Origin of the sequence: Aeromonas sp. S12(2024) (genome assembly GCF_041402305.1) — a bacterium.
In the GTDB taxonomy this organism is placed as follows: domain Bacteria; phylum Pseudomonadota; class Gammaproteobacteria; order Enterobacterales; family Aeromonadaceae; genus Aeromonas; species Aeromonas veronii.
Map to the genome: position 1 here is coordinate 57672 of NZ_JBGLRB010000005.1, position 57671 is coordinate 115342.

Consider the following 57671-nt stretch of genomic DNA (forward strand, 5'->3'; position numbering starts at 1 on the left):
CTCCGGAGTGGCGCGGCCGATGGCGAAGGCAAGTGCCTTCTCTTTGATCTCATCAAACAGAGCGAGACGTTTCTTCTCGGAGAGCTTCTTGGAGTCGTTGAGCCCCGCGATCGGATTGGCGGGATCGAGAATGACCGCAGCGGTGACCACGTCACCCACCAGGGGGCCACGGCCCACTTCGTCCACACCGGCAACCAGCTTGTCGTCAGGAATATCGATCATCATCTTGTAGCCTTGAATCAAAACAGGCCCCGTGGGGCCTGACAGGGGTCGACTGGCGCGGTATCACCGCTCGAAAACGAATCTACGGGTAGCTCGGCGCAATCGACGGTCCGAAATAGCGTTATCTGCCGAGCAGATCCGCCACCGCATCGGCAGCCTGCGAGTCGGCATTGCAGCGGATCAGCTGGTGCAGCTCGGTGAAGGTGTTGACCAGTGCACTGTTGTCGTGCTCGAAGTACTTGCTCACCTCTTCCACCAGATTCTCCGGGGTGCACTCGTGCTGGATGAGTTCCGGCACCAGCATGCGACCGGCCAGCAGGTTGGGCAGAGAGACAAATTCGGTCTTCACCAGCCGCTGGGCCAGCCAGTAGCTGAAGGGCTTGAGCTTGTAGCCCACCACCATCGGCTTTTTCACCAGCATGGCTTCGAGCGCTGCGGTGCCGGAGGCGAGCATCACCACGTCGGCGGCGATCATCGCCTCGCGGCCCTGCCCTTCCAGCAGCACCATGTCGAGACCCGGCGCTACCTCGGCCTTGATGGCCATAAACTGCTCGCGCCGTTTCTGGTTGACCAGCGGCACGATGAAGCCGAGATCCGGATAGCGCACCGTCAGGTGTTTGCACGCTTCGAGAAATAGGGGGGACATAAAGCCCACTTCTGCGGTGCGGCTGCCCGGCAGCACTGCCAGCCAGCGGCGATTGGCATCGATACCGAGATTGCGACGCACAGCAGCCTGATCCGGCACCAGCGGAATATCATCCGCCATGGTGTGACCGACAAAACGGCAAGGGGCGTCGAAACGGTCGTAGAAGGCTTTCTCGAACGGCAGGAAGGCGAGCACCATGTCGGTAGCGGCCTTGATCTTGTGAATGCGGTTCTGGCGCCAGGCCCACACCGAGGGGCTGACATAGTGAACCGTCTTGATACCGGCGCGGCGCAGTTTCAGCTCCACTCCGATATTGAAATCCGGTGCATCCACGCCGATGAAGATATCGGGCGGATTGGCAATAAAGTGGCGCAGTAGTTCGCGACGAACCTTGAGGATACGCGGCAGACGGCCCAGCACCTCGGTGATCCCCATGACGGAGAGCTCTTCCATCTCGAACAAGGCCTTGACGCCGAGGGCCTGCATCCGCGGCCCGGCGATCCCTTCGAACTGCGCATCCGGGTAACGGGCCTGCAGCTCGCGCACCAGACCGGCAGCCAGAATGTCGCCGGAGACCTCTCCGGCGACGATACCGATACGAACCGGATCAGGCACGGATGATCCCGCGCTCGTTATCTTTGAGGAAGTCCACATAGAGCTGGACGGCCGGTTCGGCTTGCGCCATCTCGATCAGCACCGGCAGCACCTCTTCGATGGTCTTGCCGGAACGGAAGATCTCTTTGTAGGCACGCTTGACGGCAGAGATGGCCTCGGCGCTGAAACCGCGGCGACGCAGACCTTCGGAGTTAACCCCGAACGGCTTGGCGTAGTTGCCGGCGGCCATCACGTAAGGCGGCACATCCTTGTTCAGGGCGGCGCAGCCACCGACGAAGGCGTGGGAGCCGACGCGGCCAAACTGATGAATAGCGGAGAGACCACCGAAGATCACGAAGTCACCGATCACCACGTGGCCCGCCAGGGTCGCGTTGTTGGCGAAGATGCAGTTGTCACCGATGATGCAGTCATGGGCAACGTGAACGTTGACCATGAACAGGTTACCGCTGCCCACCTTGGTCAGGCTCTGATCCTGAATGGTGCCACGGTGGAAGGTGCAGTTCTCGCGAATGACGTTGTTGTCGCCGATCTCGAGGAAGGTGCGCTCACCGGCGTACTTCTTGTCCTGGCAATCCTCACCGATGGAGGTGTGCTGGAAGATCTTGTTGCCGCGACCAATCTTGGTCGGGCCCTTGATCACCACATGGGAACCTACCCAGGTGTTGTCACCGATTTCCACCTCGGCGCCGATGACAGAAAAGGGGCCGATTTCAACCCCTTTACCGATCACGGCAGACTCATGGACGATGGCAGTATCGTGAATGATGGCAGTCTGGTCGATCACGTGTGTTAAACCTCGCGTTTGGCGCACATCAGCTCGGCGGTACAGACCACTTCACCGTCGACGGTGGCGACACCGGTGAACTTGGCAATACCGCGACGCTCTTTCAGGAACTCCACGTCGAGCACCAGTTGGTCACCGGGGCCGACCGGACGCTTGAAGCGAGCGTTGTCGATTGAGGCAAAATAGTAGAGTTCGTTGGGAGACGGCTTGCCCACCATGGTAAAGGCCAGGATACCGGTGGCCTGTGCCATCGCTTCCAGGATCAGTACGCCCGGGAACACCGGCTTGGCCGGGAAGTGCCCCTGGAAGATCGGCTCGTTGAACGAGACGTTCTTGATGGCGCGCAGGGTTTTGCGCTCATCGCTGATCTCGTAGTCGTCTACACGATCCACCATCAGAAACGGATAACGGTGGGGCAGCAGATCCATGATTTCCTGGATACCCAGGCTCTTCTTTTCAGTAGTCAAAACAGTACCCTATACCAATCGTGATTATTCTTGATCCAGCTTCTTCTCAAGCTTGCTTAACCGCTTGTGCATCTCTTCGATACGCATCACCCGGGCGGCGGTCTTGCGCCACTCTTTATTGGTTTGCAGAGGGATGCCGGAAGAGTAGACACCGGGCTCGGTAATGGGTCGCATCACCATGGCCATACCGGTGACGGTGGCCTGGTCGCAGATCTCCATATGCCCGTTAAAGACGGAAGCGCCGCCAATGATACAGTATTTGCCGACCTTGAGACTACCAGCCATCACGGTAGAGCCCGCCACGGCGGTGCCGTAACCGATCTCCACGTTGTGGGCGATCTGGCACTGGTTGTCGATGATGACGTTGTCAGCAATGCGGGTATCTTCCAGCGCACCGCGGTCAATGGTGGTACAGGCACCGATCTCGACCCGGTTGCCAATGGTCACACCGCCGAGCTGGGGGATCTTGATCCACTCGCCACGCTCGTTGGCGTAACCGAAACCATCGGCCCCGATCACTGTGCCGGATTGAACCAGACAGTCGGTACCCATGGTCACATTGTGATAGAGGGTTACGTTGGCCCACAGCCGGGAGCGGGCTCCCAGCCGGGTATTTTTGCCAACAAAACAGCCCGGGCCAATGCGTACATCGTCACCCAGCACGACGCCGGATTCGATCACTGCATTGGCACCGATGGCCACTCTCTCGCCCAGTTGCACGTCAGCCGCGATAACGGCACTCGGATGAATATCCGTGGCCGGCTGCGGGGTAGTGTCCAGCAGTTGGGCTACCCGGGCAAAGCCCACATAGGGGTCTTTGAGCACCAGGGCATTGGTGGGACAAAATGGCAGATCCGCTTCGGTAATGAGCACGGCGGTCGCCTTGCTCTGCTCCAGATAGTGCCGGTACTTCTTGTTGGACAGGAAGGTGATATCCCCCTCCCCGGCCTTTTCCAGTGTCGCTACCTTGCGGATTTCCAGGGTTCCGTCGCCATGGACCTGGGCCCCCAGTTGCTGGGCCAGCTGTGCGAGAGTGAATGCCATCAATTAGTTGCTCTTGCTTACCTGAGAAATAACCTGGCCGGAGATGTCCAGTTTGCTGGCGGCATACGGGGCGGCATTGCGCTCCAGCACCAGATCGTAACCATTGCTCTTGGCGATGGAATCGATGGCAGCCTGCACCTTGGTCAGGATCTTGTTGCGCTCTTCGGACTGACGGCGGCCGTTGTCCTGCTCAAAGGCTTGACGCTTCTGGTTGAACTCCATCTGCAGCTTGGCCAGCTTCTCCTGGTTCTGCTTCTTCTGCTCGGCGCTCATGAAGGCTTCATCCTTGCGGAACTTTTCGACCAGCTTCTGGCCTTCCTGTTCCAACTTCTGCAGCTCACGCATGCGCGGCTCGAATTCGCCTTTCAGCTTGGCTGCAACGGCTTCACGCTGGGGCAGCTTTTGGAAGACTTCGCCCATATCAACCACGGCGATCTTGGTCTCAGCGAAGGCAGAACCCATGCCGGCAGCCATCAGTGCAAAGCTCAAACCAGCTACTTTCAACGCTTTATTCACACTTACTCCTTGTTCCCTCATGGCGAGGGCTACCTGATTTACCCGATTATGCAAGCGGCGTTAGGACCGTCTTGTTACCTGGTGAGGCACGCATACCGCGCGTCCCATCATTGAAGACCCCCACCGCATGGGTGGGGGCGAAATTCTGCTTAGAAAGTACGACCGATGTTGAAGGAGAAGACTTCGGTGCGATCCCCTTCGTATTTCTTGATCGGCTTGGCCAGGGCAAACACCAGCGGGCCCATCGGCGAGAGCCACTGCAGGGAGACACCGGCAGAGACCCGGATATTGCCCGGGTTGGAGTAGTCCTGGCTCAGATAGTTGCAATCAGAACCGGCGGCGCAAGGATATGCCCCGTTGGCAAAATCAGTGCTCCAGACGGTACCTGCGTCCATAAAGACGGTTGAACGGATCTGCGGACGATAGGTCTCGGAGACGAACGGGGTCGGGAAGACCAGCTCCAGTGAGGCGACGGCCAGAGCGTTACCCCCCACCGAGGTGTCGGAACCTTCATAGTAGCCAGTTTCACACGGCTGAGAACCAGTGCAACTGCCAGCACCCGGCTTGTTGTAGGTCTTGTAGATCGCCTTGGGACCAATGGTATTGCTCTTGAAGCCACGTACCGTATCGAAACCACCGGCATAGTAGTTCTCGAAGAACGGCAGCATGGAGTCATCGCCATAGCCGTTACCGTAGGAGACACGACCCTTGCCGATCATAACCCAGCTATGATCCGCATCGAGCGGGAAGTAGTGGGCATCTTCGGCAGAGAGCTTGTAGTACTGCAGCTCCATGCCCGGCACGGTCACCTTGGCGTTGATACGCTGACGATCGCCAGAAGTCGGGAACATCCCCTTGTTCAGGGTAGAGCGGGTCCAGCCAGCGGTGACATCAACGGTCACAAAGTCGAGGTTGGAACCATCCTGTGAGTAAGCATTCCAGAACTGATCCATCTGTACCGACTGGCGGTTATCATTCCACTGATCCCAGCAGTAGGTATTGCCATCAGTATCCGGATTGTCCTTCAGACACTCCTGATAGTTCTGGGCATTGAATGACGGACGGCTCAGCTTGGTGCTCTCGATACCGGTACTGAAGTCGAGACGGTTGAACTCGTTGACCGGGAAGCCGCTGGAGAGACGGAAACCGATGGTTTCATTCTCGTAATCAACGATATCGGCATCATCGGCGCGGAACTGGTTGTAGTAGACCCGACCACCCAGGCTGACACCATCCACGGTGAAGTAGGGGTCGTTGTAGCTCAGGTCAACGTTCTTGGAGTAGTCGTTGGTGCTGGCGTTGATGGAGACCTTTTTACCGGTACCCATAAAGTTGTCCTGGGAGATCCCCGCCTGTAGGCTCAGACCCGATTCGGTACCGTAACCGATACCTGCGTTGATGGAGCCTGCTGGCTGCTCCTTGACCTTGAAGTCGAGGTCAACCAGGTCATCGTTGCCCGGCACCCGCTTGGTGTCCACTTCGACGCTCTCGAAATAGCCAAGGCGGTTGAGACGGCTCTTGGACTGCTCGATGTTGTCGGAGGAGAGCCAGGTGCCCTCCATCTGGCGCATCTCGCGACGCAGCACCTGGTCTTCGGTGGTGGCGTTACCGCTGAAGTTGATATTGCGCACATAGACACGGGGGCCAGGCTCAACGTTGACGATCAGCTCCACTTCCTTGGTCTTGTCATTGATCTGCGGGAAGGTGACCACTTTCGGATAGGCGTAGCCGTAACGGCCGAGGAACTTGGAGAGCACCTCTTCGGTATGAGTCACCTGACTGGCAGAGTAAGTGCTGCCGGCAGCGATCGGGATCAATCCCTTCATCTCGCCACCGCGATCGATCAGGTCACCCTTGAGCTGGACACCGGAGACCTTGTACTGATCCCCTTCCTTGATGTTGAGGGTGACGTAGACGCCCTTCTTGTCGGGAGTCATAGAGACTTGGGTAGACTCCTGCTGGAAGCGGATATAGCCGCGGTCCATGTAGTAGGAGCGCAGGGTCTCGATATCACCGGCCAGTTTCTGCTTCTGATAGCGCTGATCGGCGGTGAAGTTCCACCAGGGCACTTCGTCGCGCAGGGAGAGCTGGGCAATCAGCTTCTCTTCAGGGAAGACGCTGTTGCCGACGATGTTGATCTGCTGGATCTTGGCCGCTTCCCCTTCCACGAAGGTGAACTTGAGATCGACCCGGTTGCGCGGCAACGGGGTGACGATGGCCTTGACCTTGGCGGAGTATTTACCCACGCCATAGTAGAAATCTTCCAGTCCCTTCTCGAGGGAGGTGAGCACGGTGCGATCCAGCGGATCGCCCACACGGATACCGGAGGACTCCAGACTCTGGGTCAGTTGCTCCTCTTTGATATCCTTGTTGCCGGCAAACTCGATGCTGGAGATGGTCGGACGCTCCTTGACCATCACCTGCAGCACCTGACCGTCACGGTAAACCTTCACATCCTCGAAATTACCCGAGGCATAGAGCTTTTTGATGGCGCTGGCCAGAGCCACAGAATCGACGGTATCACCGACCCGGATCGGCAGGTTCAACAGTGCGGCACCCAGGGTCACCCGTTGCAGACCTTCGACCTGGATATCTTGCACCACAAAAGAGGCAGGGGCCGCCTGGGCCAGGAAACTGGCACCCAGCAGGCAACTCAACACCAATGCTTTTTTAACAGCCATTTTGTTCTTATGTGTCCTTGTTGATGCTCTGGCCTCAGAGGCGAGCGAAATCGTTAAACAGCGCAATGCCCATCAATAACATCAGAATGGCGGCGCCGATCCTGAAACCCACTTCCTGTATTTTCTCTGATACCGGCTTGCCGGTGACCGCTTCGATCAGGAAATAGACCAGATGGCCACCATCGAGCACCGGCAGGGGGAACAGATTGATAATTCCCAGGTTGACGCTGATCAGCGCCAGAAAACTCAAGAAATAGACCAGACCATAGTCGGCACTGCTGCCGGCGCCCTTGGCAATGGAGATGGGGCCGCTCAGGTTGTCCAGCGACACGATGCCACCGATCAACTTGCCAATCATGTCAAAGGTGAGCGTGATCAGGCTCCAGGTCTTGTCCGCGCCATGCCACAGCGCCTGCAAAGGCCCATACTGTAACAGAATTCGATATTCATCCGGTAATGGAACCAGTTGCGGCGAGAGACCGACGAATCCTACCAGCTTGCCCTGCACCTTGCGGCTATCCGGGGTCAGGGTCACGTTGAGATCACTGTTGTTGCGCTCAACCACCACTTGCAGGGGTTCGCCCGGAGCCTGCTGCACCAGCTCGACAAACTGGGCCCACGCGGTAATAGGCTGATCGCCGACCTGTTTGATACGGTCACCGACCTGCAGCCCCGCCTTTTCACTGGCACTCTTGGCCACCACGGCAGCGACGACTGGCAGCACTTTGCCACTCAGGGGGACAATTCCCAAGCTGCCGATGGGCGACTCTTTATCCGGATCGAAGGTCCAGCCGGTCAGCGACAAGGTTTTATCGGTGGCATAGCTGGTATTGGGTGCCTGCACTTTCAGGGTGACTGCATCATCACCCAGATGGCTGATAAGAGCGTAAGTGACGCTCTCCCAGTCACCGGTCTGCTCATCGCCGACCCCGACAATCTCCATCCCCGGCAGCACACCCGCCTCGGCAACGATGGATGCCGGACGCACTTCACCGATCACCGGCTTGACGCTCGGCACCCCGATGATAAACATCAGCCAGAGGGCAAACAGGGCAAAGACGAAGTTGGCCATGGGGCCCGCGGCAACAATCGCCATCCGCGCCCAGACACTCTTGTGGTTGAAGGCATACTGCTCGTCACCAGGCTTGAGTTCATCGACCCGGCCATCGAGCATCTTGACGTAGCCACCGAGCGGGATCAGCGCCAGCACATATTCGGTGCCATCCTTACCCATCCTGCGCCAGATCGCCTTGCCAAAACCGATGGAGAAGCGCTCAACCTTGACGCCACAACGACGGGCCACCCAGAAGTGACCAAACTCGTGCACCGCGACCAGCAGGCCCAGCGCAACAACAAAGGCACCGATATTCCACAACACACCGCCCATCAGCCAAGCTCCTCAATCAAAGTGTGAGCACGGGCTCTTGCCGCACCGTCCAGGGCAAACAGATCATCGAGCGAGCCGACTGTGCTGCTCTCCAGCGCCAACATCACGGCCTCGTTGATCCGGGCAATATCCATAAAGCCGATGCGCCCGGCCAGGAAGGCGGCAACCGCCTCCTCGTTGGCCGCATTGAGCGCAGTGGTCGCCGCTTGTCCCTTCTGGCAGGCATTGATGGCCAGCGCCAGACAGGGATAGCGATCATAATCAGGCCGGATAAAGCTGAACTCTCCGACACTGAAGAAATCCAAAGGTTCCACACTGGAGGGGATGCGATTGGGATAAGCCAGCGCATGGGCAATGGGGGTACACATATCCGGATTGCCAAGCTGGGCCAGCACGGAGCCATCCTTATACTGCACCATGGAGTGGATCACTGACTGGGGGTGGATCACCACCTGGATCTGCTCGGGCGCCGCATTGAACAGCCAGCGCGCCTCGATGTACTCCAGCCCCTTGTTGATCATGGTGGCAGAGTCGACCGAAATCTTGGCCCCCATCGACCAGTTGGGATGGGCGATGGCCTGCGCCGGCGTCACCTTGGCCAGCTCGCTGATCTCGGTGTAACGGAACGGGCCGCCGGAACCGGTCAGCAAAATCTTGCTGATCCCCGCCGCCGCCAGATCGCAAAAACCGGGCTGGTGCTGCACGGCAGTCGGCAGACACTGGAAGATGGCATTGTGTTCGCTGTCGATGGGCAGCAGCTCGGCGCCATGTTCGCGCACCGCCTCCATGAAGAAAGCACCGGACATCACCAGCGCCTCCTTGTTAGCCAGCAAAATACGCTTGCCGGCACGTACCGCGGCCATGGTCGGGGCCAGACCGGCCGCACCGACGATGGCGGCCATCACGCTATGGGTGTCGGGGTGAGCGGCCACATCGCAAAGGGCTGCTGCACCAGACATGACCCGGGTCGCACTGCCGTGCGCTTTCAGACGGGCAGCCAGTTCACGGGCGGCATCCTCATCGACCATCACGGCAAAACGGGGGGAGAATTCGAGGCAGTCCCGCAACATGGCATCCACGTTGCGGGCGGCGGTCAACGCCAACATTTGCCAACTGCCCGGGTTATGGCGCAGCACTTTCAAGGTACTCTGACCGATGGAGCCGGAGGCCCCCAGAATAACCAGTGACTTGTGCATCAAAACTCCTGACTGAGTAGCAGATAACTGAGCAGAAACACCGGCAGAGCGGCGGTCAGGCTGTCGATCCGGTCGAGAATACCGCCATGACCCGGCAGCAGGGTGCCGGAATCCTTGATGCCCGCCTCGCGCTTGAACATGCTCTCGGTCAGATCGCCGAGTACGGATGCAAGCACCGCCAACAGGGAGCAAAACAGCACGGTGATCATCTTGGCAGGAACAAATCCCATCGACCAGGTAACGCCGATGGCCAGCAGGCTGGCGGTAAAGAGGCCGCCACACATCCCTTCGATGGTTTTGCCCGGGCTCACAGCCGGTGCCAGCTTGTGCTTACCGAACGCCTTGCCGAAAAAATACGCGCCAGAATCTGCCGCCCAGACCAGTCCCATCACGAACAACAGGATCCAGGCGCCCATCATGGGGTCATGGTAAAAGTTGTAACCACGGATGGCGACCAGCGACCAGAAGAAGGGAACCAGAGTCACCAGACCAAACAGTGACTTGAGCCAGATAGACTCTTTCCACAGTTTGGCGCTCTGGGGATAACGCAGCACCATCAGCAGACCCAGCAACCACCAGCTTACTGCGGTCCAGAGCACGCCCATCACCAGGGGGTGCAAGTGAGGCGTCCAGAGTTGCTCCACTGGCAGCCAAAAGAGGCTGGCACCGAGCAACAGACAAAATACGATGGGTAACCATTGCTGCGGAGCAGCAGAGACAAACCCACTCCATTCGCGACTGGCCAACAAAAACACCAGCGCAGCCAACAGGGCAAAAAATTTCAATGGCAGAAAGAAGAGCGCCCCCAACACCAGGGGGATCAACATCAAAGCAGTAATAATTCGTTGTTTTAGCAAAAGAAACCTCTCTCTTGGGAGCGGGGTTTAGCCGGTCTGCTGCTCGGCGATCAATTCCCGTATCTGTTCACCCGTGCAACCGAAGCGACGCTCGCGTGCAACGAAAGAGGCGACCGCCTCACTGAACTCGGCCTCGTTGAAATCGGGCCACAATACCGGGGTAAAATAGAGCTCGGCATAGGCGAGCTGCCATAACACAAAGTTGCTGATGCGATGATCGCCACCGGTGCGGATCAACAGGTCCACAGGTGGCAGATCGGCCATGCAAACCTCGCGGGTCAACATGGATTCATCAATGTCGTCAGCGGCCAGTTCACCGGCCGCCACTGCTTTAGCCAGCTTGCGGGCCGCCTGGGCGATATCCCACTGGCCGCCATAGTTGGCTGCAATGTTCAGGGTCAACCCCTTGTTATTGGCGGTCAAGGCTTCCGCCTTGGCGATTTTGGCCTGCAACCGCTCACTAAAGCGAGCAGTATCGCCAATCACCTTGAGCCGGATCCCGTTGTTGTGCAGTTTCTGCACCTCACGACCCAGCACTGTGATGAACAGTTCCATCAAGGCACTGACCTCCCCTTCCGGGCGGCGCCAGTTCTCGCTGGAGAATGCAAACAGGGTCAATGCCTCGATCTTGGCACGCGCAGCAAAGGTAACGGCCTCGCGCACTGACTTGACGCCCGCCTTGTGGCCATAAACCCGCATCTTGCCTCGGTTCTGGGCCCAGCGACCGTTACCATCCATGATGATGGCGACGTGACGGGGTAAAGACGAGTTGGCACAATCACCCAACGCAGCCAAAAGCGACATGTAATTCTCCCACAAAGACAAAAGCGCCGTGCAGGGGCACTACACGGCGCTCGTAATATACCTTTCAGACGGTTAGATTTCCATTAGCTCCTTCTCCTTTACGGCAAGGGCCTCATCGACCAGCTTGATGTAGGAGTCGGTCAGTTTCTGGATCTCTTCCTGGGCGCGACGGTCGTCGTCTTCGGAGATCTCTTTGTCCTTCAGCAGCGCTTTCAGATCAGCGTTGGCGTCACGACGGATGTTGCGCACGGCAACACGGGCATTTTCCGCTTCGGCACGGACGATCTTGGTCAGGTCACGACGGCGCTCTTCGGTCAGCGGCGGCAGCGGCACACGCAGGGTCTGGCCATTGCTGGACGGGTTCAGGCCCAGATCGGAGGTCAGGATCGCCTTCTCTACCGCCTGGATCATGGAGCGGTCAAAGATGGAGATGGAGAGGGTGCGAGCATCTTCTGCCACGACGTTGGCCAACTGTTTCAGCGGAGTGGCAGCACCGTAATACTCAACCTGGATGCCGTCGAGCAGGCTCGGGTGAGCGCGGCCGGTACGGATCTTGGACATTTGAGTCTTGAGCGCTTCTACGCTCTTGCCCATACGGTCCTTGGCGTCGTTTTTAATCTCGTTGATCACAGTGGTTTTCCTTTTGGCGAACGAGCCGCTACACGGCCCGTGTCTATCTTATTTACTGACGTGATGGATAGGATAAGAGCGCCAGGTGGCTCACTTTTATCTTATTTACCAACGTGGTGGATCAGAGTGCCTTCCGGTTCACCCATGACAACCCGGCGCAGGGCACCCGGTTTGTTCATGTTGAACACGCGGATCGGCAGATCATGGTCACGTGCCAGGGTAAAGGCAGCAAGATCCATCACCTTGAGCTCTTTTTCAAGAACTTCATCATAACTCAGTTCATGATACAGCACGGCATCCGGATTCTTGACCGGATCTTCGTTGTATACACCATCAACCTTGGTGGCTTTGAGCACCACATCAGCTTCGATCTCGATCCCGCGCAGACAAGCCGCAGAATCGGTAGTGAAGAAGGGGTTGCCGGTACCGGCAGAGAAGATAACGACTTTGCCAGCACGCAGCTGGCTGATTGCCTCGGCCCAGCTGTAGGAGTCGCAGACGCCTTGCAGGGAGATGGCAGACATCAGACGGGCATTCACATAAGCACGATGCAGGGCATCACGCATGGCCAGACCGTTCATCACGGTTGCCAGCATACCCATGTGGTCGCCCACCACGCGGTTCATGCCCGCTTTGGCAAGACCGGCACCACGGAACAGGTTGCCGCCACCGATGACCAGACCGACCTGAACACCCAACTCAACCAGTTCTTTGATCTCTTGGGCCATACGCTCCAGCACCGCCGGATCAATGCCGAAACCCTCGGATCCTTGCAGGGCTTCACCACTCAACTTCAGAAGAACACGTCTGTATGCAGGTTTGGGATTGGTACTCATGTCACTGATTCCTGGTCATATAAAGACCGCGACATAAGTCGCGGTCTGGGGAAACGGAAAAACCGGTTCGATTAGGCCTTTTGAGCGGCCGCGATTTGGGCTGCAACTTCAGCAGCGAAATCGGTCTCTTGCTTCTCGATGCCTTCGCCCACTTCGAAACGGGTGAAGGAGACAACGTCAGCGCCTTCTTTCTTCAGCAGCTCGGCAACGGTCATGGAAGGATCTTTCACGAACGGTTGACCAGTCAGGGAAACCTCACCGGTGAACTTCTTCATGCGGCCTTCAACCATCTTCTCGGCGATCTCTTTCGGCTTGCCGGAGTTGATGGCGATGTCGATCTGAATTTCGCGCTCTTTGGCAACGACATCAGCAGACACGTCTTCAGGCTTGACGAATTGCGGGCTGTTGGCTGCAACGTGCATGGCCAGATCTTTGGCCAGCTCGGCAGAACCACCGGTCAGCTTGGTGATAACACCAATGCGGGAACCGTGAACGTAGGTACCCAGGTTGTCACCTTCAACCAGCATCACGCGACGCAGGTTCATGTTCTCACCGATCTTGGCGATCAGGTTGGTGATGGTCAGCTCGACGGATTCGCCGTTACCGAAGTCAGCGGCTTTCAGCGCGTCAACGTCAGCAATTTTCTGGGTCGCAGCGATGTCAGCGATCTTCTGGCCCATTGCCATGAAGCTGGCATCTTTGGCGACGAAGTCGGTTTCGCTGTTCAGCTCGATCATGACGGCAACGTTGCCTTCGGTGCGAGCAAAGATAACGCCTTCAGCGGCGATACGGCCCGCTTTCTTGGCGGCTTTGGCCTGACCGGATTTGCGCATGTTCTCAATTGCCAGCTCGATATCACCAGCAGCTTCTTCCAGTGCTTTTTTGCAATCCATCATGCCAGCGGCAGTGCGCTCGCGCAGTTCTTTTACCAGGGCGGCAGTAACGTTAGCCATGTCCAGTATCCTCGGTCTTGAATTGACAAGAAACAGGGGCCACAAGGGCCCCTGCTAACCAATTACATCAGCTTGGTTAATAAGGGCTTTACAGTCCTTATCAATTACTCAGCTTCAACGAAGCCATCTTGTTCGGCTTGAACAACGATGTCCTGAGCGCGAGCTTCCAGTACGGTGTCAGCAGCAGCATTCAGGTACAGCTGTACGGCACGGATAGCGTCGTCGTTACCCGGGATGACATAGTCAACGCCGTCCGGGTTGGAGTTGGTATCAACGATGGAAACTACCGGGATACCCAGGTTGTTGGCTTCTTTGATAGCGATATGCTCGTGGTCGGCATCGACAACGAACAGAACGTCAGGCAGGCCGCCCATGTTCTTGATACCACCCAGGCTCTTCTCCAGCTTTTCCATTTCGCGAGTACGCATCAGCGCCTCTTTCTTGGTCAGCTTTTCGAAGGTACCGTCCTGGCTCTGGGTTTCCAGATCTTTCAGGCGCTTGATAGACTGACGAACGGTTTTCCAGTTGGTCAGCATACCGCCCAGCCAGCGGTGGTTTACATAGAACTGGTCGCAACGCTCAGCGGCTTCTTTGACGGCTTCAGACGCGGCACGCTTGGTACCTACGAACAGTACCTTGCCTTTCTTGGCAGCTACGGAGCTGATGAAGTTCATGGCATCGTCAAACATCGGAACGGTTTTTTCCAGGTTGATGATGTGAACTTTGCTGCGGGCACCGAAGATGTAGGATTTCATTTTCGGGTTCCAGTAACGAGTCTGGTGACCGAAGTGAACGCCGGCTTGCAGCATGTCGCGCATAGAAACTTTAGCCATTTTATACCTCTGTATTGGGGTTAGGCCTCCACACATCCCATATAACCGACCCGTTAAGGCACCCCGGCATATGTGTCGATGTGTGTGTGTTGTTTAAGTAAGGGTGATGAAATCGGGACGCAAGTTCCCCATTCCGGCGCGCTTTATACCATAACTTTGTTCAGGACACCACCGGCCGACACCCTAAACAGGTGTAAATATGGATCCCGCCAGAGGATGCTGCGACGCCGATTTGACGTTGTGATGACAATCACACTGGAAGTACGCGGGGGTTGCGGATAAAATTTTGCCCTGATTGCAAACGCATCTATTTTTCATTACCTGTCCTGTCTGCCCTCGCAGGCCCAGCGGCAGGCCGCAAGAGAGATCCCATGTCCATTAAAATCAAGACACCGGAAGAGATTGAAAAGATGCGCGTTGCCGGCCAATTGGCCGCCGATGTGCTGGTCATGATTGCGCCCCATGTCAAAGCTGGCGTCACCACTGACGAACTGAATACCCTCTGCCACGACTATATTGTCGACGTACAACAGGCGGTTCCAGCTCCGCTCAACTACCACGGCTTCCCCAAATCCATCTGCACCTCGGTGAACGATGTGATCTGCCACGGTATCCCGAATCACAAGAAGCTGCGTGATGGCGACATCATCAACCTGGATATCACCGTCATCAAGGATGGCTACCACGGCGATACCTCGGCCATGTTCATCGTGGGTGAAACCACCCCGCTGCGCCGCCAGCTCTGCAAGGTTGCGCAAGAGAGCCTCTACGCCGCCATCAAGAAGGTGCGTCCGGGTGCCTGTATCACCGAAATCGGCGCAGTGATCCAGCCCATCGTCGAGAAGGCCGGCTTCTCCGTGGTGCGAGACTACTGCGGTCACGGTATCGGTGCCGAGTTCCACGAAGAGCCGCAGATCCTCCACTACCGCAACAGCGGCAAGCTGGAGCTGAAAGCGGGCATGTGCTTCACCATCGAGCCGATGGTCAACAGCAAGAAGTATCACTGCAAGGTCAATCCGAAGGATGGCTGGACCGTGACAACCAAGGATGGCGGCGACTCAGCCCAGTGGGAACACACCCTGCTGGTGACCGAGGATGGCTGCGAGGTGCTCACCCTGCGCCCCGATGACACTATCGACCGCTTCATCAAACACAGCTAACATCAAACCCCGGCCCTGAACTTCCAAAGCGCCGGGGTTTTTACTTCTGTTTCAGCCATTTGCCTGCCACTGTGTGTGAGATGCCATGGACGCCAGCCTGCTTTCCCCCCATTTGTTACCCGATGATCAGCTCACTCGCGACAACTGCAAAGAGTACCTGAGCCGCTTTCTCGGCTGGCTGCACGCCCGTTTTGATGCCGGCGACAACATCATCGAGCTGGTCGCCACCCGCTCCGAGTACATGGATCAGTTGCTCTGCCGGTTGTGGCAGAAGTTCGGCTTTGACAAGAGCGATTTGACCCTGATCGCGGTAGGGGGCTATGGCCGCGGTGAGCTGCACCCCCACTCCGATATCGACCTGCTGATCCTCTATGATGGCGATGAGCTGGACGAAGTGCTGGGACTGCGGATCGGTGAGTTCATCACCTTGCTGTGGGATCTCAAGCTTGAGGTGGGTCAGGCGGTGCGCAACGTGGCGGAGTGCCTCGAGCAGGGGCGCGCCGATATTACGGTCGCCACCAACCTCATCGAGGCCCGCTACATCACCGGTCGCCAGGAAGGCTTCCGGCAACTGAAAGAGGCCACCGGCCCCCAGCACTTCTGGCCGAGCGAAGCCTTCTTTCGCGCCAAGCGCCAGGAGCAGGCGGAGCGTCATCAGCAGTTTCTTGGCACGGCCTACAAGCTGGAGCCGGATCTCAAGAGCAATCCGGGCGGCCTGCGTGACATTCAAACCCTCGCCTGGGTCGCCCGCCGCCACTTTGGCGCCACTACCTTGTTCGAGATGACCAGCCACGGCTTTCTCAACCGTGCCGAGTACCGCGAGCTGCTCGACTGCCAGAATTTTCTCTGGAAGGTGCGCTTCGCCCTGCACATGGCCATCAACAAGGGAGATAACCGCCTGCTGTTCGATCGCCAGCGCACCGTAGCCCAGATGCTGGGGTTCGAGGGGGAAGGCAACACCCCGGTCGAGCAGATGATGAAACGCTTCTATCAGACGGTACGGCGTGTCTCCGAGCTCAACGAGATGCTGCTGCAGCTGTTTGACGAGGCGATACTCGGCAACACTGCCATGGATGTGCGCCGCCTCTCCGACGAGTTCCAGCTCCGTGGCCGCCTCATCGATGCGGTGGATGCGGAGCTGTTTAGCCGTGAACCGGCCGCTATCCTGCGCCTCTTCTATCAGATGGCTCAGCATCCCGAGATTGCGGGCATCCACTCGGCCACCTTGCGCCAACTGCGCGAGGCGCGCCGCAAACTCAACTGCTGGTTGCAGGACTTGCCTGACTGCCGCCGCCTCTTTATGGCGCTGCTGCGCCACCCCAACGGCATCGGCCTGCCGCTCACCCTGATGCACAAATACGGCATCCTCGCCGCCTATCTGCCGCAATGGAACCTGATCGTCGGCCAGATGCAGTTCGACATGTTCCACGCCTACACGGTGGATGAGCACACCCATCGGCTGCTCAAGAACATTCACCAGTTCCCCAATCCGGCCAGTCGCCAGAGCCACCCGCTCTGCCACGAGGTCTTCACCCGGCTGCGCAAACCGGAGCTGCTCAGCATCGCCGCCCTGTTCCACGATATCGCCAAGGGGCGGCGCGGCGATCACTCGGAACTCGGCGCCGTCGATGCGCTGGAGTTCTGCCAGCTGCACGGTCTGGATCGCTACGAGAGCCGACTGGTCGCCTGGCTGGTGCGCCACCATCTGCTGATGTCGGTCACCGCCCAGCGCCGCGATATCTACGATCCCGACGTGGTCACCGACTTTGCCCAGAAGGTGCGCGACGAGCAGCATCTCGACCTGCTCTACTGCCTCACCGTGGCTGATATCTGCGCCACCAACGATACCTTGTGGAACGACTGGAAGGGCACCCTGCTGCGGGAGCTCTACTTCGCGACCCAGAAGGCGCTGCGCCAGGGGCTGGAGAACCCGCCCGACATGCGGCTGCGCATTCGCGAAAACCAGCGTCAGGCCAAGCAACTGCTGGCACAACGGGATGTATCGGAAGAGGCGATCAACCAGCTCTGGGCCGATTTCAAGGCCGACTACTTCCTGCGTCACAGCCCGGAGCAGATCGCCTGGCACTGCCGCCACATCATTGAGCATGGTGACAATCCGGCTCCGCTGGTGATCATCGGCAAACACCCTACCCGAGGCGGCAGCGAGGTGTTTATCTACTGCCGCGATACCCCGAATCTGTTTGCCACCGTGGCCTCGGCGCTGGATCAGAAGAACCTCAACATCCACGACGCCCAGATCATGAACTCGCGCAGCAACTATGTGCTCGATACCTTCGTGGTGCTGGAGCCGAGCGGCGAACCCATCAGCCCCAACCGCACAGCCACCATCAAGAAGGCGCTGGAGAAGGCGCTGCAGGAGCCGGGCAAGCTGGTGCTGCGCAACAAGCCGCTGTCGCGGCGCCACCGCCAGTTCAGCGTGCCGACTCGGGTGGTCTTCCTGCCCCGCTCTTCGCCCACTAAAGGGGAGAGCCGTCACACCCTGATGGAGCTGACTGCCCTCGATACTCCCGGCCTGCTGGCGCGGATCGGTGCCGTTTTCCAGCAGTGCGGACTATCGCTGCACGCCGCCAAAATTGCCACTTTCGGTGAGAGGGTCGAGGACTTTTTCAGCCTGACCAGCCTCGATGGCGAGCCATTGACCGCCGAGCAGCAAAAACAGCTCGAAGAGCGACTGGTACACCAGCTCAATCCCCAGCAGTCGGTACTTGATTAAGCGAAGAGTGATTCGAAAGAGGCTGATTGTCGGGCGTTTTTTGCCATACCAAACAATTGGTTGGCGCATACCGGATGAAGAAATGGCCGCTGGCTGGAAGAATTCCGGTCAACCCCTTAAAAACAGTCGGAAAAGTGTGATACAACAAACAGAATTTTTTAAAGGAAACCTGTCATGACCGAGTTGCAACAGATCATTGAAGCGGCCTTCGAGCGCCGCGACACCATTACTCCGGGCTCCGTGGATAGCGCCACCAAGTCCGCCATCCTGCAAGCCATCGACCTGCTGGACTCAGGCAAGGCACGGGTTGCCGAGAAGATCGCCGGTGAGTGGGTTGTCCATCAGTGGTTGAAGAAAGCGGTTCTGCTCTACTTCCGCATCAACGACAACGGCATCATCAAGGGCGACGATGCCCAGTACTACGACAAGGTTCCCCTCAAGTTCTCCAACTACACCGCCGAGCAGTTCAAGGAAGCGGGTGTGCGCGTGGTGCCGCCGGCGACCGCCCGCAAAGGCTCCTTTATCGCCTCCAATACCGTGCTGATGCCCTCCTATGTCAACATCGGCGCCTTCGTTGACGAAGGTACCATGGTCGATACCTGGGCCACTGTCGGCTCTTGCGCCCAGATCGGTAAGAACGTCCACCTCTCCGGCGGCGTCGGCATCGGCGGCGTACTGGAACCGCTGCAGGCCAACCCGACCATCATCGAAGACAACTGCTTTATCGGTGCCCGCTCCGAAGTGGTTGAAGGGGTCATCGTCGAGGAAGGTTCCGTCATCTCCATGGGCGTCTTTATCGGCCAGTCCACCCGCATCTATGACCGTGAAACCGGCGAAATCCACTACGGCCGCGTACCGGCTGGCTCCGTAGTCGTCTCCGGCTCCCTGCCCTCCAAATGCGGCAAGTACAGCCTCTACGCGGCGGTGATCGTCAAGAAGGTCGATGCCAAGACCCGCGCCAAAGTCGGCATCAACGCCCTGCTGCGCTCCATCGACGAGTAATCAGCATTGCTGTGATGAAAGGGCGCCTGATGGCGCCCTTTTGATTTTGGCGCCCCTGTCACAGGCAAGCCATGAGGCATCGGTTAAGATGGATGGGACAGGATCGTTTCAAACCGAGGAAGCCTGATGTACGAGAATCTGAAGAGCCTGGGGATCCAGGATCCCGCCTCCGTCGACAGCTATACCCTGCGCCAGGAGGCCAACCACGACATCCTCAAGATCTACTTCAAGAAGCAGAAGGGCGAGTTCTTCGCCAAGAGTGTCAAATTCAAGTATCCCCGCCAGCGCAAGACCATGCTGGTCGACTCCGGTACCCATGAGTACAAGGATGTCACCGAGATCAACGCCAACCTCAAGTATGTGGTGGATGAGCTGGACAACCTGACCCAGGGCGTCCATCAGCAAGCCGACCCGGACATCAAGCAGAAGATCCTGCGCGACCTGCGCCATCTGGAAAAAGTGGTACAGAACAAGATCAGCGAAATCGAACGGGATCTGGAGAAACTCTAATCCCCCCGACTCGACAAAAGAGCGCCCAGGTGGCGCTCTTTTTATTGGCTGATTACTGGATGACTTTATCTGGCTATAAGGTTGACCTGGTGATGGTGTGCGATAAGGCGAGCGAGGCACACCAGCGGTTGTGCCGACATAGAGCATCCCGTTACACATCGCATCTTGGACAATGAGACTCCTGCCGAGCTCGACCTGCTGTGACTCGCACGATCCATGACCAGAAATAGCAAGAGGGAGGCTTTCGCCTCCCTCTTCAAACACGCTGATATTCAGGCAACAGGATTAGTTGCTCTTCATCCAGATGTCCATGTCGGTTTTCAGGTTGTCGGACTTGGTACCGAAGATGGCTTGAACGCCGGAACCAGCCACTACCACACCGGCAGCACCCAGTTTCTTCAGACCAGCCTGGTCAACCTTGGCAACATCTTTCACACCAACACGCAGACGGGTGATGCAGGCATCCAGAGAAGCGATGTTCTCTTTACCACCGAAGGCGGCAACCAGAGCAGCAGACATTTCGTCTTTGCCTTGGCCAACGGCCTCTTCAGCAGTCTCGTCTTCACGACCCGGGGTTTTCAGGTTCATGGCACGGATAACGAAGCTGAATACGACGTAGTAGATGGCCGCGTAAACCAGACCCAGACCAACCAGCAGCAGCATGTTGTCGGCACGCGGTGATTGCACCACGAAGTCGATGAAGCCGTTGGAGAAGGTGTGACCGTGTACGATACCCAGAGAGTTGGTCAGCACATAAGCCAGGCCAGCCAGTACAGCGTGAATTGCGTACAGAACCGGAGCGATGAACAGGAAGGAGAATTCAATCGGCTCGGTGATACCGGTCAGGAAAGAGGTCAGGGCTGCAGAGGCCATGATACCAACGATCTTGGCACGGTTTTCCGGCTTGGCAGCGTGAGCAATGGCGAACGCAGCAGCAGGCAGACCGAACATTTTGAACAGGTAGCCACCAGCCAGCTGACCGAAGCCGTTACCGGCAGCGCGGGACGCGTCATCAGCAGTCAGGAAGCAGGTCATGATACCGTGAACAGTTTCACCGGCACCGTTGACGCAGGTACCCGCCTGATAGAAGAACGGTACGTTCCAGATGTGGTGCAGACCGAACGGGATCAGGGAGCGCTCAACCACGCCGTAGATACCGAAGGCCAGTACCGGGTTCTGGTTGGCTGCCCAGTCAGAGAAGGCACCGATGGCGCCACCCACTGGCGGCCAAATCACGGACAGGAGCACACCCAGACCGATGGAGAGGAAACCGGTGATGATGGGTACGGCACGTTTGCCCGCGAAGAAGCCCAGGTACTCTGGCAGCTGGATCTTGTAGAAGCGGTTGAACGCCCAGGCAGCGATACCACCGGCCAGGATACCACCCAGCACGCCGGTTTCGATGGTTTCAACACCCATCACAGGTGCCATGACCTTCAGGGTTGCGACCATGATGCCGTAGCCAACGATAGCTGACAGACCGGATACACCGTCGTTATTGGTAAAGCCCAGAGCAACACCTACTGCGAACAGCAGGGCCATCTGGCCAAATACGGAACCACCGGCTTGCTCCATTAATTGGGAGACAATTTCCGGCATCCAGCTGAAGTGGGCAGCACCCACCCCCAGCAGAATACCTGCGACTGGCAAGACTGATACTGGCAGCATCAGCGCCTTACCAACCTTTTGCAGATTAGAGAAAGCATTTTTGAACATTGTGTGCGCTCCTGAATGGATTGTCGTCCCTGAACGATCTATCTGGATGAAATAAGGACTGATTCATTCAGATATCTTCGAGTCGGGCTTGTTTATTTTGACCATCAGAATATAACCCAGCGGGTCATAAATTGCTGCTTTCGAAGGCGGGGGAATATTGAATTTGGAGGGAAGATCACAACTTGTTTAGCGGCTAAAAAACGCATCTAATAGAAATTAATAATCCGCATTATCACTCTATTACAAAGACATATAAATAGCAGTTTCACTTTGTATTTTAATAATGCCATTTACATCAAACAGCAACTCATTGTAACCGAATGTAACGGCGTGATTTTTATTTATTACAGTCTACCGATTAAAAAGGCCTCCAACAAGGGAGGCCTCAATAAATATATCTGACCAGCAAACGGTCGTATTACTCTATTTTTGCGAGCGCTTGACCGCATCAATAAACACGCTTTTTGCTTTGGTTGAACCAGCCCGCTCGGCCTCGTTCACCAGCTTCATCGCCTTGTCGATATCCCCCGCCTTGACTGCTTTTTCGATCTGGCTCTGATAGAAGGCTTCAGTTTCACTCAACATGGCAGGAGCAGGTTTGGCTGCGGTTGCCCCAGCCACTGCAGTTGCAGCGGTAGCAACTGGTACAACCAACTTGTTAGGGGTCGCATCCACGATCGGTGTATTGGCATCGATCGCTTCCTGATAAACCGGCTTGTAGAAGTTATCGCCCAGTGCACTGGCACTCATATCTTCCACATCAATCTTGACCACACCCCATGCAGAGTGCGGGATCAACGGATCCTTGGCACCATAATCCTGCACACTCAGAGACTTGGCCATCATCTTGGAAGGACTCATGGCTTGGGTGGTCTGACTCAAGGTAGCCTGACTGGTGTAAATCACCATATAGGTTTCATTGTTCGGGTTGCCGACATAGGAACGGTCGATGGTAAAGACGCCTTCAACCCGATCGCCATCCAACATACGCGCAGGTTTGTAGGTAATGATGTCGGCACCAATGGTGCGGGTCGGCTTGAACTGGGAATCCAGCAGCAACACTGTGGGGTTAAACAACGTCTTGTCAATCAGACCCGCAACAGTGATCTTGAGATCACCGGAATTGGTCGGCAATTTGAAGGCGGCGTAATAGCTCTTGCCTTCCGGGAAGTTGAATGCCGGAGAGCTGCCATCAATAGCAATCACTCTTTTCTGCTCAGCAGCCAACGGCTGATACTGCAACTCGTTGATACTAGTGCAACATACGCTGGCTGAGCCGAGCTGCTGAAGTGCGCTGGCACGGCTATCGAGGATGCTCTTGTACTCCTGAGTCGGAGCCACCGTTGCCTCAAGCGACGCACATGCCGTCATCAGAGTGGAACACAAAATCGTCAACGCTACCTTGCTATATTTCATCTGCATACCCTACACGCCATCTTGAAAAAAAGAGCCCCCGACAAGCGGGGGCGACTTGAAATCAGGTGATGGAGAGATTACCACCAAGCTTCGGCTTGTACACCGAAGTTCCAAGTATTGTCCTGTTTAACACCGTTGCTGTCGGCACGGAAAGCACCATCCTGATCCACGTAAGAGGCGAATACACGGATTTCCGGACGAGCCCAGAAGCTGGAGCCAGCAGACCAGGCTTGTGCGATGGTATACTTGCTACCTTCAGTGGACTTATCGGCTTTATTGGTAACCTTCTCGTTATCCTTGAAGTAACCCAGTTCGACGATGGTCTTCATTACATCGTTCCACTTGTACATCGGACGAGCAACGATGGAGAAGGTATCTACATCCTTGGTGTCTTTTTCCAGACCGTTTGCCTGTGCGTAGATGATCTGGTGACCAAACTCGACCTTGTCACCTACCGGCAGTACACCCCAGTTGATCAGACGGAAACCGTCACCGCTTTCTGCATTGGCCTGCAGACCACTGCCTGAACCACCTTGGTAGTTAACACCTTGAGCAGCCAGACCATCCTTGAAGTACTGAGCGACAGTCTTGTTAAAACCGCCCAGCATGGATTGGGTCAACTCAGCAGTCACCATGTGGCCATCTTTCAGATCCGGGTATTTCAGTTTCTGCTGATCAGTCGGGTTGGAGCTGGCAAAGTCATAACCCAGTTCCAGAGAGGCGTCTGTCCAGAGCGGGATACCGGCATAACGGATGTCAAAAACGTTAGTATCCAGAGTCTTGGAATCGTCTTTACCACCATCGTAAGCATCCCACGGGTCGTTACGAAGCACAGCCACAGAGAGCTTGCCCGGACCAGCTTCGATATTTTCTACACCGGCACCGGCACCGGATACATCCCAGTAGTAGGTATCGGAAATATGGATGTCATGACGCTGGTAGTAGCGCTTACCGGCCCACAGGGTCTCGTTACCGCCAAACATGTTCTTGGCCTGAACGTTGAACTGACGCAGAGCGAAGGTAGCATCGCCATCTTTGCCGTCGCCTTCCCAGTCACGCTTCTGACCAGAGGTCATGGCAAACATGGAGTCGACATAGAAAGTCTGGTTGTTCTTGTTGTAAACCTCTTGGCCCAACTGAACTTCACCATAAGTTTCGTTCTCGTTACCCAGACGACCAACTTTTTGCTTGCTGATGGTCTGCATTTCACCGTTGTCGGAAACACCGACACCGGAACGGAAGTAACCGTGGAAATCTACGGCAAAGGCGGCTTGGGAAGCCAGGGCGGCAGTAACAGCTGCAGCAATCGGGAGCCACTTCATTTTCATTGTCATATTCCTTATTTCCCGCAGTGAGGAGTGTGATCCTGAATATTCAACTTCTTATCACCATGTAATCCTGTTGGTGATAACCGAGGTTGATTATAGGGAGCGTATTTCACGACAAATATGAAGCGACTCACAAAATGGCGACAAATCGCTCGGCAAACGATCGCCATAACACAATCAAGCAAAAAACCGATCAAAGAGGCAATACGTGACTACCAACGCAACGAAGCCAGCAATTAAAGTAAACCTGAAAGCGTTACCAGCAATTAATTCGCGACTGAACCAAAGTCATTATTTTACGATCGAATGACAAAAACATGACTGAGATCGCTTTCAAGATTGAACTTTTATTTGGAGGCCGGGTCTGCGGTGCGCTTGAAACCATTACGCCGATGGAATGCCAAAAGGGGAAAATATCCCTCCGCCACTATCGGCAATAAGCGTGAAAAATATGCTTGCTGAGTGAGATGACATTTGTGCAAATAACAATCCCCTGCCGGTTAAGGATCAGGGGATTGATATGGCTCTATTTCAGAGAATATTCAGGGCTGAATATCCCACTTTCTCAGCCAGGTGAGTGCCACCTGTTCGGGTTCATCGTGCACGGTAGCATCCAGCTCCAGCGGGGGAATCACTCGCGTGGCGCCCAGCTCTTGCAGCAATCCGTCCAGCCGACGGCCCGCACCACAAAAATGGTCATAGCTGCTGTCCCCCATGGCAATCAGGGCATACCGCAGCCCCTTGAGCCAGGGCGCCTTGTCAACCAGCTCGCTGGCAAAGGGCTGCAGATTGGGAGGAATGTCTCCCTGTCCTGTAGTGGCACTGACCAGCAATAAAAAACGGCCGGGGTCTATGTCCGCCAGCCGTGCTTCTTCGTGCAGAGAACAGTGATGCCCCTTGCGTTCCAGCTCATCTGCCAAGGTCTCGGCCACCAGCATGGCTGTGCCATAGACAGTTCCTACCACGATATCGATCTGCGCCATTCTCCTCTCCCTGCTTGAGTCACTCTTTTGAGCAACTCTATCAGCAAGCTGGCGTCAGATGCCACCGGTTCAGGGCTGAGGATCAGGCGCTTAGTAGTCGCTCTCGCTGGCGGGCCAGCCCAGCTCGGCAAACAGGCGCAGCACATCCTGACCGAGTGGCGCCTGGATCCGCATCGGCACCTTGAGCACCGGATGGGTAAAGCTCAGGGTGCGGGCCACCAGCAGCAGCCGTTCGCAGCCAAAGTGCTCGCGAAAGAAACGGTTGTGACGACCATCCCCGTGGGTGGTATCCCCGACAATGGGGTGGAACAGGTGATCCATATGGCGGCGCAGCTGATGCTTGCGGCCGGTCTTCGGGAACAATCTGACCAGACTGTAGCGACTGGTGGGGTGCTTCTTGGAGACCGCGTGGGGCAGCTCGACCTGATGCAGGCGACGGAAGGTGGTGACGGCATCCTGCGCCGGGCGATCCGGGTTGCTCATGGCATCGGCAATCTTGTCCAGCTGCTCCTTGAGGGGATAGTCGATCACCCCCTGCTCGGGCGCCCAGCCACGCACCAATGCCAGATACTCCTTGTGCATCTGACGTTGGGTGAAGGCTTCGGTGAGTGCGCGGGCAATCACCGGATCGAGCGCAAACAGCAGCACACCGGAGGTGGGTCGGTCGAGACGATGCACCGGATAGACATGGCGACCACCGATGAGATCCCGGGTCATCTGCATGGCAAAACGGGTCTCGCCCTTGTCGAGCCAACTGCGGTGCACCAGCAGACCGGACGGTTTGTTGACCGCCACCAGCCACTCATCCTGATAGAGCAGGGTCAGCTTCAGGTCACTCTCTTCTCGGGTTTGATCTGGCATCATTGTTCGATCACTTTGCCGGAAAGCAGCAGATCGAAGCGGGCGATCAGGCGCAGCAGCGCTTCTGCTTCGGCCAGATCCTCTTTGTAGACTTCGCTGGCCATGGGATAGAGGGAGACGCTGGTGGGCAACGGCGCCTGCAACATCACCAGCTGCTCCATGCGCGGGATCAGCACGAACTGCAGCCACTGATCAAAGCTCAGGGTATCGACACAAAAAGGCAGGGTGCTTGCCAGGGCTTCGTCACCGGGATGGTCAGCTTGCCAGCGCTCAAGGCGCTGCAACTCGGCGGTGAGTTCCCCCAACAGGCCAGCTACCAGCAAATATTGATTCATCTCGCTCTCTTCCTCATAACCACAGATTGATCCGCTGATCCGACAGGGCCAGCCAGGATGCCGGTACATTCGGTCGCGCAGCACCGGCGATTCAGCCAGCTCGTCGACATACACGGCAGCCAGCGCGGCCTGCCGCCGTTAAAAAAGGGCGATACTATACACCTCCCCCCGCATGGCTGCCATGTTGATATCTGCCGCAACGCGCGTCTGCTGCCACTGGCTATCCTCGGCAAGGGCCTTATAATCGGCCCGCATCACCATTAGCCGGATCTCACCATGTCTGTGACGCCTACTGCCATCAATACCTTGACCGAATTTCTGACTCAGGCTGGCACCCAGTTCCAGCTGTTTGACATGGGCCGCCAGGTGCGGCCACTGGCAAGCGATACCTTTGTGCGTATCGAACAGCAGCAGGAGCCCTATCCCTGGCCGCTGCAACAGCACGCTTGGCTGGGTGTGCACTTCTTCCAGCCGAGCGAGTCTCGCCACTACCTCTGGTTCCTCAAGTTCGCCCTCGATGAGCGCGGCCTGCTGATGTCAAATGGTCCCAAGCTGTTCATGGATCAGGTGGTGGAGACCCTGGGCTACAAGCTCACCGGCGATCTGGACGATGAAAAAGCCCAGCGCTTGGCCGACAATCCCTACACCTTCCGCCCGGCGGAGGCAAAAATGGCCAGTCTGCACGCCAAGCTGGCGCGCCAGCTGGAGCAGGCCCCTTCGGCCTATTACGATGCCCTCTGCCACTATCTGGCCGCCCCCAACGACACCGGTTGGCAGACACTGGGACTGCAGGGCTTTGCCGATCTGGCCGAGCGACTGCATGATGAGCGCAATCTGGCGCTAATCTGCAAGGCACTGCCCAAACTGCCGCAAGAGCCGCTCTACGCCCTCTGCCAGAGCCTTGAAAACGCCCCGCTGCCGCCGGCAGTACAAGGCGCCCTGCTTGAGCGGATCGGCAAGGAGCAGGAGTGCGCCGCCCCCAACCCTGAGACCCTGGCCTACCTCTGCCGCGCCATGGCCTCCTGCCCCGGCAGCACGCTGCGCACCAACAAGCTGCTGACCCTGCTGCAAACCCAGCCAAGCCCTGCGCTACTACTCGCCATCGCCGGTCGGCTCTGGCCCGACCTGAAAGATGCCAATCTGCTCAGCCACTATCTGGAACAGCTGGCACTGCAACCGACCCAGTTCTTCAATCAGGTTTTTGCCGAGTTGGTCACTTTACCGGCCCTGCGCAATGATATGCTGGCCAGACTGCGAGACCCCGAGCGCAGCGATGCGCTGGGCAAGGCCATCGGCCGTCTGTTTGCCTCGGCCTGATCCCTCGCCTCCCCCTCACGCCACGAGGCAACACGGCGGGAAATAGAAAAGGAGATCGGGAGTGCCGAGCAGGACTCCCGGTTATCGACATCACGATAAGGAAGCCCGCCTATGGGAGAGATGCTCGGAATTTTGTTGCTGATTGCGATGGGCGGCCTGTTCTGGCTGCAACGCCAACAGGCAGAAGTGGCCTGGCAATACATGCGCCGCTACTGCCAGCACCATGACCTGCAACTGCTGTCACTGGCTCGCCATCGGCGGGAGCTGGCCCGCAATCCCCTGCGGCTGCTGACCCACTATCAGTTTGAATTCTCCAGCGATGGCGAGAGCCACTATCAGGGCACCCTCAAGATGCAGGGGCTGCACGTCGTGGGCGTTGATTTGCCACCCCATCGAATCCCCTCAGCCTGATCCCCAATCTCGTCTCTGCGCCCGATGGCTGTGCCTGTCTATAATCTCAGGGATTAAACAAAGGGAGAGACGAGATGGAACCCCTTGTCCACGATCTGCCAGCCCTGTTTGCCCAGCTAGGGATGGCCAACGACGAGCTGAGCCTGCACCGCTTTGTGCACGACCATCACCTCGACAATGAGACCCTGCTGCCGGAGGCCGGTTTCTGGAACGCAGCCCAGGCCAGCTTTCTGCGCGATGCCCTGTGGAACGACTCCGACTGGTGCGAGGCGATCGACCTGCTCGATGTGATGTTGCGCCAGCCCCGCTAGCCGCCGCCCCTTTCCTCCCCTGCCGGCTTTGGTTAAGATCCCGCCCCGATATCGATCCCCCCTTCTCACCCAGAGCATGCTTATGTCCGCCCACGAGATCATCCGAATTGCCAACGAGCTGGCCGCCAAGGGCCTGACGCCCACCACCGCCATGATCAAGGCCCGCCTCACCCAGCCCGTGCCGATGGCCGAGCTGCTGAAAGTGCTGAGCCAGTGGAAGCAGCAGCCAGTCGCGGCCGCCGAGAGCGAGCTCCTGCCAGAGGCCGTGCCGCAGCCAGCACCGGAGCTCACCCTGCAGCAACTCGCCGAACAGCTCGCGCGCATCGAACAGAAGGTGGATCGCCTGACCGACCTGCTCCTCAAGCAGGGGCAAGGCTGAACCATGTATATCGTCGAACTCTGCTTTGAGTGTTACCGCGATACCTCCCTTGGCGACGCCGAGCGGGCCATCGTCAACTACCTCGACATGCTGCGTTATCAGGGCCAGATCCTCGGGCGGGAGTTCCCCACCAGCATGCACGACGGCTATTTCGTCAGTCGGGTGGTCTGCCCGGAGCAGGATAGCCTGCACCCCGACAACCAGAGCGAGCAGGTCAAACTGGCCGAACAGCAGCTCAATCAGGCCGGGCTGCTGGCGCCGAAACTCCAACTGCAGGGGGCGGATCTGCTCTCCGACAGCACAGATCCTTGCGGCCAGCAGGGCGAGCGACCGAGCTGGATGATGCTCTACACCAGCTTCCTGCACACCTGCTCGCCGCTGCGCTGTGGCGACCACTTCGCCCCCATTCCGCTCTACCAACTGCCCGCGGTCGCCAACGGCGATCAGAAACAGATCATCAAGTGGCAAGAGGATTGGGAGGCGTGCGATCAGTTGCAGATGAACGGCTCCATCGCCGAACATGCGGCGCTGCATGAAATCGGCGAAGTGGGCAGCCGCCTCTACCGGCGCGGCACCGATCTGGCCAAGCGGCTGGAAGTGCTGAGCGGCATCCCCACCTACTACTACCTCTACCGGGTGGGCGGGTTGAGCGCGGCCGAGGAGAAGGCGCGCCCCTGCCCCAGCTGTGGCGGTGAGTGGGCGCTGGCAGAGCCACTGCACGAGATCTTCGACTTCAAGTGCGACAGCTGCCGTCTGGTCTCCAACCTCTCCTGGGATTTCAAGGATTAAGCGCGTTCCCTATACGCAACCCCATAAAAAAGAGCCTTGCCGCATAGCAAGGCTCTTTTCGCTCCGATGAGTAACCATGGCTCGAACAGATGCTATTGCGGCAACGTCTCCAGCCGTTCCAGAAACGCCGGCAAAGAGGGAGCCAACGTCAGACAGCGGCCTGAATCGAGCCACTCCAGCCACACCTGACCACTCTCGTTATCCAGCGAGATGAGCGTCATCTCGTTGCGGGTGGTGGCAATAAAGATGGAGGGGGTTCGTTTTAGCTTGCGCAGCATCAGCAGGTGGCCGATGAGGTTCTCCTTGAGCAGGTCGAGATCCGCGTCGTTCCACGGCAGGATCAGTTCAAGGCGCAGCCCCTTGAAGAGGCAGGGGATGGGGCGGCTTAACCAGTGCCCGAACAGGGCGATAGCGCTGGGATGAATCGTCAGCTCGAGGGCATCGGCCATGGCCGTAAAATCGGCGGGTTCGGGGCGCTGGTGAGGGCGCCAAGCCACCCGACCATCGGCGGGCTCACCAAGCTGGCAGGGGGAACGCCAGTCCGCCTCCCACTCGCACAAGGGCAGGCCTCGTCTGGCCTCGCCATCCCGTTGCCAGCGGGCAAAAAAGTGCTCCAGGGCAGACAAAACTTGATCCGACATCGAAAATCCCCACAATTGCTGGCAAAGTCCGCTATTGCACCACCAAACCCGGTAACAGACAAGATTGCCAGCCGACCTAGTGACCCGGGAAACAGAACCCGGGATACAGAGAGGCCGACGCCCAAGCCAAGCGGCTGCAACCATCCGGCCCTGCAATGGCCCGTTTCATTCCACTCATCATGAGCACATTACGTGAGCAACCCTGTGAGCAAACAAGATAGATACGCCGGGGCCAGCGCCCTGACCGGCCTGAGCCTGGGCCAGCAATCCGATTACATCAGCCAGTACACACCCTCCCTGCTGCAGCCGGTTCCACGTAGCCTGAACCGGGATGATCTCCAGCTGGGCGATGACCTGCCCTTTAGCGGTTGCGATGTCTGGACCCTCTATGAACTCTCCTGGCTCAATGCCAAGGGCAAGCCGATGGTGGCGGTGGGTGAAGTGGCCATTCCGGCCACCAGTGCGAACCTGATCGAATCCAAATCCTTCAAGCTCTACCTCAACTCCTTCAACCAGACCCGTTGCGACTCTATAGAGGCAGTCGCCGCCATGCTGACCAAGGATCTGAGTGTCTGTGCCGGTGAGACCGTCAAGGTGACCCTGTTCCCCCTCGACAAGGCGCCGCACCAGATTGCCCAGCTGCCCGGCGAGTGCATCGACGAGCAGGATATCGAGGTAGACAATTACGAGTTTGATGCGTCCCTGCTGCGAGGGGCAGCCGGTAGCGAGCTGGTCGAGGAGACCCTGCACAGCCACCTGCTCAAATCCAACTGTCTGGTCACCAGCCAGCCCGACTGGGGCTCTGTGGTGATCCGCTACAAGGGGCCGAAACTCGATCGGGAGAAGCTGCTGCGCTATCTCATCTCGTTTCGCCAGCACAACGAGTTCCACGAGCAGTGCATCGAGCGGATCTTTATCGACCTCAAGCACTATTGCCAGCCTGAGCAGTTGACCGTCTATGCCCGCTATACCCGCCGCGGCGGCCTCGACATCAACCCGTTCCGCTCCGATTTCGAAGCTGTGCCCGCCAACTTGCGTCTGATCCGCCAATAGAGTCGAGTTGCGACAGAGAGGGCAGTCGCACTGCCCTCCATGACGGGCAGAAAGGTTTCAATCGATGCTTTACGCAGCAGGGATAAGGGGGCTGGATAATAAAATCCAGACGAAACCCACTTGCCGGCCACCAGCAAACCACAGTAAACGCTGGACTCGCAGGGGGGGGCTTGGATAACATGCCAACACCTCTGCGCCGTCCTTAATCCAATGAATCAACTGTTTTTTCTGGCCATGATGATGTCCTCCCTGTCAGCTCCGAATCTGGATCTGGACAAGGAGCAACTCTCTATCGATCTGCAACAAGCGCAATCGATGGTACTGACCGATCCTGCCAGATGCGTCCAGATCACCACCGCCTTCCTGACGCGCGCAGCCAATAATCCCCAGCAAATCATCAGCAATCGCCAGGAGTTCGGTTATCGCGAGCCCATCCTGAGTTACAGCACGGCGGCCCAGACCATAGGCGCCCACCTGCTCAAAGGGGAGTGTCTGCTGCAACTGGGCCAATATCAGGCCACCCAGCAAGCGCTCGACAAGGCGATGGCGCTGGCAGACAAAGAGCGGCAACCGGAACTCAAGGCCCACGGCCTCTATCTCAAAATCCGCAGTCAGGCCCTCAAACCGGATAACCAGAGCACCAGTCGCGCCCTGATGGATCAACTGGACGAACAGTTGGCCGTCCCCACGCTCAAGCAGAGCCAGCTCCAGATTTATGGCCGCCTGCAACGCACCAGCTACGACATCGAGAACCAGCACTTCGATGATGCCAAGGCCCACTTGGCAGATGCGCGGATCTGGGCCGCCAAGACCCCCAATCCCCTCGCCAGTGCCTGGGTCAGCGCCATCAGCGGCGACCTTTATCGCGCGCTGCAGCAGCCACAGCTGGCGCTGGGGGAATATATCGATGCCCAGCAACAGGCCAAAAGCCTCAATGACCCGCTCTTTCTCGGCCTGCTGTCGAACCAGATCGTGAAACTCTACCAGCAGGAGCAGGAGCCACAGAAAGCGCTGCAGTATGCCAATGAGGCGGCCAACTACTTCCACTCCATCGGCAACCCCTCCCTGCTGTGCGACTCCCTGATGGTGCTGGCGCGACTCAACCGCGAGCAGGGCGACCTCAATATGGCGCTGGTCTACTTCTTCAATGCGCTGGATCTGCTCGATGAAGGGAGCAACCGACCGCAAGCCTCCCTGCTCAAATACGAAATCGGCAAGACCTACCTGCAAAGCGGCAACCTCTCGCTGGCCAGCAACTACCTCAATGCGGCCCGTCAGTCTCACGAACTGAGCGATGCCAAAGAGCCGCTGATCGATACCCTGCTGCTGCTCGGCGAGCTCTATCTGAGGAAGCAGGAGGCCGCCATCGCCATCCTGCAGTTGGAGAACGCCCGCGCACTGGCCAATCAGCTCGGCGATACCCGCCGCCAGTACGAGGTATTCCGCCTGTTGTCGCTTGCCTACGAGCAGAAGGGGTATCTGCGTCAGGCACTCGACAGCTACAAGCGCTTCCACCGTCTTGGCGAGGAGGTGCGCCAGCAGGAGCAAGCCATTGAGCAGGCGGCGATCCGCGACAACTATGTTCAGGTCGAGCGGGTACAACATATCAAGGAGCTGGAGCAGCGGCTTAACAACAGCCAGCATCAGCAGGAGCGCTATCTCTGGTCGAGCATCACCACCAGCCTGCTGCTGGCGCTCTTTATCTACCTCTTCTTCACCCTCTGGCTCAAGCTGCGTACTGCCCGCCTGCAACTGAAACGGACCAATGAGGCCCTGCTGATCGAGCCACGCTCAGGGCTGGCCAACTGGCAGCGGCTGATGAACCGCTGGCCGCGGGAGATGGCAAAGCGCCAGCTGAAATCGGATCGCTGGTACCTCAGTGAACAGCCCTCCAGCGAGTTCGATGACAAGCTGCACTATCTGCTGTTCCGTGTGCCTTTCCTGGTCAACACGCTGGAGCGCCACGGCTATCAGGCAAGCAGAGAAATCGAGCAGGCCTTTGGTGCCTATATGGACACCCTGACCCCGCAAGATGGCCGTATCTATGACTTGCGTGAAGGACACATGCTCTATGTAGTGCCACAGCGCCACGTCACCAACCTGCATCAACTGGCGGGAGACCTGCTGACCGCCATCGCCGCCTTCCCTTGCAACTATCCGCTGGATCGCCAGATCAGCCTCGGGATTGTCAGTCACCCCTTCCTGCCGAAAGCGGCGACCGCGCTCGATCACAATGGCCTGTTTGACCTCTGCTATCTCGCCCTGTCGGGAGCCATTCAGCTCAGTGAAAAATGCCAGCAAAACGCCTGGTTGGAGCTCGCGGCGATCGATTGCCAACAAGCGGCATTTTTTAATGGAGATGTGTGGCAATGCGGCCTGATGGCAATTGACAAGGGACTGGTAAAAGTCAATTCTTCTCATGAAAAGCAATGGGTTAATTGGCCCTGCCTTGCAAGGAAGCCGGCAGCCGATAACCACCAGGAAATAATGTAGATAACAGGCGAGGATCGAAACCAGGTTCGACCACTGTTGCTATCCAACACCAAAAACAATAATGACAACAGGGCGACCTGATAATGAATGACATCGCTGCCGTAGCAGGACAATTGGCAAGACTCAGGGAATCCCTTCAGCAGAAACAGCTGGAACTCGACGGCGTACTGTCGTTTTCCGATGCAGAGCGTGCCCGTGGTATTCAGTTTATCAACAAGTTGATGCTCTCCTGCCGTGGCTTCGACCGCGAGCTGGACAATCGCTTCGCCAAGCTCAAGCAGAAACTGGATAACAATCCCGCATTTACCGCGCTAGACGAGGATCTGCTGGCCATTGAAAAACTGCTGCAGCAGCACAGCAATGTGCTGGAAGAGTCGATCACCCTGACCCAGACCGCCATCGAACTTGGTTCCAAACAGCTGAAAAACATCAAGGGCTTCCCGGAAGAGACCCGCAAGTCCCTCAAGGAATTTCTGGCAAGTCCCGCCGGTTACGGCATTGCCGATCACCAGAAGAAGGTGATCAAGCTGCTGGAGTTCTACCAGCAGGCGATCAAGATCCAGCTGCTGCCAAGCCAACCCCTGTTGGCACCGTCAGGTGCAACGCAACAAGAAAGCGATACTGCCAGCAACGATGGCCAGCCCGATGTCGACCCGTTTGATCTCAAGGATCACGCTCGCATCGCCGATGAGCTGCAGCGGCTTATCACCGAACTCGACTTTGCCGGCGCCATCGGCGAAAGCCTGAGCGACATTCGCCGCCAGCTGCTGATCGGGATCAACCCTGCCCTGCTGGCGGAAACCTGCCTGCAGGTGATCGAGCTCATCATCGAAGGCACCCGTGAGGAGCGCAAAGCCTCCCGCGCCTTCCTCAGCTCCCTCAACGAAAGCCTCTCCGCAGTACATGTCGGGTTTACCGAATCCCTCGATGAGGGGCGTGCGCTGCAAAACGAAACCCGCGAGACCCGCGAGGCGCTGGTCAACGAGTTGCAGGCGATCGATCACTCCCTGGCCAGCCATAACTCCATCGATGCGCTCAAGCGCGCCATCTCCGGCCATATGGGCGCCATCAACCTGCTGCTGCAAGAGCGTGACAGCACTGCGGCGCGAGAGCGCCACCTGCTCACCCGCCTCTCCACCATGGAGTCCAAGCTGCGCTTGATGAAGGAGGAGACCGCCGAGTACAAGAAGCGGCTGACCATTCAAAAACACAAGCTGTTCCTCGACAGCCTGACCCAGGTACACAACCGGGCCGCCCTCGATGAACGGCTGGAGCAGGAATACAAACGTTGGCTTCGTTACCGCACTCCGCTCTGCATGGCGATCATCGACATCGATCACTTCAAGAATATCAATGACAACTACGGCCATATGGCAGGTGACAAGGCGTTGAAAGTGGTCGCCAAAGCGCTGCAGAGCGCGCTGCGTGACACAGATTTCATCGCCCGTTTTGGTGGGGAAGAGTTCGTGGTGTTGCTGCCCAACATCAATCCGGACAAGTTCCAGAAGCCGCTGGAGACCCTGCGCCAGACCATCAAGAGCATCCCGTTCCGTTTTCGCGATGCCAAGGTGGAGATCACCATCTCCATCGGCGCAACCCTGTTCAAGGATGGGGACAACCCGTCAGATGTGTTTGAACGGGCGGACAAGGCACTCTACCACTCCAAGCACACCGGTCGGGATCAAGTGACACTGGCCTGACAAGCGGCTAAAAAAACAGCGAACAGTCGGCGCCCTATTTCCCTCCACCCTCTGTTACCACTACTATCGATCTCAGGGGATGCAACATAGCGTCCCCTTTTCTCCCCAGGGAAAAACACAACGATAACAAGTGAGTAAAGGGGAACCTATGATTACGCACATCAATCCCGTCGGCAGCATGGATTTGCTGTCACAGCTTGAGGTGGATCGCCTCAAGCAGACTGCCTCCAGCGATATCTATCAACTGTTTCGCAACTGCTCGCTGGCAGTGCTCAATTCTGGTAGCCATACCGACAGCTCCAAGGAGATCCTGGAGCGTTTCAAATCGTTCGATATTCATGTGATCCGGCGCGAGCGCGGGGTCAAGCTGGAACTGTTCAATGCCCCCGAGCACGCCTTTGTCGATGGCGAGATCATTCGCGGCATTCAGGAGCACCTCTTCTCGGTGCTGCGCGACATTCTCTATGTCTCCAATCAGCTCGAGTCCAACCGCCAGGTCAATCTGACCAACTCCACTCACATCTCCAACGTGGTGTTCGCCATTCTGCGCAACGCCAAGGTGATCCTGCCCGGCGCCGATCCCAACCTGATCGTCTGCTGGGGTGGCCACTCCATCAACGAGATCGAATACCAGTACACCCGCGCCGTGGGCAGCGAACTGGGCTTGCGTGAGCTGAACATCTGTACCGGCTGTGGCCCTGGCGCCATGGAGGGCCCGATGAAGGGGGCCGCCGTCGGCCATGCCAAACAGCGGGTGCGCAACGGGCGCTACATCGGCCTGACCGAGCCTTCCATCATCGCGGCCGAACCGCCCAACCCCATCGTCAACGAGCTGGTGATCCTGCCGGATATCGAGAAGCGACTTGAAGCCTTCGTGCGCCTCGGCCACGGCATCATCATCTTCCCGGGCGGGGTCGGCACCGCCGAAGAGCTGCTCTATCTGCTCGGCATCATGATGCATCCGGCCAACGAGCGGCAGCCGATGCCCATCATCCTGACCGGCCCGAAAGAGAGTGCCGACTACTTCCGTGCCATCGACGACTTCATCAAGGCGACCCTCGGTGAACCGGCGACCAAACTCTACCGGATCATTGTCGGTGATGCGCCGGAAGTAGCCCGGGTGATGAAAGAGGCGATGCCAAAAATCCGCGAATACCGCAAATCAGTCGGTGATGCCTATTCCTTCAACTGGTCCCTCAAGATTGAGCCGGAGTTCCAACTCCCCTTCGAACCGGATCACGCCAGCATGGCAAGTCTGGACCTTCACCGCAACCAGCCGCCCCAGTTGCTGGCCGCCAACCTGCGTCGTGCCTTCTCCGGCATCGTCGCCGGCAACGTCAAGGAAGGGGGCATTCGCGCCATCGAGAAGAAGGGCCCCTTCAAGCTGCATGGCGACAAGGAGCTGATGCACCTGATGGACAAACTGCTGGAGAGCTTCGTCAAGCAGCAGCGGATGAAGCTGCCGGGCAGCCAGTATGTGCCCTGCTACGAAATCGTCCGCTAGGATACAGATACATCATCGACAGAGGGGCGCATCGGCGCCCCTCTTTATTGGCGCTATGCCTTCCCGACTGCCATCAATCCCCCATAAGGCGAGCGGTTTGTTACAATGGGGCGTCCCGACCGCCAAGAGTGCCACATGTCAACTATCCGGCCACACCTGCTCATCATCGATGCCCTCAATCTCATTCGCCGTCTGCACGCGGTACAGGCCCAGCAGGCACTGACCCCTGCCCAGGCGCTGGTTGCAACCCGCGCCAACCTTATCAATACCTGCCGCAAGCTGCTGGCCAATAGCGAGCCGACCCATGTCATTGCCGTGTTTGATGGCGAGGTGCATAGCTGGCGCAAGGAGGTCTATCCGGCCTACAAGGAAGGGCGAACTCCCATGCCCCCCGAACTGCGTGAAGGGCTGGCGACCCTGCAGGATGCCTTTTGGGAGTGCGGGGTCGATGCCCTGCTCTCCGAGACCGATGAAGCAGATGACCTTATCGCCACTCTCGCCTGCGGCATCGCCAGCCATGGCCATCAGGCGACCATCATCTCCACCGACAAGGGCTTCTGCCAACTGATCTGCCCGCAGATCCGGGTGCGCGACTACTTCAACAAGCGCTGGCTGGATGCGGCCTTCGTCCAGCAGCAATATGGGGTAGCCCCTGCTCAGCTGGTCGACTTCTGGGCCCTGACCGGTATCAGCGGTTCCAATATCAAGGGGGTTCCGGGGATTGGCCCCAAGACCGCCACCCAGCTGTTGCAGAAATATGGCAATCTGGCAGCCATGCTCGAGACCTGCCAGCAAGAGGACGCCGCCAAGCCACTGATCAAGCTGCGCCAACATCAGGATGAGGCCCTGCTGGCCCAGCGGCTGGTGCGCTTGCAGCGGGATATTCCGCTGGGATTCAACCTGCGGGACATCCGCTACCCGCCCCAGCCAGACTAAAGTGCCGAACAAAAATGCAGGCAAGGGCGTGAACCATGACGAGACTCACCCTCGCTGTTGATAAAAGTGAGTAGAATGTAAAGGAATGTGGTTGGTTTGCTGAGTAAATGCTATAAAGCAGCCCCATCCTCCCCTATACCCTGGAAGTGGAACCCTCTCATGTCCAAAAGAAAAATTACCGTGATCCCCGGCGACGGCATCGGCCCCAGCATCATTGAATCAGCCATCCAGATCCTGACCCATGCGGGCTGTGACTTTGAGTACGAATACGCTGATGCGGGTCTGGTTGCCCTCGAGAAGCATGGCGAGCTGCTGCCCCAGGCTACCCTGGATCTGATTGAGAAGAACAAGGTGAGCCTGAAAGGGCCATTGACCACGCCGGTCGGCGGCGGTTTTACCTCCATCAACGTCTCCCTGCGCAAGAAGTTCAACCTCTACGCCAACGTGCGCCCGGTCATCTCCTTCAAGGGCACCAGAAGCCGTTACGACAACATCGACATCATCACAGTGCGCGAAAACACCGAAGGGATGTACTCGGGTGCAGGTCAGAAGCGCAGCGATGACAACAAGAGTGCCGAGGCGATGAGCATCATCACCCGCGAAGGGGCCGAGCGCATCGTCAAGTTTGCCTTCGAGCTGGCTCGTCAGGAAGGGCGCAAGAAGGTCACCATCATCCACAAGGCGAACATCCTCAAGTCGACCTCCGGCCTGTTCCTCGAAGTAGCCCGTGAAATCGCCAGCCACTACCCGGATATCCAGAGCGAAGAGATGATCGTCGATGCCGCCTGCATGAACCTGGTGATGTACCCGGAGCGTTTCGATGTCATGGTCACCACCAACCTGTTCGGCGACATCCTCTCGGATCTTTGCGCCGGTCTGGTTGGCGGCCTTGGCATGGCGCCCGGCGCCAACATCGGCGATGGCGCGGCCATCTTCGAAGCGGTCCACGGCTCTGCCCCCGACATTGCAGGCAAGAACATTGCCAACCCGACCTCGGTGATCCTCGCCTCCATCCAGATGCTGGAGTACCTCGGCATGCAGGATAAAGCAGAGCGGATACGCGAAGCAGTACGAGCCACCATCGAATCCGGTGATCGGGTCACTCGCGATCTGGGTGGCACGGCTTCCACCAGCGAATTCACCCAGGCTATCATCGATCGCCTGTGAGTTAATTCATTGATTTTAAAAGGGAGCTTCGGCTCCCTTTTTTATATTTCCGAATCCTTTTCCACTCCCCGAACAGCAACTATGTTCAATAGAGAAAAAGAACAGGGAGTGTTTTTCATGAAGGGATACGGGTGCTATCTGGTGTCGGGCCTGATGCTAGTGTGTGGTACTGCCAGTGCTTTCGAGCAGGATCAACAGACCCAAACCGCCAAACTGCCACAGCAGGAAAAACGGACTGCCACCGAGGTATGGCGCTCGAGCCTGAATACCAACGACCTGCTAAAAGCGCCCAAACCCCTGTCGTTTGGTATTGAAGTCTCCACCGACAACTTTGGTAATCAAAAGATCACCTCCTACCCGCAGCTCAATCTGACCCCGGAAAAGAGCGTCAGTCTGTCGGTTGAACGCTTCAGACCCAAGGTCAAGTTCAAGGCTGGCGGAATGAACACCGCCCTCAGGCTGAGAGGAGACGGGATAAAGATGCAATTCAATCCGGTCGACAAAACCATCCCGCTGCAGATAGAGATCAAGGTGACCGACGACGAATCCTCCCTGCGCCTCGATTACCGTTTCTGATATTTTCCGGCAGCCGAATAGCAAAAGGCCGACAGGTTTCCCTGTCGGCCTTGGTATTTATCGTACGGGCTGAACGGCTACATCACGCCTTGGGCTCGAGTTTGGAGACCCAGTACTTGTTGTAAACATGTACGGTGATCTCTTCTCGATCGTGATAGAGCTGCTTGGCCTGGATCACGAACGCGTTGTCGATCTCCTTGAGCATCTCGCGCAGCACTTCGATATTGTGTACCGATTCAGCATAACGCTTTTTCATCGGCAGCTTGAGGTTGAACATCGCCTCCTGGCAGTCACCCTCACGGAACCAGTCCGCAATCATGTGAACGACCCGAGCCGGTTTATCGACCATGTCGCACACCAGCCAGTAGGTGTTCTTCTTGCTCGGACGCCAGACGAAACCGTCATCCCGGATATGCTTGACCTGACCGGTATCCATCAGGGATTGGGCCATCATGCCGTTGTCGACCGCCGTCACCATCATGCCACGACGCACCAGCTGATAGGTCCAGCCACCCGGGCAGGCGCCCAGATCCACCGCCTTCATGCCTGAGCAGAGACGCACATCCCACTCTTCCCGCGGCACGAACACGTAAAACGCCTCCTCCAGCTTGAGGCTGGAGCGGCTCGGCGCATCGGCCGGGAAGCGCAGGCGCGGGATCCCCATGTGGAATCCGGAGTTGTTGAACGAATAGGAGTAGCCCAGCAAGACATGATCATTGGCCATGAAGAAGGCGTGGAACACCGGACGGTTTGGCGTCTCCTTCTTGGTCAGGATCTCGTTGCTGCGCAGCGCCTGACGAAGCGGCACGGTGAACTTGCGGCAGAAGGCCGACAGCTCTTTCGCTTCGTTGGTGTCCGCGGTTTCGACCCGCAGATCACCGCAAATGGTGTAGTCACTCACCGCCTCAAGGATGGGGGAGATCCTGTCCGCGACATCCAGATCCTTCAGCTCATGGGTTACCACCAGCATCTGGCGGATGAAGATGAGCTCCCGGAATGGCAGCTTGCGAGCCAGCAGGTCCGCCTGCTCCTCGTCATACAGTTCGAAGATCACATAACCGCTGTCGTCCTTGACCCGGGCGAAACCGTAGCACTGCATGTTACCGGCACGCTCGGTGATCTCTGCAGCCGCCTCTTTCTCAAAACCGGGGCGGCAATAAAGCAGCAGATTATTCATTTTTTCCTCCAAGACGACAGCCAGCCCAGCAGAGGGCCGCCCATCCCAACATAAAACAGAGGCCACCGGCCGGGGTAATCAACCCCAGCCCCTTGCTGCCAAGCAGCACCATGGCGTAAATACTGCCGGAGAATCCGATGATCCCCAGCACAAAAGCGGTGCCAACCAAGTGGATCACCCTACTGCGCACACCACACCAGCCCAGAACCAGCAGGGCCAATGCGTGAAAAAACTGATATTGCACGGCGGTATTGAACGCCGCCAGACGCTCGGGCGTAATACCGGTCGCCGCCAATCCATGGGCGCCATAAGCCCCCAGCATGGTGGCCGTCAACCCGAAGAGACCGGCCAGTATCAGCCAATGTCGATGGATCTGCATCCTCACTCTCCCTCTCTCATCGAGGCTGGCAATCAAACCAACCCTATCGTGCTATCCGTGCCGGGCCACAAAATGGCTGATGGCCGCCGCTGCATGCTGCATATTATCCTGCTCACTCACGCCACTGGCTTTTCGCGGTTTGAAACCATGATCACCATCGGTCAACCAATGGACCGATACGGCGGGTGAGAAGGGGAAATCGGCCAGTTCAGCGCGACTACCGAAGGTATCGCGCTCCCCCTGCAACAGCAGGGTTGGCACTGCAATATGCTTGAGTACCTCGCCTCGCCAGCTGTCGGGCTTGGCCGGAGGGTGGAAAGGATACCCGAGAATGAGCAATCCTGCAGCATTCATCTCACCCTCGCCTTCACGATACAGTTCCGCCGCCATCCGCCCGCCCATCGACTTGCCCGCCAGAAACAGCCGTGGATGGGCAAACTCGCGGATCATGTCGCGCCAATGGGCGAGCAGCACAGGCGCCCTGTCCGGCGGGCGGCGTTTGCCATCCTGTGCACGCTTTGTCATGTAGGGAAAGTTGAAGCGCACCACTTCGATGTCGGGGCCAGCCAGCAGACGTGACAACTCGGTAAGAAAGGCATGATCCATCCCCGCGCCTGCCCCGTGGGCCAGCAAAATGCGAACGGGGGCATCAATTGCCCCCTCGCGGATCACCTCACGCATCGGCGAGCCTTGCCCTGCGACGCGCCTCTTCCTGCTCCACCAGCTCCAGCATCCAGTCGCGGAAGGCCACGATCTTGCCCTGATCCGACTGTTGTTCCTGGCACACCAGATAGAAGGCATTTTTGCTCACCAGCACCTGCTCGAACGGGCAGATAAGGCGGCCGGCCTCAATCTCGGGTTGTGCCAGCACACTGTGGCCAAGCGCCACCCCCTGGCCGTGGATCGCCGCTTGGATCACCATGGTGGAGTGGCTGAAGATGGGCCCCTGATTGACGTTGGGTGCATCGATATCGAGCTGGCGGAACCAAGCCTTCCAGTCGCGGCGGGAGGTATCGTGCAGCAGGGTATGAAGAGTCAAATCTTGCGGCGTACGCAGCGGTTTGGGCCCGGTCAGCAACAAGGGGGAACAGACCGGGATCAGGTATTCGGTATGGAGCTTGTCCGAGCGCAGACCCGGCCAGTTGCCGCGCCCGTAGTAGATGGCGACATCCACATCGTCGGTGAGCGACCCTTCATCGAGATCGACCGCCTTGATCCGTACATCGATATCAGGATGACGCTCGCTGAATTTGACCAGCCGCGGCACCAGCCACTGGATGGCGAAACTCGGCTGCAAACTGACAGTCAACGCCCCCTTGGCACTGCGGGCCAGCAGCTTGTCGGTCGCCTCAGAAATGGAGGCAAAGATGTCCTTGATATCCAGGAAATAGCCCTGCCCCTCTTCGGTCAGCAACAAGGAGCGATTTTTGCGGCGGAACAGCTTGATGCCAAGATACTCCTCCAGCGCCTTGATCTGGTGACTGATGGCAGCCTGAGTCACAAACAACTCTTCTGCTGCGCGGGTAAAGCTTAAGTGACGAGCCGCTGCTTCAAAGGCCTTGAGGGCATTGAGCGGGGGTAAACGACGAGACATGACACCAGCCGACGATGAGTTTTTCTAATGGGGCGCATTATAATTTGTCGGTTGCGGGTCGACCAGTGAATAAACATAATTCGCCCAGCAATCAGTCGTCATATGGCTCACATTTTCTACTACGTGTTGGTTTACATGTGTTTTTAGTGAGTCTTTCGACTGCGATTGTGGTGTTGTGTTTCTTCCTCTGCGGGAAGAGGGGCTCAAATCTCACCGGTTTGACCCAGTCTGTCATCTGAATGTGTTTGGCGCCTCCAGCTGGATGGCGCCTTTTTTCATCTTCTATACCTTGAACTGCCCCACCAGCTGCTGCTGCTTGTCCGCCAGCGCAGAGAGCTCGCGACCATTTTCGGCGGAGGTCGCCGCCTCGGCCCGAATGGTGTGGCTCACATCGCGAATGTTGCTGACGTTGCGGTTGATCTCGTCCGCCACGCGGCTCTGCTCCTGTGCCGCCCGGGCAATCTGCTCGTTCATCTGATGGATGGTGGAGACCGACTGGATAATCTGCTCCAGCACCTGCACCGAGAGATCCACCTTGGCGAGCGTCTCGTCAGCCTGACCATGACCATCGCGGATCGCCTTGACCACGGCGCCGGTACCGGATTGCAGTTGGCTGATCAGGGTCTGTATCTCGACGATGGCATTCTGGGTGCGACCGGCCAGATTGCGCACCTCATCGGCCACCACGGCAAAGCCACGGCCCTGCTCACCGGCCCGCGCCGCTTCAATAGCCGCATTCAGCGCCAGTAAGTTGGTCTGCTCGGCAATTCCCTGAATCACGGTGAGAATATCGTTGATGTTGTCGCTGTTGGCGGAGAGTCGCTCCACCACCGGCTGGGCATCGTTGATGATGGTCATCAGCTTGCGCATCGCCTCCTGGGTGTCGGCAACGACATATTTGCCCTCTTGCGCCGCGGCATCAGTGGTGTTGGCGGCTGCCACCGCCGAGCCGGCATTACCGGAGACCTGCAACGCCGTGGCGCTCAGCTCTTCAAATGCCGTCGCCACCAGATCGATCTCCTGATACTGGGCCTGCATGCCACTGCTGGTGCGCTCGGCCACTTGCGCAGCTCGCTCGGCACTGTTGCGCGTACCGGAGACGGTATCAATCACCTGACTGATGGTGGATTGCAACTTGTTGAGGAAGCTGTTGAACCACTTGGCCAGCTCGCCGATTTCGTCTTGCCGCTGGATCTCGATACGCTGGGTCAAATCCCCCTCACCGCTGGCGATATCCTTGAGGCGGGCAACCACGGCGCGGATGGGCGCCACAATCTGGCGCGCCATCAACCAGATAAAACTCAGGGCCACCAGCGAGATCAGCACCCCGATCGACAGTTGCGAGACCACGCTGCGATTGGCCTCACTGGCCAGCTCATCTTGCAGTTGCTGGGCCGAGGCCAGCACTACGGCCCGTGGCAATTCAATGTAGATGCCCCATTTACGGTCGGTGCCACGCATGGATACCGGGACAAAGGTCTGCAACAAGGTGCCATCGCTGCTCCAGCGAGTCAGCTCCTGACCCTGACTGAGCCAGCCTTTCAGCTCGCTGGCCAGCCCCTGATACTTCTGATCCAGCCCACGCCCCATGGTCACATCGAACTCATCGGCTCCCGCCACGCGCCCCTCGTGACTGACCAGCAAGATTCTGCCCTTGCCGTCATAGAGCTCCTTGTCCATGGTACTGACCAGACTCTGCAAAGTGGCCAGCGAGATATCGACCCCGACCATCCCCAGCAAGGTCTCCTGCTCCAGTAGCGGGACCGTCACCGAGGTCATCAATATCTGTTTATCGCCCACATCGTCCAGATAGGGCTCCAGCAGGCAGAGGGCACGGGTGCGAATGCTGCAGCGATACCACTCATTTTCGATTCCACCAGCCTCGGTCGGGCTCTCATCGGCCAGTACATCCTCATTCTGCACTTCCGGCTCTATCTTGCCGTTGTCGTAGGCCCAGTAACTGGAAAAACGCCCCTTGTCGTTGGAACCCAGCGCCGTTGAGCCCTGATAGTTGCTGTCTTCCCCATCCAGCTGGTCAGGCTCGAACACCGCATAGACACCAAGCAGATTGGTCGATGAGGCAACGGCATCGTGCAATTGCTGATTGACGGCGCTGCGCAGCGCCTCCGAATGGACAAAGTTCTCGGCCGCATTCTTGCGCTGGAACAACACGCTCTCCGCCAGCAAACTGGCGCGGAAATAGGCCTCATCGAGATAGCTGGTCACCTTGGCCGCCTGCTCCGAGCCCATCGCCTTCATCCAGTTCTCGGCCGACTGCTGCGCCTCATGCATGGTGGCTTGCCGCACCTGCTGTTGCATCTTGTTCGCGTTGTAAATCGAAGAGGCAACCAGAGCGGCGGCTGTCACCAACAGACAGCAACCGGCGATCAGGGTAATCCGACCCTGGACAGAAAGAGCGCTCATGCCAATATTCCTACGTCATACAGATATGGATAGATTATCGACTTTATAAACAAAAACTTAACTCTCTCACAGCAAATCCAGCGAGAGTTGATTATCTTCACCCTCTTTTGGCAAACCCACCACCAAGCCCAGCAGGCGAACCGAACGCCCTTGCGCCCGCTGTAACCCCTCTTTGAGCAGGGGAACGAACAAGGCTGGCTGATAGCCACCCTGACTGCGATAGACAGTGGTCTGGTGGAAATCGGCAAACTTGAGCTTGATCCCCTGCCCCATCACCTGCTCGGCAGGGCACGCCAGCTGAAATCGCCGCTCCAGCTCCGGCAGCAGTTGCTGCAATACCGTCAAACAGGCGGCTTCGTCACAAACATCGCTCGCCAAGGTGGTCTCCACCCCGATGGTTTTGCGGATCCGGTGCGCCTGCACCGGCTGTTCATCCAGCCCCCAGATCCGGGTCGTCAACATCTCCCCCAGCTTGCCAAAACGGCTGCACAGCTCTTGTGCCGACAAAGCCCGCGCATCCTCACAGGTGTAGAGCCCTTGCGCCTCCAGCCGCTCGGCAGTCTTGCGCCCAACCCCGGGCAGTTTGCCGAGGGGCAACTGGCAGACAAATTCAGCCACTTCGTCGGGACGAATGACAAACAGACCATCGGGTTTGCGCTGCTCCGAGGCGAGCTTGGCGAGAAACTTGTTGGGGGCCACTCCGGCCGAGGCGGTCAACCCCAGTTCGGTGACGATGGCTTGCCGGATCTCTTGCGCCATCAGGGTGGCGCTACCGCCACAACAGCGACTGTGGGTCACGTCGAGGTAAGCCTCGTCCAGCGACAGTGGTTCAACCTGATCGGTATAGCGGAGGAAAATGGCCCTGAGCTGACGGGAGATATCCTTGTACACCGCCATTCGCCCAGGGATCAGTACCAGCGGTGGGCAGAGTTTTTTCGCCAGTGCGCTCGGCATGGCGGAGCGCACCCCGAACCGGCGCGCCACATAGTTGCAGGTCGAGATAACGCCGCGTCGCTCGGAGGCCCCACCGATGGCGAGCGGCACCTCCCGCAACGCCGGATTGTCCCGCATCTCCACCGCGGCAAAAAAGCAGTCCATGTCGATATGGATGATTTTGCGCATACCACTGTATAAATAAACAGACATGACATCATCTTACCCCAAGGATAACCGCAGCTCTATCTCTCTTGTTGCGGCTAAAATAGTAGACTCCAAGGAGACCTTCACTGCCACAATGACAAGGAGCGTTCGGGATGAAATATCTTTGGTTGGGACTCTGTTTGCTACCGTTGACCGGCATCGGCAAGAACAACCCGACGGCAGAGTGCCGCTGGCTGTACGACCGGATTGAGATACTGGAACAGGCTATCAAGAAAGGAGACAAGCTCGGCACAGAGCAAGAATTGGCACGCTGGAAAACTGAGTACAACAAAAAACAGTGCTCACAGTACGACTACTGAGCCGGACAAGATGGCGTGACCGACAACGGCAGATAACAAACGGGCCCCGATCATCTTGATCGGGGCCCGTTTTTCAAAGCATGGCCAGCTTGATTCTGCAGCAGAGTGCGCTCAAGGCAGCACCATAGGGCCAGCGACAGTGGCCGCCACTTCATCCCCGCACAGCACCCGGACCAGTTCAAGCGCAAACTCGATGGCGCTGCCCGGCCCCTGGCTGGTGATAAGGCGATGAGCCTCATCTCTGACTACCCGCTCATGTGACAGCTGCGATGTCGGTAGTCGGGGCTGAAAGCCGGGATGACAGGTGACGATGGCACCATCCAGCAGAGCGTGATGTTGCAACACCACCACAGGGGCGGCGCAGATGGCAGCGCGCCAGCGGCCAAGAGCGGCCTGCTCTTTGAGCAGATCGATGGCCAGCGGGGTATCGCGGATCACTTCGCTGCCGGGCAAGCCGCCGGGTACCACGATGGCTTCAAAATCCCGACGGGTCAGTTCGTCGATATGACAATCGGCCACCAGCTGTACCCCGCGCGATGCCTTCACCTGCCGGGATCCGGCTGGGCAACAAGAGGCCAGCACCACCTCGATGCTGGCGCGCACCAGGGTATCGACAATGGCGACCGTCTCTATCTCTTCCGACCCGGGAGCCACCAGCACCAGTACACTCACGTTCGCCTCCTTGCTGCTTGCTCTGCTATGTAAAAGGTCAGACGGCCTGACTCTTCTCTTTGATCGCCTGATAGAGACCCTGATTGACCGGTACGGCAATGCCATGCCGGGCAGCCTTGGCCAGCAGGAAGCCGGTGATGGCCTCAATCTCGGTCTCGCGTCCCAGCTCCATATCCTGATGCATGGAGGAGTAATTGTCAGCGGTCAGTTCCACCACTGTCATCACCCGGCGTTGCAACTCCTCTGCCGTGGTTGCAATCCCTTCTGCACACATCACATCCGCCACTTCCACGCAGATCTGCTGCAGGGCATCGGCAAAACGGGGGCCAGCCAGCTCGCCATTTTTCAGCTTGTAGAGGGCCGTCAGGGGATTGATGGCACAGTTGATAGCCAGCTTTTGCCACTGGCGCGTCAATACCTGCTCATCCCAGCCAGCCTGCCCCAGTGCCAGCGCCAGCTCGTCCGCGAGCGCGGCATGGGCCTTGGCGGCATCGTTGATCGGGCCAAGCCAGGTTTCCCCCTTGCCAGTATGACGGAAGACAAAATGGCCGCACTGCATGGCACCATGGCTGGTGACACCGGCAATCACCGGATTGTGCGGGAACATCTCGACCACCTGCTCGGCAATGCCCATCCCGTTGTGCAGCAGCACGATCGGCACGCCGGCATCTAGCTTACCCACCAGCGGCGTCAGTGCGGCAATCACCTGACTGGCCTTGGTCATCACCAGCAGACGCTGGATCTTGCCGGGTTTGCTGACAAACCCGCGCTCGATATTGAGCAGCTGGACATGCCCCTCCAGCGAGGTGAAATCGATCCCCGGATGGAGCGTGGACTTATGATGTTCGCGTAACAAGACACGGGTGGATTGACCACTCTGGGTCAACAGGGAGGCAAAAACGCCGCCGAGGGCGCCACAACCCAACAGTGACCACTTCGGAGTAACGGGTGGAATAACGGGCTGTCGGGAATTTTTTAATCCGCTTGGCATGGTGTGACTCTGTCAGGGTAAGGGTTGCAATCCTCTCAACCTGTTACCGGGGATAAGTGAAGATGTCGCTGGTGGACACTAACGGGTCCACCCGTCCTGTGCGCAGGGGATTCTAGCAGAGCAACCCCATCAAAATCAGCAAATTTGCCCGTTTTCTGGTAGATTTGCCCCCCGATAACGCAACATGAGGAGCTCCGGCTATGCCGTCATTCGATATTGTCTCTGAAGTCAAAATGAACGAGGTGTTGAACGCAGTCGACAACGCCAATCGTGAACTGGCCACCCGTTTCGATTTTCGTGGGGTAGAAGCCAGCTTCGAGTTGAACAAGGAAGAGGTAAAGCTGGAAGCTGATGCTGATTTCCAGCTCAAGCAGATGGTCGAAATCCTGCGTGGTGCCCTGCTCAAGCGCAACATCGAAAACAGCTCCATGGAAGTGGGTGACTCCGTTCACTCCGGCAAACGCTTCCACCTGACCGTCAAGTTCAAACAGGGGATCGAGAAAGAGATCGCCAAGAAGCTGGTCAAGCTGATTAAGGACTCCAAAATCAAGGTACAGGTCGCCATCCAGGGTGATGAAGTACGTGTCACCGGCAAGAAGCGTGACGATCTGCAAGAGACCATGGCACTGGTCCGTGGCGCCGAACTGGGTCAACCGATGCAGTTCCAGAACTTCCGCGACTGATTTATCCACTCAGCCGTGGCGCACTTGATTACTCGCGCCACGCTATCTACATCGCGGCCATAAAAAAACCGGAGCAGATGCTCCGGTTTTTTGTACCCCAAGTTTTATTAGAACTTGTAGGTAACAGAGAAGTAGTGGCTGAAGCCGGTGCTCTTCCAAGGAGTACCATCGTATGCAGTGGAACCATCTTTGGTACCATAAGCATCCATAAAGTACTTCAGACCGTAACCAACGGCATAACGATCGGAGTGCCAGTAGATACCGTGGAAAGTAGCCAGGTTGTCGCTGGTACGGTCAGCACGGTCATGGGTATCCAGACCGAACTGATAATCCAGATAGCCTTGGTAGGAGACAAAGCTGCCATTGCCGAAGGTGTAGAAGGGCTTGAACCAGTTCATGGAGAACTGATAACCGTTCCAGTCGCCTTCTTCTTCAGTAAAGAACTGGTTCTCAGTGGAATGACGGGCATACAGGTTCATGCCTACCTTGCCAAACCAAGGAACCATCACATCGGCGCCCAGACCAATCTGATTTTCCATCTGCTTGTCGCCAACGTTGTTCAGGTTGGCAATGTAGAGCTCTTGCACAGGACCAAAGGAGAGATCTTTACCAGTCAGAGCATCCAGAGACATGCGCGGCGCAAACTTCATGAACAGGTTCTGACCATGGTGTTTGTTGCTGTGGCGGGAGTCGAAAATATCGAATACGTCGACATAGCCGTACAGATCAAACAGACCGGAGCGACCACCGAATTCCATTTCAAAATAGGTATCGTTGTAGTCCTCTTCACCGGTGGTGAAAGGGCGCTGGTCGATGGTGTGCATTACGTTGAACTGCATCCACTTGTAGTCATTCTTGTGGATATCACCGCTGTAGTCAGCAGCGAAGGCCGGGGTAGCGGCAGCAGCCAGCAGACCGGCAGCGATCAGAGTCTTGGTAAATTTGGCCATTTTATTGGTCTCTTGTGCGTTAGTTGAGGTTTTCCGTAGCCTGCCCACAAGGAGCGAGAGGGATTCTAATCAAATAAAATTGGGGGTGAAACAACTTCTCGGGAACTTTATCCGGAAGTGTGAATCTAATCACCCCTGATTCTACGCAAACGCTTGCTATTTGTCAGCCGTTGAGAGCAACTCACTCCCTTTTCTGGCGACAAGCACAATCAACAACAACACGGGCAAGCCCAATAAACTGGTTCCGACAAAGAAGGCACTGTAGCCAATCTGCTCCACAACCTGTCCGGAAAAACCGGCCAGCAACTTGGGTAGCAGCAACATTACCGAGCTGAACAGGGCGTACTGAGTGGCCGAAAATGCCACATTGGTCAGGCTGGAGAGATAGGTCACGAAGGCTGCGGTAGCGATACCGGCACTGAGGTTATCCAGCGAGATAATCAGCGTCAGCAGTTCCAGGTTGTGACCAACCTGATTGAGCAAGGCAAACAACAGGTTGGTGCTGGCGGTGAGCAGCGCCCCCAAGAACAGGATGCGCAGCGTGCCGAAGCGCATCACCAGCACGCCCCCCAGCGCAGCGCCCACCAGCGTCATGATGACGCCAAACACCTTGGTAATGGTGGCAACCTCGGTCTTGCTGAACTGCATATCCACATAGAAGCTGTTGGACATCACCCCCATCACCACATCGGCAACCCGATAGCAGGCGATCAGAGCCAGGATCAGCAGCGCCGAGCTGCCATAGCGACGAAAGAAGTCGGCAAACGGACACCAGACCGCCTCATAGCCCCAGGCCCCGGCACTCGCCAGCAGCGCAGGCCACCCTTTATTCAGGAGCTGCGCCTTGCGTTCGGCCTGTTGTTTGCCCTGCTCGGCCAGATCGATATCCGGCTCGTGGCAAAACAGCGTGGTGATGACCCCGAGTGACATCAGGCCCGCCATCACCAGATAGGTAATCTGCCAGCCACGATAGTCATAGCCACTATTGCTACCAAACCAGGCTGCCAGTGCCAGCGCACCGGCGCCCGCCATGATCATCGCCAGCCGGTAACCGGTCATGTAGGAGGCCGCCATCGCCGCCTGTAGCCGCTCGGGAGCAGATTCGATGCGATAGGCGTCGATAACGATATCCTGCGTGGCCGAGGCAAAGGCCACCAGCAGGGCAAACATCGCCAACTGAGCCAGCTCGGTCTTGGGATCGCAGAACGCCATGCCGACCAGCGCGGCGGCAATCAACAGCTGGGAGAAAAACATCCAGCTGCGGCGACGCCCCAGCAGCGTGGAGAGCAACGGCAGCGGCATGCGATCCACCAACGGTGACCACAGCCATTTAAAGCCATAGGCGAGCGCCACCCAGCTCATATAGCCGATATCGGTCAGGCTGACATCGGCCTCGCGCAACCAGAATGAGAGGGTACCGAACACCAGCAGCAGCGGCAGACCCGATGAAAAACCCATGGCAAAGAGAATAAATACCCGAAATTCGAGATAAACGGCGAGGGACTCTCTCCAGCTTGGTTTGCGGATCATGTTCAACTACCTGACAACTTTGGAAAAGTGCGTCATTTTGGCAGGTTGATGGCAGATAGCCAAGGCAAGCAAAGAGATAGGCAAAAGAAGCCCGGATAGAGAAAAGGCCCATCCCGAACGGGATGAGCCTTGTATTGTGACCTGACGAGGCGAGGTGACGAACCGCGTCCGGCGAGGATTACTTGCCCGCTTTCTTGTCGACTTTCTTGTCTGCCGGCGTTTCTGCCAACAAGACCACCTTCTTCAGAATGATGGGACTGGTCGGCACATCGTTGGCGCGCAGAATGGGGCTGTAACCGGTCTGTACCTGAGCCAGCTTGTCCAACACTTCCATCCCCTGAACCACCTGACCGAACACGGTATAACCCGCGGCGCCACCGGCGTTGAGGTTATTGTTGTCGACCAGATTGAAGTAGAACTGGCGAGTAGCGCTGTCGACCGCCTGGGTGCGAGCCATGGCGATGGAGCCACGCTTGTTGGGCAGACCGCCACGCGACTCGTTGACCACAGGCTCATAAGTCGGCAATTGCTGGAACTGCTGGTTGTAGCCCCCACCCTGCACCACGAAATCCTGGATCACCCGGTGGAAGATGCTGCCGTCATAGCTGCCATCAGCCACGTAACGCAGGAAGTTCTTCACCGTCTGGGGCGCCTGCTTGGACGCCAGCTCCACCACGATATTGCCGTGGTTGGTCTCCATTCTGACTTTCGGGCCTGCGAACGCCAGCGGGGCGATCAGCATGGCCAGCAACCAGAGTTTTTTCATCATCAGACCCCTGCACCGTTCGGTTGACCTTTCAGGTAACCGCGCAGCGCATCATCCGCCATGATCTGCTGCAGCACGCTACCCAGTTGCAGGTTCAGTGTAGACTCCAGATCGGCCATACTTGGCTCGCTCGGACTCTCCTTGCTGGAGGACATGTTGAACTGCTTGGTCAGACGGTTGCCCTGAAAATCGGCGATCACCTGCAGGCTGACGCGGGACTTGGTGACATAGGTAAAGGTCTTCTCTTCCACATTGACTGCAGCGTTGGAGATCACCAGCGTCAGGTTGGTGGTGCCACTGTTGCCCACTTCCAGACCCTGGCTGCGCAGACCTTCGGCCAGCCGCTCGGCCATCAGCAGGTTGAGCGGACGCTCGCTGTTGACCAGCACGGGGGCTTTCTCTTTATGTTTGATGGAGAAGACGTAGGCAGCCTCACGCTTGTCTACCCCTTCCATGGTGATGCGATTGCCAGAGTAGTATTGCTGGTTGGCGGGGATCACCTGCGGATTGAGCAGCGCCGTCTCCGGCCAATGAGTGGCACACCCGCCCAGCATCAGGGCGGCCAGCAGCAAGAGTGACTTTTTCATCATGGTTTCCTTTGGCTTTAGCGTTTGATGGCTTTCAAAATAACGAATTTGCTGTTCGACGCAACGACTTGTGCGTTGGCAAACAAGCGCTTGAGTTTGTTGTGATAGTCCAGATGACGGTTGCCTACTATCCAGAGTTCACCCCCCTGAGGCAACACCCGGTGCGCATCGCTGAACATCTGCCAGGCAATATGATCGGTGATCGCCTGTAACTGATGGAAAGGAGGGTTGCAGAGGATCCGATCCGCCGAGCCGACCGCCACCCCGTCGAGACAGTTATTGACCATAAAGCGGGCGCGCGGCAGTGCATCGGGCAGATTGTGCTCGACGTTGAGCTGTGCCGAGGCGACCGCCATATAGGATTCATCGATAAAGGTCACCTCCACCTCGCTGTCTTTGGCGAGCAGCGACAGACCCAGCACCCCGTTGCCACAGCCCAGATCGATCACCTTGCGGGCACTGTGGATGGGCAGGTTGTCCAGCATAAAGCGGGCACCAATATCGAGACTGGTGCGCGAGAAGACGTTGGCATGGTTGTGGATGAGCATGCCACTCCCCTCCAGCGGCCAGACAGTCGGGAAGGGGTTGGCCAGCGCGGGACGTTCTGCCTGCGGCTCGCAGTGAATGAGGCGCGCCTTCTTCCAGGCCAGCGAGGTACGGGTAGGCCCCAGATACTTCTCAAACAACTTGAGGGTGGAGGTATGAATATCCTTCGCCTTGCCGGCAGCGATAACACGGGTTGCCGGTGTCACCACCGCACGCAATGCCAGCAGTTGCTGCTCCAGCAGTGCCTGATATTTGGAGACCTTGATCACCACCAGAGCAGGGGCATCGGGCAGCGGCGCCAGCGCATCCTGCAAGCGGATACCGCCTGCATCCAGTCCGTTTTCGGCCAGATTGGCCAGGGTCGCCCGTTCACTGATGTAAGAGTCGGTGACGCAGCAGGGGGAGTGCGGATGCAGATAGGCGGCCAGCGCGCCAAAACCGTCATTCATGATGATGACGGGGCCCGCCTGCTCAAGGGGGGACTCCGCCAGGGTGTTGATCAGATATTCGTCAGCCGCATCCCAGGCTTGCAGGGTCTCCTGACTCTGGCGCGGATAGCGGTAGAGCGTGAGCTGGCAATGGGGAGTGTCGAGAAGGGTTTGCATAGGAAGAGTCCAACCTCGGCTTGATTCGTGTATACAGGCGCCAGGGGCGACGCAAAGTGGCGCTATTCTAGCGAGGAGCAGGAATTTCACCAGTTCGATGCGCATCAAGGGGGCAACTCACGGGTGATTTCCCTCTTACGGGGGCTTATTCCATCCCGCGACTGCCGATAGAATGGCCCAACATTCACTCTGGAAGCCGATCCGATGACCATCCAACAACTGATTGAAGCCAAGCTGACCGCCGCCCTCTCCCCCTCCGTGCTGGAGGTGATGAACGAGAGCCACATGCACCGTGTGGAACCGGGATCTGAGAGCCACTTCAAGGTGGTGATCGTCAGCGAGCAATTTGCAGGGCAGCGGCTGCTGGCCCGTCATCGTCAGGTCAATTCGGTGCTGGCCGATGAGCTGGCCGGTGCCGTTCATGCACTGGCGTTGCATACCTACACAGAGAGCGAGTGGCAGGAAAAAGGCCACGCCCCGCGCACCCCGAGCTGCGTTGGCAAACCGTCACTCTCCTGAAACCGGTTCTACCACAGGATTCTCCTCGATAACCTGCCAACAAAAATTAAACATATTTCCCCCATTGGCCCCGAAAGGGCTACATCCAAGGGGGTATATTTCGGCATCAAGGCTTTTTGCTGATAGTGGAGACAACGGCAAATACCCCCATCGAGGTATCGAAATAAAAAAACCTTTAAAACCACTACTTACAAGGTGTCGGGGGCTTATTCATTGCAGGTTAATTTTGTGATGGCACGGGGATTTTGCCCATTTGGCATGGCAGAAAATGCACCTTAAGTGGTAAACTCAAGCGCTTTTGAGTGAGCCTGCATGTTGAATAATTGTTGAGCCTGCCCACCTGGCGCAACCACAACATCGACTCATTCAACCACCCGTCGTGATGTATTTCTCGGCGCTAACCAACCTCTCCCGTAACGGTAGTGCAAGTAAGTATGATTACAATCAAAAGAGGACTGGACATCCCCGTGCTGGGTGCGCCAGAGCAAGTAATCTACGATGGCCCCGCCATCACCCGTGTTGCGACACTGGGCGAGGAGTTTGTGGGGATGCGACCTACTATGTTCGTCAAAGTAGGTGATCGCGTCATCAAAGGTCAGGATCTTTTTGAAGACAAGAAGAATCCGGGCGTTAAATTCACAGCTCCTGCCACCGGTGTGGTTTCAGAGATCAACCGTGGTGCCAAACGTGTTCTCCAGTCTGTGGTCATCGACCTCGACGGTTCCGATGAACAGGTGACGTTTGAGCATTTTGCCTCTGCCGAGCTGGCCAAGCTCGAGCGCAGCAAGGTGCAAGAGATCCTGGTCGCATCAGGTCAATGGACTGCGTTGCGTACCCGTCCGTTCAGCAAAGTCCCCGCGGTAGCGTCTGCCCCGCGCGCCATCTTTGTCACTGCAATGGACACCAACCCGCTGGCAGCCGATGCCGAGCTGATTATCAAGGAACAGCCGCAGGCCTTCCTCGATGGTCTGGCCGTATTGACCCGCCTGACCGACGGCGCAGTCTACGTCTGTAAAGGCGAAGGCAGTCTGCCCCACTCTCCGCTGGCTCAGGTCAAGGAAGAGATCTTCGTTGGTCCGCACCCTGCCGGTCTGCCGGGTACCCATATCCACTTCCTGGATCCGGTCAGCAGCACCAAAGTGCAGTGGCACATCAACTATCAGGATGTGATCGCATTCGGCAAGCTGTTCACCACAGGTCAGATCTTCACTGACAAGGTGATCGCGCTGGCTGGCCCGAACGTGCTCAAGCCGCGTCTGCTGCGTACCCGTCTGGGCGCCTGCATCAGTCAGCTCACCAACAATGAGCTGCGTGCCGACGAAAACCGTATCATCTCCGGTTCTATCCTGAGTGGTGCCAAAGCCGAAGGTGTTCACGACTACCTGGGCCGCTACCACAATCAGGTTTGCGTGCTGGGTGAAGGTCGCGAGAAAGAGTTCCTGGGCTGGATCAACCCCAGCGCCAACAAGTTCTCTATCACCCGTACCACCCTCTCTCATCTGATGAAGGGCAAGCTGATCAACTTCACCACCACTACCAACGGTAGTGACCGTTCCATGGTGCCTATCGGCAACTATGAGCGGGTGATGCCACTCGACATCCTGCCGACCCTGCTGCTGCGGGACATGGTCTCCGGCGATACCGACGGTGCGCAAGCACTGGGCTGCCTGGAGCTGGATGAGGAAGATTTGGCGCTCTGTACCTTTGTCTGCCCTGGCAAGACAGAGTACGGCCCGATCTTGCGTGAGTGCCTGACCAAGATTGAACTGGAAGGTTAAGCGATGAGTTTCAAGCAACTTCTTGAAAATATGGAACACCACTTCGAACCGGGTGGAAAGTACGCCAAGTACTATGCCCTGTTCGAAGCGGCATACACCCTGTTCTATACCCCGGGTAGCGTTACCCGCAACGCCTCCCACGTTCGTGATGCGCTCGATCTGAAGCGCATGATGATCATGGTGTGGCTGGCCGTGTTCCCGGCCATGTTCTGGGGCATGTACAACGTTGGTAACCAGGCGATTGCCGCCATTGCCCACATGGGCTCGGCTGCTGGTGCCAGCAGCTGGCAATATGCCCTGGCTACCATGCTGGGCGCCTCCCTCGATCCGGCTGTTGCCGGTATCGGCAGCAAGATGCTGATTGGCGCCACCCACTTCTTCCCAATCTATATCACCGTCTTCTTTGTCGGTGGTTTCTGGGAAGTGCTGTTCGCCATGGTGCGCAAACACGAGATCAACGAAGGCTTCTTCGTGACCTCCATCCTGTTTGCCCTGATCGTGCCGCCCGAGCTGCCACTGTGGCAAGCTGCGCTGGGTATCACCTTCGGTGTGGTGATGGCCAAAGAGGTGTTCGGTGGTACCGGCAAGAACTTCCTGAACCCGGCGCTGGCTGGTCGTGCGTTCCTGTTCTTCGCCTACCCGGGCCAGATCTCCGGTGACGCCGTGTGGGTTGCCGTTGACGGCTTCTCCGGCGCGACTGCCCTGAGCCAGTGGGCCCAAGGCGGCCAGATGGCGCTGATCAACGGTGCAACTGGCCAAGCTATCAGCTGGATGGACGCTTTCCTGGGTAACCTGCCGGGTTCCATCGGTGAAGTCTCTACCCTGATGATTCTGCTGGGTGCCGCCATGATCGTCTACATGCGCATCGCCTCCTGGCGTATCATCGCCGGCGTGATGATCGGTATGATCGCCACCTCCCTGCTGTTCAACGTCATCGGTTCCGATACCAACCCCATGTTCAACATGCCGTGGCACTGGCATCTGGTACTGGGTGGCTTCGCCTTCGGTATGGCCTTCATGGCGACCGACCCTGTCTCCGCAGCCTTTACCAACAAAGGCAAGTGGTGGTATGGCGCCCTGATCGGCGTAATGGTCGTGCTGGTTCGCGTGGTTAACCCTGCGTTCCCGGAAGGCATGATGCTGGCCATTCTGTTTGCGAACCTGTTTGCTCCCCTGTTTGACCACTTCGTCGCTCAGGCAAACATCAAGCGGAGGAT

At 57.5% G+C, this 57671-nt stretch carries 56 protein-coding genes (2 of these 56 cut by a window edge); 21 read left to right on the forward strand and 35 right to left on the reverse strand.

Going from position 1 to position 57671, the window contains the following annotated elements; translation table 11 throughout:
- From rnhB to rpsB, 15 genes are all read right to left on the reverse strand, one after another.
- On the reverse strand, nt 1-225 hold the 5' end (the start) of the coding sequence (rnhB, locus tag ACB035_RS06530; RefSeq protein ID WP_371166942.1) for a ribonuclease HII. The gene continues 366 nt to the left of window position 1, outside the view; the window shows 225 of its 591 coding nt (coding positions 1-225); its start codon is at nt 223-225; its stop codon lies beyond the left edge, outside the window.
- A gap of 118 nt (nt 226-343) precedes the next feature.
- Complete coding sequence (lpxB, locus tag ACB035_RS06535) at nt 344-1483, reverse strand: lipid-A-disaccharide synthase (protein ID WP_040098041.1); 1140 nt, start codon at nt 1481-1483, stop codon at nt 344-346.
- Nucleotides 1476-2267, reverse strand: a complete 792-nt coding sequence (gene lpxA / locus ACB035_RS06540; RefSeq protein WP_005338557.1) for an acyl-ACP--UDP-N-acetylglucosamine O-acyltransferase — start codon at nt 2265-2267, stop codon at nt 1476-1478. Before lpxA ends, lpxB begins: the two co-directional genes overlap by 8 nt.
- Before the next feature lie 5 nt (nt 2268-2272).
- The gene (gene fabZ / locus ACB035_RS06545; RefSeq protein ID WP_005338559.1) at nt 2273-2734 is read right to left on the reverse strand and encodes a 3-hydroxyacyl-ACP dehydratase FabZ; all 462 of its coding nucleotides are present in this window, start codon (nt 2732-2734) and stop codon (nt 2273-2275) included.
- Between the two features lie 24 nt (nt 2735-2758).
- A complete protein-coding gene (gene lpxD, locus ACB035_RS06550) occupies nt 2759-3778 on the reverse strand; it encodes a UDP-3-O-(3-hydroxymyristoyl)glucosamine N-acyltransferase (RefSeq protein ID WP_005338561.1) in 1020 nt (339 codons plus the stop codon).
- A gap of 3 nt (nt 3779-3781) precedes the next feature.
- Complete coding sequence (locus tag ACB035_RS06555) at nt 3782-4294, reverse strand: OmpH family outer membrane protein (RefSeq protein ID WP_005338563.1); 513 nt, start codon at nt 4292-4294, stop codon at nt 3782-3784.
- Nucleotides 4295-4443: 149 nt separating this feature from the next.
- On the reverse strand, nt 4444-6975 hold the full coding sequence (bamA, locus tag ACB035_RS06560) for an outer membrane protein assembly factor BamA (protein ID WP_021229212.1): 2532 nt from the start codon (nt 6973-6975) through the stop codon (nt 4444-4446).
- Between the two features lie 34 nt (nt 6976-7009).
- A complete protein-coding gene (rseP, locus tag ACB035_RS06565; protein WP_005338567.1) occupies nt 7010-8362 on the reverse strand; it encodes a sigma E protease regulator RseP in 1353 nt (450 codons plus the stop codon).
- Entirely contained in the window at nt 8362-9558 is a 1197-nt protein-coding gene (gene ispC / locus ACB035_RS06570; protein ID WP_371166943.1) for a 1-deoxy-D-xylulose-5-phosphate reductoisomerase, read from the reverse strand. Before ispC ends, rseP begins: the two co-directional genes overlap by 1 nt.
- Nucleotides 9558-10415: a phosphatidate cytidylyltransferase gene (locus ACB035_RS06575; protein WP_216951880.1), complete on the reverse strand. Its 858-nt coding sequence runs from the start codon at nt 10413-10415 to the stop codon at nt 9558-9560. Before ACB035_RS06575 ends, ispC begins: the two co-directional genes overlap by 1 nt.
- 27 nt (nt 10416-10442) lie before the next feature.
- On the reverse strand, nt 10443-11219 hold the full coding sequence (gene uppS, locus ACB035_RS06580; RefSeq protein ID WP_005338574.1) for a polyprenyl diphosphate synthase: 777 nt from the start codon (nt 11217-11219) through the stop codon (nt 10443-10445).
- A gap of 72 nt (nt 11220-11291) precedes the next feature.
- Nucleotides 11292-11849 carry a ribosome recycling factor gene (gene frr, locus ACB035_RS06585; protein ID WP_005338576.1) on the reverse strand — a complete coding sequence of 186 codons (558 nt, stop codon included), beginning with the start codon at nt 11847-11849 and terminating at the stop codon, nt 11292-11294.
- A 101-nt stretch (nt 11850-11950) separates the two neighbouring features.
- On the reverse strand, nt 11951-12685 hold the full coding sequence (gene pyrH, locus ACB035_RS06590) for a UMP kinase (protein WP_005338577.1): 735 nt from the start codon (nt 12683-12685) through the stop codon (nt 11951-11953).
- 71 nt (nt 12686-12756) lie between these two features.
- Complete coding sequence (gene tsf / locus ACB035_RS06595; RefSeq protein WP_042058435.1) at nt 12757-13638, reverse strand: translation elongation factor Ts; 882 nt, start codon at nt 13636-13638, stop codon at nt 12757-12759.
- 104 nt (nt 13639-13742) lie between these two features.
- The gene (gene rpsB / locus ACB035_RS06600; protein WP_371166944.1) at nt 13743-14471 is read right to left on the reverse strand and encodes a 30S ribosomal protein S2; all 729 of its coding nucleotides are present in this window, start codon (nt 14469-14471) and stop codon (nt 13743-13745) included.
- A 371-nt stretch (nt 14472-14842) separates the two neighbouring features.
- On the opposite strand from rpsB, the gene map reads away from it, so the two are divergent.
- The 4 genes from map to ACB035_RS06620 all read left to right on the forward strand — a co-directional run bounded on the left by map (nt 14843) and on the right by ACB035_RS06620 (nt 19877).
- Entirely contained in the window at nt 14843-15631 is a 789-nt protein-coding gene (gene map, locus ACB035_RS06605) for a type I methionyl aminopeptidase (protein WP_005338579.1), read from the forward strand.
- Nucleotides 15632-15716: 85 nt separating this feature from the next.
- On the forward strand, nt 15717-18365 hold the full coding sequence (glnD, locus tag ACB035_RS06610; RefSeq protein ID WP_019445217.1) for a bifunctional uridylyltransferase/uridylyl-removing protein GlnD: 2649 nt from the start codon (nt 15717-15719) through the stop codon (nt 18363-18365).
- A gap of 174 nt (nt 18366-18539) precedes the next feature.
- A complete protein-coding gene (gene dapD / locus ACB035_RS06615; protein WP_040069775.1) occupies nt 18540-19367 on the forward strand; it encodes a 2,3,4,5-tetrahydropyridine-2,6-dicarboxylate N-succinyltransferase in 828 nt (275 codons plus the stop codon).
- A 126-nt stretch (nt 19368-19493) separates the two neighbouring features.
- Nucleotides 19494-19877 (forward strand): DUF3461 family protein, encoded by a 384-nt coding sequence (locus ACB035_RS06620; RefSeq protein WP_005338583.1) that lies wholly within the window; start codon nt 19494-19496, stop codon nt 19875-19877.
- A 285-nt stretch (nt 19878-20162) separates the two neighbouring features.
- Here the strand turns inward: ACB035_RS06620 and ptsG are convergent, their stop codons facing one another.
- The 6 genes from ptsG to ACB035_RS06650 form a co-directional block, all read right to left on the reverse strand.
- A complete protein-coding gene (ptsG, locus tag ACB035_RS06625) occupies nt 20163-21593 on the reverse strand; it encodes a PTS glucose transporter subunit IIBC (RefSeq protein ID WP_371166945.1) in 1431 nt (476 codons plus the stop codon).
- 423 nt (nt 21594-22016) lie between these two features.
- Nucleotides 22017-23009 carry a MalM family protein gene (locus tag ACB035_RS06630; RefSeq protein ID WP_236562577.1) on the reverse strand — a complete coding sequence of 331 codons (993 nt, stop codon included), beginning with the start codon at nt 23007-23009 and terminating at the stop codon, nt 22017-22019.
- A gap of 77 nt (nt 23010-23086) precedes the next feature.
- The gene (locus ACB035_RS06635) at nt 23087-24337 is read right to left on the reverse strand and encodes a maltoporin (RefSeq protein WP_236562576.1); all 1251 of its coding nucleotides are present in this window, start codon (nt 24335-24337) and stop codon (nt 23087-23089) included.
- Nucleotides 24338-24879: 542 nt separating this feature from the next.
- A complete protein-coding gene (locus ACB035_RS06640) occupies nt 24880-25320 on the reverse strand; it encodes a flavodoxin (RefSeq protein WP_236562575.1) in 441 nt (146 codons plus the stop codon).
- A gap of 90 nt (nt 25321-25410) precedes the next feature.
- Nucleotides 25411-26184: a tRNA pseudouridine(65) synthase TruC gene (gene truC, locus ACB035_RS06645; RefSeq protein WP_236562574.1), complete on the reverse strand. Its 774-nt coding sequence runs from the start codon at nt 26182-26184 to the stop codon at nt 25411-25413.
- Nucleotides 26181-26516 carry a YqcC family protein gene (locus tag ACB035_RS06650; RefSeq protein ID WP_005338596.1) on the reverse strand — a complete coding sequence of 112 codons (336 nt, stop codon included), beginning with the start codon at nt 26514-26516 and terminating at the stop codon, nt 26181-26183. The genes truC and ACB035_RS06650 overlap by 4 nt, the downstream gene beginning before the upstream one ends.
- 276 nt (nt 26517-26792) lie before the next feature.
- Here ACB035_RS06650 and ACB035_RS06655 point away from each other — a divergent pair, with 276 nt between their 5' ends.
- The 5 genes from ACB035_RS06655 (at nt 26793) to ACB035_RS06675 (ending at nt 29723) form a co-directional block, all read left to right on the forward strand.
- Nucleotides 26793-27833: a DUF3549 family protein gene (locus ACB035_RS06655; RefSeq protein WP_236381363.1), complete on the forward strand. Its 1041-nt coding sequence runs from the start codon at nt 26793-26795 to the stop codon at nt 27831-27833.
- 111 nt (nt 27834-27944) lie between these two features.
- Nucleotides 27945-28244, forward strand: coding sequence for a DUF3301 domain-containing protein (locus ACB035_RS06660; protein ID WP_106842366.1), 300 nt, complete (start codon nt 27945-27947; stop codon nt 28242-28244).
- Nucleotides 28245-28318: 74 nt separating this feature from the next.
- Nucleotides 28319-28555 (forward strand): DUF2789 family protein, encoded by a 237-nt coding sequence (locus ACB035_RS06665; protein ID WP_158110992.1) that lies wholly within the window; start codon nt 28319-28321, stop codon nt 28553-28555.
- A gap of 82 nt (nt 28556-28637) precedes the next feature.
- Nucleotides 28638-28934, forward strand: coding sequence for a DNA-binding protein (locus tag ACB035_RS06670; RefSeq protein ID WP_236381360.1), 297 nt, complete (start codon nt 28638-28640; stop codon nt 28932-28934).
- A 3-nt stretch (nt 28935-28937) separates the two neighbouring features.
- Nucleotides 28938-29723, forward strand: coding sequence for a Zn-ribbon-containing protein (locus tag ACB035_RS06675; protein ID WP_236352930.1), 786 nt, complete (start codon nt 28938-28940; stop codon nt 29721-29723).
- Nucleotides 29724-29815: 92 nt separating this feature from the next.
- Here ACB035_RS06675 and ACB035_RS06680 read toward each other — a convergent pair whose 3' ends face one another.
- Entirely contained in the window at nt 29816-30364 is a 549-nt protein-coding gene (locus ACB035_RS06680) for a SecY-interacting protein Syd (RefSeq protein WP_236381358.1), read from the reverse strand.
- 204 nt (nt 30365-30568) lie between these two features.
- Here ACB035_RS06680 and queF point away from each other — a divergent pair, with 204 nt between their 5' ends.
- From queF to ACB035_RS06715, 7 genes are all read left to right on the forward strand, one after another.
- Nucleotides 30569-31417 (forward strand): NADPH-dependent 7-cyano-7-deazaguanine reductase QueF, encoded by an 849-nt coding sequence (gene queF / locus ACB035_RS06685; RefSeq protein ID WP_371166946.1) that lies wholly within the window; start codon nt 30569-30571, stop codon nt 31415-31417.
- Nucleotides 31418-31627: 210 nt separating this feature from the next.
- Nucleotides 31628-33910, forward strand: coding sequence for a tetratricopeptide repeat protein (locus ACB035_RS06690; protein WP_371166947.1), 2283 nt, complete (start codon nt 31628-31630; stop codon nt 33908-33910).
- A gap of 83 nt (nt 33911-33993) precedes the next feature.
- Nucleotides 33994-35610: a diguanylate cyclase gene (locus ACB035_RS06695; protein ID WP_255909276.1), complete on the forward strand. Its 1617-nt coding sequence runs from the start codon at nt 33994-33996 to the stop codon at nt 35608-35610.
- A 148-nt stretch (nt 35611-35758) separates the two neighbouring features.
- Nucleotides 35759-37114, forward strand: coding sequence for a nucleotide 5'-monophosphate nucleosidase PpnN (gene ppnN / locus ACB035_RS06700; RefSeq protein ID WP_005338611.1), 1356 nt, complete (start codon nt 35759-35761; stop codon nt 37112-37114).
- A 135-nt stretch (nt 37115-37249) separates the two neighbouring features.
- Nucleotides 37250-38050 carry a flap endonuclease Xni gene (gene xni, locus ACB035_RS06705; RefSeq protein WP_129504575.1) on the forward strand — a complete coding sequence of 267 codons (801 nt, stop codon included), beginning with the start codon at nt 37250-37252 and terminating at the stop codon, nt 38048-38050.
- A 159-nt stretch (nt 38051-38209) separates the two neighbouring features.
- On the forward strand, nt 38210-39217 hold the full coding sequence (locus ACB035_RS06710) for an isocitrate dehydrogenase (RefSeq protein ID WP_005349723.1): 1008 nt from the start codon (nt 38210-38212) through the stop codon (nt 39215-39217).
- A 117-nt stretch (nt 39218-39334) separates the two neighbouring features.
- On the forward strand, nt 39335-39793 hold the full coding sequence (locus ACB035_RS06715) for a hypothetical protein (protein WP_005349721.1): 459 nt from the start codon (nt 39335-39337) through the stop codon (nt 39791-39793).
- Nucleotides 39794-39875: 82 nt separating this feature from the next.
- On the opposite strand, the gene rlmM is transcribed toward ACB035_RS06715, so the two are convergent.
- The 6 genes from rlmM to dinB form a co-directional block, all read right to left on the reverse strand.
- Nucleotides 39876-40970 (reverse strand): 23S rRNA (cytidine(2498)-2'-O)-methyltransferase RlmM, encoded by a 1095-nt coding sequence (gene rlmM / locus ACB035_RS06720; protein WP_005338617.1) that lies wholly within the window; start codon nt 40968-40970, stop codon nt 39876-39878.
- Nucleotides 40963-41349 (reverse strand): DUF423 domain-containing protein, encoded by a 387-nt coding sequence (locus tag ACB035_RS06725; protein WP_371166948.1) that lies wholly within the window; start codon nt 41347-41349, stop codon nt 40963-40965. Before ACB035_RS06725 ends, rlmM begins: the two co-directional genes overlap by 8 nt.
- A 51-nt stretch (nt 41350-41400) precedes the next feature.
- Nucleotides 41401-42030: an alpha/beta family hydrolase gene (locus ACB035_RS06730; protein ID WP_371166949.1), complete on the reverse strand. Its 630-nt coding sequence runs from the start codon at nt 42028-42030 to the stop codon at nt 41401-41403.
- The gene (locus ACB035_RS06735; RefSeq protein WP_005338622.1) at nt 42023-42943 is read right to left on the reverse strand and encodes a transcriptional regulator GcvA; all 921 of its coding nucleotides are present in this window, start codon (nt 42941-42943) and stop codon (nt 42023-42025) included. The genes ACB035_RS06730 and ACB035_RS06735 overlap by 8 nt, the downstream gene beginning before the upstream one ends.
- A 282-nt stretch (nt 42944-43225) precedes the next feature.
- Nucleotides 43226-45367, reverse strand: coding sequence for a methyl-accepting chemotaxis protein (locus ACB035_RS06740; protein ID WP_120414960.1), 2142 nt, complete (start codon nt 45365-45367; stop codon nt 43226-43228).
- Between the two features lie 66 nt (nt 45368-45433).
- Nucleotides 45434-46489, reverse strand: a complete 1056-nt coding sequence (gene dinB, locus ACB035_RS06745) for a DNA polymerase IV (protein ID WP_136501509.1) — start codon at nt 46487-46489, stop codon at nt 45434-45436.
- A gap of 131 nt (nt 46490-46620) precedes the next feature.
- Here dinB and ACB035_RS06750 point away from each other — a divergent pair, with 131 nt between their 5' ends.
- A complete protein-coding gene (locus ACB035_RS06750) occupies nt 46621-46827 on the forward strand; it encodes a hypothetical protein (RefSeq protein WP_005338629.1) in 207 nt (68 codons plus the stop codon).
- Between the two features lie 111 nt (nt 46828-46938).
- On the opposite strand, the gene ACB035_RS06755 is transcribed toward ACB035_RS06750, so the two are convergent.
- Complete coding sequence (locus tag ACB035_RS06755) at nt 46939-47499, reverse strand: DJ-1 family glyoxalase III (protein WP_371166950.1); 561 nt, start codon at nt 47497-47499, stop codon at nt 46939-46941.
- A gap of 37 nt (nt 47500-47536) precedes the next feature.
- Nucleotides 47537-48490: a ketopantoate reductase family protein gene (locus ACB035_RS06760; RefSeq protein ID WP_005349703.1), complete on the reverse strand. Its 954-nt coding sequence runs from the start codon at nt 48488-48490 to the stop codon at nt 47537-47539.
- A gap of 200 nt (nt 48491-48690) precedes the next feature.
- Here ACB035_RS06760 and ACB035_RS06765 point away from each other — a divergent pair, with 200 nt between their 5' ends.
- Nucleotides 48691-49173, forward strand: a complete 483-nt coding sequence (locus ACB035_RS06765; RefSeq protein WP_005338634.1) for a YajQ family cyclic di-GMP-binding protein — start codon at nt 48691-48693, stop codon at nt 49171-49173.
- A 107-nt stretch (nt 49174-49280) separates the two neighbouring features.
- Here the strand turns inward: ACB035_RS06765 and ACB035_RS06770 are convergent, their stop codons facing one another.
- The 5 genes from ACB035_RS06770 to ACB035_RS06790 form a co-directional block, all read right to left on the reverse strand.
- The gene (locus tag ACB035_RS06770; RefSeq protein WP_069554294.1) at nt 49281-50123 is read right to left on the reverse strand and encodes an outer membrane protein OmpK; all 843 of its coding nucleotides are present in this window, start codon (nt 50121-50123) and stop codon (nt 49281-49283) included.
- Between the two features lie 156 nt (nt 50124-50279).
- Nucleotides 50280-51659, reverse strand: coding sequence for an MFS transporter (locus ACB035_RS06775; protein WP_323929746.1), 1380 nt, complete (start codon nt 51657-51659; stop codon nt 50280-50282).
- 172 nt (nt 51660-51831) lie between these two features.
- Entirely contained in the window at nt 51832-52419 is a 588-nt protein-coding gene (locus ACB035_RS06780; protein WP_050547831.1) for a peptidylprolyl isomerase, read from the reverse strand.
- 2 nt (nt 52420-52421) lie between these two features.
- On the reverse strand, nt 52422-53006 hold the full coding sequence (locus tag ACB035_RS06785; protein WP_005349692.1) for a YajG family lipoprotein: 585 nt from the start codon (nt 53004-53006) through the stop codon (nt 52422-52424).
- 17 nt (nt 53007-53023) lie between these two features.
- Complete coding sequence (locus tag ACB035_RS06790) at nt 53024-54157, reverse strand: methyltransferase (RefSeq protein WP_216948125.1); 1134 nt, start codon at nt 54155-54157, stop codon at nt 53024-53026.
- A gap of 204 nt (nt 54158-54361) precedes the next feature.
- Here ACB035_RS06790 and ACB035_RS06795 point away from each other — a divergent pair, with 204 nt between their 5' ends.
- The 3 genes from ACB035_RS06795 to ACB035_RS06805 all read left to right on the forward strand — a co-directional run.
- Complete coding sequence (locus ACB035_RS06795) at nt 54362-54676, forward strand: BolA family protein (protein WP_371166951.1); 315 nt, start codon at nt 54362-54364, stop codon at nt 54674-54676.
- A gap of 434 nt (nt 54677-55110) precedes the next feature.
- Nucleotides 55111-56454 (forward strand): Na(+)-translocating NADH-quinone reductase subunit A, encoded by a 1344-nt coding sequence (locus ACB035_RS06800; protein ID WP_005349684.1) that lies wholly within the window; start codon nt 55111-55113, stop codon nt 56452-56454.
- Nucleotides 56455-56457: 3 nt separating this feature from the next.
- Nucleotides 56458-57671 carry the 5' portion of an NADH:ubiquinone reductase (Na(+)-transporting) subunit B gene (locus tag ACB035_RS06805; protein WP_005338642.1) on the forward strand. The gene runs 16 nt beyond the window's last position, so 1214 of the gene's 1230 nt are visible here — the first part of the coding sequence; its start codon is at nt 56458-56460; its stop codon lies off the right edge, out of view.

What these genes read in the sequence shown, in the direction of transcription:
- ACB035_RS06740 (WP_120414960.1), bottom strand. Translation starts at nt 45,367, where the DNA reads ATGAGCGCTCTTTCTGTCCAGGGTCGGATTACCCTGATCGCCGGTTGC.
- rlmM (WP_005338617.1), bottom strand. Translation starts at nt 40,970, where the DNA reads ATGAATAATCTGCTGCTTTATTGCCGCCCCGGTTTTGAGAAAGAGGCG.
- ACB035_RS06760 (WP_005349703.1), bottom strand. Translation starts at nt 48,490, where the DNA reads ATGCCAAGCGGATTAAAAAATTCCCGACAGCCCGTTATTCCACCCGTT.
- tsf (WP_042058435.1), bottom strand. Translation starts at nt 13,638, where the DNA reads ATGGCTAACGTTACTGCCGCCCTGGTAAAAGAACTGCGCGAGCGCACT.
- pyrH (WP_005338577.1), bottom strand. Translation starts at nt 12,685, where the DNA reads ATGAGTACCAATCCCAAACCTGCATACAGACGTGTTCTTCTGAAGTTG.
- ACB035_RS06690 (WP_371166947.1), top strand. Translation starts at nt 31,628, where the DNA reads ATGAATCAACTGTTTTTTCTGGCCATGATGATGTCCTCCCTGTCAGCT.
- ispC (WP_371166943.1), bottom strand. Translation starts at nt 9,558, where the DNA reads ATGCACAAGTCACTGGTTATTCTGGGGGCCTCCGGCTCCATCGGTCAG.
- ACB035_RS06715 (WP_005349721.1), top strand. Translation starts at nt 39,335, where the DNA reads ATGAAGGGATACGGGTGCTATCTGGTGTCGGGCCTGATGCTAGTGTGT.
- ACB035_RS06790 (WP_216948125.1), bottom strand. Translation starts at nt 54,157, where the DNA reads ATGCAAACCCTTCTCGACACTCCCCATTGCCAGCTCACGCTCTACCGC.
- ACB035_RS06650 (WP_005338596.1), bottom strand. Translation starts at nt 26,516, where the DNA reads ATGAATCAATATTTGCTGGTAGCTGGCCTGTTGGGGGAACTCACCGCC.
- dapD (WP_040069775.1), top strand. Translation starts at nt 18,540, where the DNA reads ATGACCGAGTTGCAACAGATCATTGAAGCGGCCTTCGAGCGCCGCGAC.
- lpxD (WP_005338561.1), bottom strand. Translation starts at nt 3,778, where the DNA reads ATGGCATTCACTCTCGCACAGCTGGCCCAGCAACTGGGGGCCCAGGTC.
- ACB035_RS06680 (WP_236381358.1), bottom strand. Translation starts at nt 30,364, where the DNA reads ATGTCGGATCAAGTTTTGTCTGCCCTGGAGCACTTTTTTGCCCGCTGG.
- uppS (WP_005338574.1), bottom strand. Translation starts at nt 11,219, where the DNA reads ATGTCGCTTTTGGCTGCGTTGGGTGATTGTGCCAACTCGTCTTTACCC.
- ACB035_RS06665 (WP_158110992.1), top strand. Translation starts at nt 28,319, where the DNA reads ATGGAACCCCTTGTCCACGATCTGCCAGCCCTGTTTGCCCAGCTAGGG.
- ACB035_RS06735 (WP_005338622.1), bottom strand. Translation starts at nt 42,943, where the DNA reads ATGTCTCGTCGTTTACCCCCGCTCAATGCCCTCAAGGCCTTTGAAGCA.
- bamA (WP_021229212.1), bottom strand. Translation starts at nt 6,975, where the DNA reads ATGGCTGTTAAAAAAGCATTGGTGTTGAGTTGCCTGCTGGGTGCCAGT.
- ACB035_RS06675 (WP_236352930.1), top strand. Translation starts at nt 28,938, where the DNA reads ATGTATATCGTCGAACTCTGCTTTGAGTGTTACCGCGATACCTCCCTT.
- xni (WP_129504575.1), top strand. Translation starts at nt 37,250, where the DNA reads ATGTCAACTATCCGGCCACACCTGCTCATCATCGATGCCCTCAATCTC.
- ACB035_RS06800 (WP_005349684.1), top strand. Translation starts at nt 55,111, where the DNA reads ATGATTACAATCAAAAGAGGACTGGACATCCCCGTGCTGGGTGCGCCA.
- rseP (WP_005338567.1), bottom strand. Translation starts at nt 8,362, where the DNA reads ATGGGCGGTGTGTTGTGGAATATCGGTGCCTTTGTTGTTGCGCTGGGC.
- ACB035_RS06725 (WP_371166948.1), bottom strand. Translation starts at nt 41,349, where the DNA reads ATGCAGATCCATCGACATTGGCTGATACTGGCCGGTCTCTTCGGGTTG.
- ACB035_RS06695 (WP_255909276.1), top strand. Translation starts at nt 33,994, where the DNA reads ATGAATGACATCGCTGCCGTAGCAGGACAATTGGCAAGACTCAGGGAA.
- ACB035_RS06710 (WP_005349723.1), top strand. Translation starts at nt 38,210, where the DNA reads ATGTCCAAAAGAAAAATTACCGTGATCCCCGGCGACGGCATCGGCCCC.
- ACB035_RS06655 (WP_236381363.1), top strand. Translation starts at nt 26,793, where the DNA reads ATGTCTGTGACGCCTACTGCCATCAATACCTTGACCGAATTTCTGACT.
- ACB035_RS06730 (WP_371166949.1), bottom strand. Translation starts at nt 42,030, where the DNA reads ATGCGTGAGGTGATCCGCGAGGGGGCAATTGATGCCCCCGTTCGCATT.
- ACB035_RS06635 (WP_236562576.1), bottom strand. Translation starts at nt 24,337, where the DNA reads ATGAAAATGAAGTGGCTCCCGATTGCTGCAGCTGTTACTGCCGCCCTG.
- ACB035_RS06780 (WP_050547831.1), bottom strand. Translation starts at nt 52,419, where the DNA reads ATGAAAAAACTCTGGTTGCTGGCCATGCTGATCGCCCCGCTGGCGTTC.
- ACB035_RS06640 (WP_236562575.1), bottom strand. Translation starts at nt 25,320, where the DNA reads ATGGCGCAGATCGATATCGTGGTAGGAACTGTCTATGGCACAGCCATG.
- glnD (WP_019445217.1), top strand. Translation starts at nt 15,717, where the DNA reads ATGGACGCCAGCCTGCTTTCCCCCCATTTGTTACCCGATGATCAGCTC.
- ACB035_RS06620 (WP_005338583.1), top strand. Translation starts at nt 19,494, where the DNA reads ATGTACGAGAATCTGAAGAGCCTGGGGATCCAGGATCCCGCCTCCGTC.
- ACB035_RS06770 (WP_069554294.1), bottom strand. Translation starts at nt 50,123, where the DNA reads ATGGCCAAATTTACCAAGACTCTGATCGCTGCCGGTCTGCTGGCTGCT.
- ppnN (WP_005338611.1), top strand. Translation starts at nt 35,759, where the DNA reads ATGATTACGCACATCAATCCCGTCGGCAGCATGGATTTGCTGTCACAG.
- ACB035_RS06630 (WP_236562577.1), bottom strand. Translation starts at nt 23,009, where the DNA reads ATGAAATATAGCAAGGTAGCGTTGACGATTTTGTGTTCCACTCTGATG.
- ACB035_RS06670 (WP_236381360.1), top strand. Translation starts at nt 28,638, where the DNA reads ATGTCCGCCCACGAGATCATCCGAATTGCCAACGAGCTGGCCGCCAAG.
- truC (WP_236562574.1), bottom strand. Translation starts at nt 26,184, where the DNA reads ATGATGCCAGATCAAACCCGAGAAGAGAGTGACCTGAAGCTGACCCTG.
- ACB035_RS06750 (WP_005338629.1), top strand. Translation starts at nt 46,621, where the DNA reads ATGAAATATCTTTGGTTGGGACTCTGTTTGCTACCGTTGACCGGCATC.
- ACB035_RS06765 (WP_005338634.1), top strand. Translation starts at nt 48,691, where the DNA reads ATGCCGTCATTCGATATTGTCTCTGAAGTCAAAATGAACGAGGTGTTG.
- ptsG (WP_371166945.1), bottom strand. Translation starts at nt 21,593, where the DNA reads ATGTTCAAAAATGCTTTCTCTAATCTGCAAAAGGTTGGTAAGGCGCTG.
- dinB (WP_136501509.1), bottom strand. Translation starts at nt 46,489, where the DNA reads ATGCGCAAAATCATCCATATCGACATGGACTGCTTTTTTGCCGCGGTG.
- ACB035_RS06660 (WP_106842366.1), top strand. Translation starts at nt 27,945, where the DNA reads ATGGGAGAGATGCTCGGAATTTTGTTGCTGATTGCGATGGGCGGCCTG.
- rpsB (WP_371166944.1), bottom strand. Translation starts at nt 14,471, where the DNA reads ATGGCTAAAGTTTCTATGCGCGACATGCTGCAAGCCGGCGTTCACTTC.
- ACB035_RS06785 (WP_005349692.1), bottom strand. Translation starts at nt 53,006, where the DNA reads ATGAAAAAGTCACTCTTGCTGCTGGCCGCCCTGATGCTGGGCGGGTGT.
- map (WP_005338579.1), top strand. Translation starts at nt 14,843, where the DNA reads ATGTCCATTAAAATCAAGACACCGGAAGAGATTGAAAAGATGCGCGTT.
- ACB035_RS06795 (WP_371166951.1), top strand. Translation starts at nt 54,362, where the DNA reads ATGACCATCCAACAACTGATTGAAGCCAAGCTGACCGCCGCCCTCTCC.